This window comes from Streptomyces sp. NBC_01454 (assembly GCF_036227565.1).
GTDB lineage: Bacteria > Actinomycetota > Actinomycetes > Streptomycetales > Streptomycetaceae > Streptomyces.
This window is the reverse complement of sequence record NZ_CP109460.1, coordinates 679,943-733,504: the sequence shown is the minus strand read 5'-3', so window position 1 is coordinate 733,504 and position 53,562 is coordinate 679,943. Positions and strand designations below refer to the sequence as shown.

Sequence of the window (53,562 nt, the reverse complement as noted above, 5' to 3'; positions counted from 1 at the left end):
ACCGCCCCCGCCATGACCGCCGCAGATGTCGCCGCTCATGCAGCTGGCTCTTACGTCCGCCCCCGCCCGGCTGCTCGTCTGGCCGAGTCCCTGGGTGACGCCGATGCGGCCCGCCGCTCGTCGGGCGTCACCGCGCTCCGCGGCAAGACGACCGTCGCCACCGCGATCGAGTTGGCGGCGGCCTGATGCCGGCCGAGCCTGAGCCCCGCCACGACCGGGCCGACACCCCGCCCGCCCTGCCGCCGCTTCCGCAGCGGACTCCCGCCGGCTCCCTCTAACTGCCGCGCTCGGGGTGACCACCCCCAGCCCCCGAGCGCGGCGCACTACCTCGCATCTCACCCCATCCCGCACCACCTCCACCGAGAGGCCATGCCGTCATGCCTGGTACCCCGACCGATATCCACGTCAGCCGCGCCGAGGACGGCGTCGACGGCAAGAACCCGATGAACGGCTTCTCCGCCCAGGACGGTCCGCAGAGGGCTGTGCCCCACGCGCTCCTGGCCCTGGTCACTGAGCAGCAGGCGACGAACGCGCACCTCGCCCAGATCGCCGACAGCCTCGGCCGGATCGCTGCCGCGCTGGACAAGCCCGCCGCCGAGGAGCCCCCAGCGTCGGAGCCCAAGCGCCGCCTGTGGCTCCCCAGTCGCCGCAACGCCTGACCCGCTCACTCCTTCCGAAAGGCCATACCGCCATGCCCGCAAAGACCGAGACCGCCTGGCCGGAGGGCGTCGTCAACCGCTACCTCACCCTCGCGGGCGCTGCGCTCGCCGACCCGAATATCACCGTCGATGTCACCGACGACGGCTTTGCCGCTGAGTGCCGCGGCTGCCAGGGCGGCACCAGAAATAGCTACGCGGTCGCCGTCACGAGCTGGGCTGCAACCCACGCCGAACGGTGCCGTCAGCTTCCGCGGCCCACCGCCTGACCCGCGCCACCCCCTGCCACCGCCCACATTTTCCGGAAGGACCACCACCATGTCGCTTCACCTGATCTCCGACGCCGAGTACGCCCAGGGCACGAAGGCCGCCGAGGCCCACCGGACCGAGCGTGCCGGGATCGTCAGCCGCTACGCCTCCGCCTCCGCCGCCAACGACTACGGCGGCATGCAGGACGCGATCCTCGCCGCCATCGCTTTCGACGGGGCGCACCCGGCCGAGCCGCGACTGATGGATGAGATCCGCGGCCTCCAGGCCCACTACACCCGCGCCGCCTGATCACCGCCCGACCCGCCACCACCCACCCCGCACCCCCGAGTTGAGGAGACAGCCATGACCGTTTGGCAGCCCAAAGACGCCAAGAAGTTCGGCCTTCAGGCGAAGCTGAACATGCCCTACTACACGATCGAGACCTCCGTGAACCCGTGGGGCGAGGAACCGCTCTGGAAGGAGTGGGTGTTCACCGATCGGCTGCCGATTTTCGGCACGCCGACCGCAGGCGGAGTCGACGCCCAGTCGGCGTGCAGGCGCTTCGGGCCGATGTACGACGAGAAACCTGGCCGCCACATCCGCGCAATGTTCGAGTGCGACGACGACCAGGTGTACGCCGAGCCCGGCGACGTCCTCAAGGTGCGGGGGAGTCGGGGCCGCCAGAAGGCCCGCCGCTGATGGCCGAGGTCACCGTCGAGTCGCCGATCCGGCCGCAGGACGCCACCTGCTGCGGCAAGCCCTTGCAGTCACATGGCGGCGACATCTGGGCCTGCCAGGACTGCGGATGCCGGCTCCGAGCTGAGAAGTCCGGGTTCGTGCCGCCCGGCTGGCGGATGGTCACCGACATCGACAGCCGTGCCTGCTCCGAAGGCCACACCTATGAGCCGGGCCCTGACCCGGACTCCCACTAGGGAGAGCCGCTCATGCCGTCCATCACCGATCAGCGTCCCCGCACCGAGACCGAGCAGGCTCAGGCGATCATCACGAAGCTGCGGGCCGACATCGCGAACATGCGTGGCGCGATCACCTCCGGCCAGGTCCCCGACACCGAGATCTACACGCTCGAACACGGCATCTCCGAACGCCAGCAGCGCATCGCCCGCCTCCAGTCCCTGATCTGACCGCTGCCTGTGGCCCCGGAGCAACGCCAGAACTCGCACCACCTGGCGCCGGGCCCGCAGGGAGCCGGCCAACCGGCCAGGCCCCAGCCCACACAGGAGGACCACGTGTTCGGAAAGACCCCGGAAGAGAAGCAGGCCATCGTCGAGATGAAGGCTGCTGACAAGGCACTCCACGAGAACAGCGACCGGGAGTTCAAGGCCGGCATCCGGGACGAGACCCCCGAGTACCAGCGCCTGAACAGGATCGCCAACGAGAAGGCCGCCAAGGTGCCCCGCATGTTCGGCGGCACCAAGCGCGGGCGCTGACCGCTCGCCGGTAGCCCTCGCCGCCGGTCCCGCACCGGCACCGGCGGCCTGGAGATCCGACGCAGCACCCACCCTCACCCCCGTCGAAGGACACGCCATGCAGCACGCCCTTCTGATCGCACTCACCCGCCTCCGACTCGCTCTGATGGCCGCCGGCCTGTCCTGGTTCATCGGTCTTGACGCCCCAGTCGGCGTTCGCATCCTGATCGCCGTGCTGCTCGCCGTTGCTGTCGCCGGGGACGGCGCCATTGAAGATCAGCGCGCCAAGATCCCCGCACCCCGCCCCGCCCACGACTACGACACCGCCGCCTAACCCGGCAACCCACCCCCGAAGGGACTGAACGACATGACCAGCGGATACCGCTCCTGGGAGGAGCGCGAGGCCGAGGCGGCGAAGACACGCGCCGAAGCCGCGAGGATCGCAGCCGAGACGAAGGCCGCCGAGCAGGCCGTAGCGGCAGGCGCAGCCAAGACCGAGACCAGCAAGCTGGCCGAACAGGTCGAGCAGGCCAAGCTGAACCGACGACTCGCCGGCATCCAGCGCGACGCCAAGGCCGACGAGCAGCAGGACAAGGCGCAGAAGCGCGAGGAGGCCGCCGACAACGGCACCCGCTTCAAGCTCGTCACCAACATCGTCCTCACACTCGGGCTGCTCGCCGCACTGCCGGCCCAGCTGTCGTACTTCCTGAAGCTGCACCGCAAGGGCGACACGAGTGGTGACCTGGCCTGGCTCATGGCGCCGGTGCCGTTCTTCCTCGAACTTCTCGCCTGGGTCGGCGTCCTGGGTACACAGTGGGCGCACCGTAAGGGCTTGCCGCGGTGGCCGTTCTGGATCCTCACCGCGGCCCTCGCCTCGGTTGCCGGCTACATCAACCTCACCCACGGGGCGACCGAGTACGGGCTGGTCGCCGGTGTAGCCCTCGCTGCCACGTCGGTGATCGGGCCGGTGCTGGCTGAGGTGCGGCAGGCGCTGGAGAGCAAGGCCGCTGTTGACAACCGCAGTCGGGAGCAGCGCGCGAAGGAGAAGGAGGCCGCGAAGAAGCGGGCCGCCGAGGAGCGCGAAGCGGCCAAGCGTCACAAGCTTGAGGACGAGCGGCGCAAGGCCAAGTGGGGTGAGGTCTTCAACGAATACGAGCGGATCGTCGCCGCCCACCCGATCGGAGCGATCACTCGGGACGAGGCATGGAAGGCCGCGTGGGACAACCTGCACATGCTGCCGGTCGGCGTCACGGTGGGCACGCTCGCCGCCCGCGAGGTCGCTCGCGAGGCTATCGACGAGCTCATGGCCGCCTCCGATCGGACCCGCGAAAGCGTCGCCGTCGACCTCTTCCTCGCGGACGTCTTCGACCCCTCCCCTGGGGACGGCGGAACCGCCGGAGGAACGCGCGACAGGGGCCCTCAGGGCGGCCCGCGCGGCGCCGGTGGCGGATCTGCGCTCAAGCTCTCCGATAGGCCCTCTGGGGGGCAAAATCCCCTAGGGCGCAAAGGGAACCGGGCTCCTGGCCGCACTTCCGCGAAGGTGCCCGACAAGCCCCTCGCTGAAGCCGACCTCACCGCCGTCCGCGCCCTCGCGCAGACCCTCGGCGGAGCCGACAAGTTGAGCGTCAAGAAGATCCGCACCGAGGCCGGAGTCGGCGGCGCCGACGCCTACCTCATGCGCCTGCGTGACGTCGTCCAGGCCGAAGAGAAGTAACCCGCCATGAGCACCCACCTCAGCACCCGCGAGCACCGAGAGGAAACCACCATGGCGACCGTCGCCGAGGACACCCGGCCGACCCTCAGCCTCGTCAAGCCCGAGTCCATCGAAGGCGCGGTAGTCGAGCACCAGGGCGAGACCCTGCGGCCCGCCTGGAGCGACTCCGGGAAGGAACTCGCCGCCCGCGCCCGCGAGCACGCCGCCGAGAACCAGCTCTACATCGGCTGGACCGTCCGCGGCTACCGCAACCTCACCCGGCGGTGGCTGGAGGCCCGCCGCGACGACTACCCGCAGTTGATCCAGTCCGCGATTGCGGAGAGGAAGGCGTCGGCCGGGAACACGGCCGCGGAGACCGCAGCCAAGGAGCTCGTCAAGGAGCGTCGCGCCGAGTACCGGGTCCACAAGCGCTGGCACTGGATCAAGACCGGCGGGTGGAGTGCGGCTGGCACCACGGGCATCACCACCGCGGTGGTCGTCGGCGGGGGATGGGTCGATGTGCTGCTCGCCCTCGGCGCCTACGCCGTCGGCACGTGGCACGGCCGGCCAGGTGCAGGGCAGTCCGCCTTCACGGACGCGACCAGCGGCCTGATCGCCATCGAGCCCGGCGAGAACGACCCGTTCCCGATCGCCGACGCCAACACCCGTGACGAGGCCGCCGAGTGCGTGCGCCGTGCCCTCGTGTCTGAGGGCATCAACGTGGCCGCGGTCGAGGCCGGCCGTCGCTACCCCTGGGGATGGGAGATCACCGTCCGGCTGAAGAAGGGCACCCCCGCCGACCTGATTGCCAAAGCGCCCGAGCTGGAGACACCCCTCGACCTGCCAACAGACGGGCTGCTGTGCCAGCCCATGCGGCAGAAGCGCGCCCAGGTCGTGCTGCGCCTCGTCGAGGGCGACCCGTTCGAAGACATGCCAGCGCTGCCGGTCCGCAAGCCCAACAGCATCGCTATGCGCGACAAGGCGCTGGTCGCCAAGCGGATGGACGGGCAGCACACCATGCTGTCGTTCCTCGGCCAGCACTTCATCGTGATCGCCAGCTCCGGCGGCGGTAAGTCGGTGACCTTCAGGACGATCGGCGACACCCTCACCGACTGCGAGGACGTCATCGTCGTCGACCTCGACCCGGGAGGCAACGGCTTGGAGCCCCTGGCTGCCGCGGTGGGGGTGCGGGTGGTCGGCGCCGATCAGATGCACATCATTGAGGCGGTGCTGGAGAAACTCCTGAAGATCGCGAAGGCGCGGGCGATGCTCCTCGGCAAGCTCGGCATGGGCGACAACTGGATTCCGTCGCCCCGCTATCCGGCGATCGTCACCCTGATCGACGAGTACCCGCAGCTGTCGCAGCGAGCCAAGGCGTTGGTAGTCGCGATCCTGCGGGTTGGCCGCAAGTCCCGCGTTCAGATCGGCCTCGCCGCTCAGGAAGCCACGAAGGACTCGATCGGCGCGGCCATCGCCGACTCCATCGCCCTGAAGATCGTCGGTCCGAGCAGGCACCAGGACATCGTGCAGGTCTTCGGAGCCGGAGCCGGCGCCAACGGCTGGCGCTCGGACCGACTCCACCCCGCCCAGGGCGAGGACCCGGCGGACGCCGGCAAGGCGTACATCATGGGCGGCGGCTCCACCGACCCCCTCATCCACAAGTTCATCCCGATGACCTACGAGGAGGGCAAGCGGCGCGCCGCCGAGCGCGCAGCCGCTGGCCGGCCCTGGTTCGATCCGGAGTCCCTGGATCTGGCGGGTGTCACTTTCGACGACCTCGACACCGTCCAGCCTCACGAGCAACTGCCCGAGGCGATCGAGCTGGCGCGGGCCGCGTTCACCGCCGCTGACGACCCTGCCCGCATGACGGCCGCCGACCTGTACGAGTACGTGGCCGCTGCAGCCCCAGAGTCGTGGGCGCCGGAAGAGGACGAGGAGATCGACATCGCCCGCGACCGGTACCTGAAGGCTCTGCGAGATGCCGCCACCGAGGTGGCCCCGGCAGTCGATATGAAGACCAAGCAGTGGCGCGGAGGTCGCGGTTTCTACCTCGCCACGCTGATCGAGCTCACCGGCGAGGAAGCCCCCGAAGGCACCTGACCCGCCGACGTCGAGGGCGTGACGTCGCAGGTCACGGCCGTGACGCCACCCGTGACGAGGGCGTGACGGAGCCGATCTGCCCGTGACGCGTCACGCCCCCGTCACGCCCTCCATCAAGTTTCTGACCTGCGGCGTAACGCCCCGTCACGGGCAACGTCACGGGCTCAGATGCCCGAAAGATCCATAAATGCGAACCTCGGCCAACGCCCGAGGCGCCAACCACGAGAGGACCCGATATGCCCAACAACTCCAGCTCCAACCAGGACAAGCAGAAGCGCGAGGAGCTCAGCCACCAGTACTCGAACGCCGCTCGCATCGCCCGCGACAAGGGAAACCAGGCCGCTGCCGGAGGACTCACCGACGCCGCCACCCAGCTCATGAACAAGAAGGAGAAGTGATCTAGATGCCCGCGCCCACGCTGACCGCCGCCGCCCTCGACCAGGCCGCCGCGCCCATCGCCCCGACCCTGACCGAGCCCGAGCAGTCAGCGTGGGCCCCCACCCTGACCTTCGACGAGCGCCTCGCCCTCGCCGCCCTGGCCGTGGACGCCCGGATTGCCACCGCACCGCTTGACCTGGCCGACGTGATCCGCGGCCCCGTGGACGCGCCCACCGCCCCGGCGCTGCAGCCGTATCGGACGCCGATTGCCGCCCTCTTCCACCGAGCCCACACCAGGCTCCTCCGCGACGGCTGGTGCACCGGCCGGCTTCGCGACGAGCAGGGCGCCGCCTGCCTGATCGGCGTCATCCGCGCCGAAGCCGGCAGTCGATCCGAAGCCGACGACGCCTGCACCCTCCTCCTCGACATCGTCCGCAACGAGTTCGACCCCAGCGCCGAAACCATCGCCAGCTGGAACGACCGGCAACGCGACGGGCACATGCCCGCCCGCATCCTCGGCCACGCCGCCAGCCGCGCCGACGCACGCGGCATCTAACTCCCTGAAAGGAACGCTGTGCCTCCCAACCCGTGGAAGACCGCCCGCACCGTCGCCGACCTCGGCCGGCTCATGGCCGACTGGCTCGAAGGCCGCATCCGCACCTGGCCCGGCTACGGCGACCCCCGCCCTGACACTGAAACCCGGCACCTCATCCTCCCCCTCGCCAGCGCCAACCGGGCCGGGTATGTCACCACCAGCTCGCAGCCCGGCCTCCCGCCCAGCCGCGGCTACGACGGCCGCATGTGGCGGCAGCGTGCCGCCGTCGACGGCTGGATCGCCGATCCCCAGCTCCTCGACCGGATCCGCACCCAGGCCGAACGTGCGGGCATCGTCGTCATCACCAACCGGCCCGGTGACCGCAGCCATCCCGGCATGCCCGTCACCGAAGCCGGCACCGAGGTAACCACAGGATTCGGCTGGTCACCCGGACACCGGCGACTCATCTCCAGCACATTCCCAGGCGTCGGTAGTCAAGCGATCCGCGAACTTCGCAAGGCCACCCACACCACACTCATCGACCCCATCTGGGGCCGCGAACACCGACTCTGGTCCGCGCTCAACAGGGCCACCGGCTACTGACATCGAAAGGACCCCGTGGACATCACCATCGACTGCCGCAGCCGGGACGCCCGCCGCATCGAGCAGCGCATCCGCGAGATAGGCGACCATGCCGGCCGGCTCGCCGCCCGCCATCTCGGCGGCCGACTGCCCCAGGTGGAGATAGTCCTGACCGACGGGAACGGCGTCACATCCCTCATCCAGCGCGCCGACCTCGAACTCGCAGGCCGAACCACCTGGCGTCGCCGCGCCGTCGGCCGCGTCATCGACCATTGGCACGCCCGCCACGCATTCGCCGCCACCGCTCTTACGAACCGCGGAGCGCTGGTTGCCATCAACGCATCCCGCAACAGCGACCTCCGCGAACTCGACCGCACCCTCATCCACGAGTTGGGTCACACCGTCCAGCTCAACCAGCCCGGCGCCCGCAACCGGCACATCGCCTACCTCCGCCAGCAGTACGGCATCACTGCCCACAGCAAAGCCGACCAGCGCGAATACGAGCGGCTCATCGACATCCGCGAAACGCAGGCCGCCAACCTCGAAGCCCTCGCACGGCAACTCCCCAACCACTGAAAGGAATGCCCATGGACCCCAACCTGACCGGCAAGAGCTGGGCCAACAAGAAGGCCGCCGAAATGACCCTCGAAGAACTCGGCGACGCCGCCGACACCTACCGCAAAGCCGGAGGCGACCTCAACCGCAACTGGGCTGGCGTCTACGACCGCGAATGGGAACGACGCCACGGACTCCGTCGCGCCGACGACTACAGCTGAAAGGACATCGAATCATGGCCAATGCGACTCCGAACGAGGTCAGCGAGCTGCGCGCCATCATCCGCGAGCTCTGGTTGCGCGTCGCCGACGCCGGAAGCCTCATGGACACCGGGTGGGTCCGCGGCGCGCTCGAGGGCAGCACCGAGCTGTCGGACCAGGACTACGTGCGCAACGCGTTCAAGCTCCCCACCCATGTCCGCGACGAGCTCCCCGCTCACTTGCTCGACGACTAGCGATCCGCCCCCCGGGGGCCCGGAAGCCGACACAGGGCCCCACGCCCGCCAATCCGAAAGGAGCCCGTCATGGGCTGGACCATCTCGCACGGCACTCACAACAACGGCCAGATCAGCCCCTCGTACAGGAGCATCTCCGTGCTCGGCCAGCACCTCGCCTACGTCCTGCCGGCCTCCGATTGGCGCGCCATCGAGCCGGTGTTCGGTGACCGCTCAGGCGGCCCGTTCCGCGTCCCGCACAACGAGGCACGCCGCATCGCCGCCGTACTGCGACGAGCCGCCAGCCACCGCAAAATGCCCGCCGACTGGGGCGACCTCGCCCGCGAATTCGCCGATGCCGCACAGAACGCCGCCAACGCCCGGCAGTCCTGGGAATGGCGCTGATGGGGCTGTACCGCGGGGAGATGAAGACGACGCTCCTCAACGACAAGCAGATCCGGCCCACGGAATACACGAAGTGGCGCCACGCCCACGACCAATTCGCCCGCCGCGACAAGGACCGCGTGACGGTCGACGAATACAAGGCGCAGCTCCTGAAGGGCCGGCCAGTGGAGCCGATCACCCTGGGCATCGACGACAGGTACCACGACGTGTACGTAGCCGACGGGCACCACCGAGCCATCGCGCACATCGAGCTGGGCGCCCCCGAGTTCTCGTTCATCTGGTACTGGATCCGCTCCTTCGGCGTCCACATGGAACGCGACCCGTTCCCCTACCACCTCCTCAGCCTGTAACGGCCCCGCCGCACCAACCACCGAAAGGAACACGCAATGACCCTCGAGGAATCCGCCGCCACCGACGCGGCACGACACCTCCGCACCGTCTTCGACCAGCTGGAGACCGGAAGCGCGCGCCACGACGACGTGCGCGCCGCCAACAGTGCGATGGACTTGGCCGAAGTCTTCGGCGTCACCGCCAAGGACTACGCCCGAATCCTCTCCCAGGCCGAGCCTCGCCCGTGAGCTGATGCGGCGCCACCGCGAACCTATGGCCCAGGTCACCCTTGTTCTGCACTCAGGTGTGCAGAACGAACCCACCCACCACAGCACTCTGGAATCACCCAAACAAGAAGGGAAACACCCCATGAAGCGCGAGATCGTCAGCAAGCAGTACCGGCACAACGGCGGATTCGCCCGCGTCGAACAGGACAACGGAGGCCACCTGCTCGTCCACTGCTCCGGCTGCCGGACCGAGGAATACGCGGCCGGAATGGCGCCCGGCTTGGCCAAGCTCGTTGCCCACGTAGAGAAGTAGCTCCGCCCGGGGGCGGCCGCGCGCCTGCCAGCAGAACGACCGCCCCCGGCACCCCCATCCACTCACCGCAGACAGGAGAACCCCCATCATGACCGACGCCGCCGTCGTGTTCGCCGCCGTGTTCATCGCCCTGTACGTCGGTCACAGCGTCGGCGACCACTGGGTACAGACCTCCTGCCAGTCCGCCGACAAGGGCAAGCCCGGGTGGGCCGGAAGGCTCGCCGACACCCGGCACGTCCTCGGTCTGACCCTCACCAAGGGGCTCGCCCTGGTCGCCGTCGTGCTGCTCCTCGACGTGCCGGTCACCGCGGCCGGCGTCACCATCGGGCTCGCCGTGGACGCCATCACCCACTGGTGGGCCGACCGGCGCAGCACCCTCGCGTGGCTCGCCAAGGTCACCGGCAAGGCCGAGTTCTACAACCTCGGCACCGGTGCGCACCCCGCCCACCCGGTCACCGCCGAGGGCAAGCCGGCCGCGCATCTCGGCACCGGCGCCTACGCGTTGGACCAGTCGTTCCACCACTTGTGGCTGCTCGTCGCCGCGCTCATCATCGCCACCGTCTGACGCGCCCCGAAGAGCAACAGGGCCCCACCGCACGGGAACTGCGGTGGGGCCCAGTCGCGTCCGAGACTACTCGGGAATGTGGCACGGAAGCCGCGCCCTGTCCGACGTGCATTCCCCCGAACCGGGTCAGGCTGAGTTCTCGCGCTCCGGCGGGCGCTTCGATTCGACTGCGCGGGCCAGCCACCGGCCACGGCCAAGAACCAACGACGGGGCGCCCAACGGCGAGAGGCCAAGAAGCCGACAGAGACGGGCCAGCTCCACGTCTGCCGCATCCCGCGAATCCGCGAGGACCGTGAACACAGTCGCCATAGCGACAGTTTGCCCCGGACGGTACACAGTTGGGGGCGAATTCGGGTAGAGCCCCTCCAACGGCGGTAGCCCCGTGAGAGCATCCCGGGTCATGAAGCGCACCCTCGCCATCGCCGTGACAGCCATCGCAGCGCTCAGCCTCGCCGGCTGCTCCAGCAGCGACGGGCCGAACTTGAGCCCATCGGCGCCCAAGGCCACGAGAGCCGCGGGGGCGTCGACCCCGGCGGCCGGTCCGCAGCACAAGCTCGCCCCTGGGAATCGCCGAGCCGCAGCCGCCAGGATCCTCCACACCAACGTCCAGCACTACCGTGACGTTCTAGCCGCAGGCCGAGGCGCGTGGGGCAGCCCCCGATTCGGGCCCTGGCAGCAGAATGCGATGGTAGACCTCTCGTACCAGGCCGCATTCACCAAGGCGGACCGGCAGTTCACGGCGGCCACCGAACCGGCCAGCATCAACACATGGCACGACGACATCGCCGCCGCAGGAGATGCCATCAACCAGTGGGCCGCGAAGAACACCCTCGACACTGCGGAACGGTCGAAAATGCCGCCATCCGCGGCAGTGGGTAAGGCGTTCGCCAAGGCCGACAGGGACGCGGAGAACGTCGCCAAGGGCAAGTAGCCGTCAGGCAGTGCACACTGAATCCATGAAGTGGTTCCAAGGGCGGAAGCCTCTGCCTCAGCGCGCAGACCCGCTTCGTATAGCGGAGTTGGAGTACGAGCTCTTCGGTATCGAGCCCCAGCCCGGCACGGTGGCGGACTTCGCCATCAGGCTCAGGCGTGCATTCGCCCCCGCCGGGTCGCTCCTTGTCGACGGTGGCGTTATCACGTTCCCGAGCGGTACCTCGGTCGGCCAGGTCGCCGAGTTCGCTGTGGCCTACGAAGAGGCTGGCGGACGCGTTTCCCGGTAGCTCTGGCCGGCGTTGTCGCGGTGCGTAGGCACAATGGGATCAGTTCACCCCGCAGTCCCACGCGCCGCGAGGAGCCGCCATGAACCACCCCGCCGACGAATACGCCTGGCCGACCTGCGCGGCGTGCAGCCGCAACCTGTGGGAGAACGAACTCGGACGGTGCGCCTGCCGGATGTGCCAACGGCGCGCGGACCAGAACCTCGAAGCACTCGCCGGGCCGGACGGGCTGTACGCAGGACTCGCCGCCGCACTCGCGCCTGGGGCCGGCAGGGGGGATGCGCGGGTATCGGGCGGCACACGAAGCGCGCCCCTGCCACTCCGTCTCGAACCGCTCAGCCTGTCCGCCCGCGGCGGAGTCGTCACCGTGCTGCAGACATGGCTCGTGGACTGGCACGACCAGCTGCAATGGGCTCATCCCCGCTGGCAGGGAGACCTGCAGCAGCAACTCGACCAGGTGGTGCGGGCCCTGCGCGCCAACCTGGAATGGGCAGCCACCGAGCATGCCGCGTTCGGTGATTTCGCGGCGGAGGTGGCAACACTCACCCGCTCGTGCCGCCGCCAGATCACAGGGGAGAAACCCGAGCGCCGCATATCCGTGGCTTGCCCCTGCGGCGACATCCTGCGCGTAACCATCTCCACCCCAGGCGCCCGATGCGGCGGCTGCGGCGCCCAGTACGCCCGAGCGGACGTCCTCGAGCTGCCCCTCGCTGTGCGGGGCATGGCCGCCTGATCGTCCCGCTTGCCGCAGCGATTGTTGAATGTCATACTGCCCGCAGACGGAACACCTGTGTCCGCCCCACTCTTAGAGCCCTCGACTTCCGGTCGGGGGCTTTCTGCATGCACAAGGGGATTCGATGCGCCTCACCTCGATCCAGGAAGAGGATTTGGTCTTCGTCCACGAGGCGGAAACCGCAACCGGGGTTCCCCGGGCGACGATCCGCCAGTGGGCGTCCCGCGGCAAGATCCGGCGCTTCCCCGGCGAGAACCGGCTGACCGGCCTCGGGCACGAGTACAAGACCATGTACGCCCTCCCCGAGATCGAGGCGCTGGCCCGCACCTACCGGGCCACACCGCAACGCGGCCTCCGCGCCGCATGAACTCCTCGCGGGTGGTCGAGCCCCCGGCGGCAGCTCCCGCCCGCGAGAGGAAACGCCTGCTGTGCGGGCAGGCAGGGGCCTTGTAGCGCACGGCGCTCGGCACCCAGGTCCGCCCGGCCACCCCGAAACGGCCGGGCGGACCCAAAGCACCCGCTGCCCGTCGACTTCACCCGCGGCCGGCAGCGGGCCCAGCAACCCGAGGAGACGCCGTGCCCGACCTTCCCCTGCAGTGGAACACCACCACCGCAGTCGGCTCGGAGTGGGGAGCGGACTTCACACTGCTGGACGACGACGGCACACCGATGGCGATCAACGGCAAGGGCTTCGAGTTCGTCATCCGGCCCACCGTCGTCGATACTGCATCCCCGCCGCTGATCAAGGTGACGGCGACGCCCACCGTCCAGGGCTACATCGCGATCGACACGGGCACGGCCACCGTGCAGGTTGTTCTCACCCCGACGGCCACTGCACTCCTCGGTAAGGGCAGCAGGCCGTTCGCCCTGTGGATGGATCCCGGGCAGCCGTCCGCGACCTGCCTCGTCGAGGGCCGTTTCAACAGCAGGCCGACCGCCAGCGTGTAGGAGGTGCCCGGCATGACCAGCGTCGTCGTCTCCTCCGCCGGCACTTCCGGCCCCCGCGGCAACAGCATCCTGACCGGCACCGGAACACCCAGCTCGACGACCGGCATCGACGGCGACTGGTACATCGACAACACCACGCCGACCGCCCTCATCATCTACGGGCCTAAGACCGGCGGCGCCTGGGGGAGCGGGCAGGCACTCAGCGGCGGGGGAGGCGGCGGCGCCGTCGTCTCCGTCAACACCAAGACGGGCGCCGTCACATTGGCCGCCTCAGATGTCGGCGCCCTGGCGCGCAGCAGCAACCTGTCCGACGTCAACTCGGTCAGTGCCGCGCGCACCAGCCTCGGCCTCGGCGGAGCCGCCGTACTGAACGTCGGCACCGGAACCGGCACGGTGGCGGCAGGGGACGACGGCCGGCTGGCAAACGCGCGCACCCCCACCACGCACGCCTCCACCCATGCCGCCAACGGCAGCGACCCCGTCACCCCGGCCGCCATCGGCGCGTACACCAGCGCGGCCGGCGTCACCCTCGAGGGCCGCGTCACCACCGTCGAGAACACCGGGCTGACCAAGAACGACAACCTGGCCAGCCTCGGGTCCGCCGCCACGGCGCGCACGAACCTCGGGCTCGGCGGCGCCGCAGTTCTGAGCGTCGGCACAGCGACGGGGACGGTCGCCGCCGGAGACGACTCCCGACTCAGCAACTCCCGGACGCCGACCGCCCACAAGAGCACCCACGCCACCGGCGGAAGCGACGCGCTCAGCCCCGCCGACATCGGAGCCGACGCCGCTGGCGCCGCCAGCACAGCCGTCGCCGCACTCTCCGCCCTGACTCAGACCGTCGTGAAAAGCGCCGACGAGCAGCGCATCTCCACCACCACGGTCGCCGACGACCTACACCTGTACGCCTCACTGGAGGCGAACTCCACCTACCGGTTCTCGTCGACGCTCCTCTTCGACGGACCCGAGACCGCCGACGCCAGCATCACCTACACCGTGCCGTCCGGCGCCACAGGCGGATGGGCGCCCAACGCAGGCACGCTCGGTACCACCACGCCGGACGGAAGCGCGCAGATCAAGGTCGCGGCACGGCAGTTCGGCAGCAACAGCGACATCGGCGTCATGGCGTCGTCCGCGACCCTCGCCGGAATCATGGCCCTGCCGCGCGGCATCATCACCACCAGCACGACCCCTGGCCTGCTCCGGCTCCGCTGGTCCCAGCAGACCACCAATGCCAGCCCGGTCACCCTGAAGGCCGGGTCGCTGCTCGAGGTCGTCAAGGTCTCCGGCAATGCCCCCGCCGCCTCCGGCATCAACCTCGACACCCCGCTTGCTCTGCCGTCCGATCAGGCGCTGCTCGCCTGGACCGGTGACCCCAACGACGCGGGCCACGTCACCGCCCAGAGCAGCGCAGGAGTCGCGGGCCGCATCACCCTCACAAAGATCCAGATCAGGAAGCAGATCACCTGGACGAACGTGTGGATCGGCTTGGCCGGCGTCGACACGGCTGCCACCCTCAGCAACAACTACATCGGCGTGTACGACAGCAACGGGAACCTGAAAGGCGCCACCGCGGACCTCTCCTCCCAGCTCGTCAACGGCTCCAACGCCAAGGGCATCTCCTTCGCGCTGACCTCACCGTTCACCGCACCGCCCGGCGAATACTTCATCGGCCTACTGCTGAATGGCACATGGAGCACCAACACCTTCACGCTGAAGGCGACCGGTGCGGGCGTCACCGTCAATTGCGGCCTCTCCGCCCCGCGCCTGCGCTACTCCAACATGCTCACCGGCCAGACCACGCTGCCATCCACTCTCGACCTCACCCAGCAGACCACCAGCATCATCAACACCGGCTGGGCGTCGCAGTGGTACGGCGTCTCATAGGGGGAGTCCATGGCCACACCCACACCCGTCGAGCCGATGTCCGCTGGTCCGGCCTGCGCGCTGTGCGGCGAGCCCGCCGTAGTGCAGTGGCGCCGGCGGCTCACCGACGCCGAATTCCAGCAGGTTCTCGACGCCGAGCAGGCCCGCCGCGACGAGGCCACCCTCCTCGCTGACCCCGAGCAGCCGCCCGTGTTCGGGCCGATGCCTCAGCCCAGCGACTACACCACCGCGGTGTACGCCTGTGCCTCCCACGGCATCACCCTCGACCTCGCCGCGCTCATCCACCGCAAGACCTGCACTGCCCCGCAGACGGCCGACCTGCCCGAATGCGACTGCACCCCCGAATCGCCCCCGCCACCAGACGAGGAACTCGTCCGTGCCGCAGCACCCCGACTGCCCGACGGCTGGCACACGGAATGACCGCGGACAGCCCGCACCGGGCACCGCCCGACCGGCAATGCACCGCCATCCGCCCCGGACGAGACGGCAAGCCGGCCACACGCTGCCAGGGATGGAAGAAGAAGGGCATTGACCTCTGCCCCGTCCACGCCGGCACAGCCCCCAACATCCGCAAGGACCTGCCCGAAGAACGGCAGTGCACCGCCACCAGTAACAAAGGCGGACGCTGTACCCAATGGGCCCTCAAAGGGCAGACGGTCTGCAAGTACCACGGCGGCAATGCCCCACAGGCGAAGCGGGCGGCCGAGCGACGGTTGGCGGAGGCGGCAGTGGAGAAAGCAGCACACCGAACCCTCGCCCGGATCGGCGCCAAGCCGGTAGACAACCCCCTCACCGCGCTCGCCGAGCTGGCCGGCGAGGTACTCGCGTTCAAAGAGATCCTCGCCGAGCGCGTCAACGAACTCGAAGAGATCCGCTACCAAGGCGCAGCCGGCGAACAAATCCGCGCCGAAATCGTCCTGTACGAGCGGGCCATGGACCGGGCCGGCACCCTCCTCGCCACCATCGCAAAACTCAACATTGATGAGCGGCTCGCCGCGATCTCCGAACGGCAGGCGGACGCGGTCATCGCCGCCATCGAAGCCGCCCTCTCCTTCGCAGGAGTCACTGGGCAGCAGGCTGCCGACGCCAAGCAGGTGGCGGCCCGCAAGCTCCGAGCCGTGCGGTAGACGGTCAGGGGTGAGCAATGGACATGCTCACTCGTGCGGCTGATCGCCTGGAGGAAGGCAACGAGCGGGACCGTCGAGCATCTGACTACTCGCGCGACCCCGCGCTCTGGGCGCGCGACAAGCTCAGCGAACACTTGTGGTCCAAGCAGATCGAAATCGCCGAGTCGGTACGCGACCACAGGCTCACTGCCGTCCAGTCCTGCCATGGAGTCGGCAAGTCCTGGACCGCCTCACGACTCACCGCCTGGTGGCTTGACACCCACCCGCCCGGCGAGGCCCGCGTCGTCACCACAGCTCCGACCGGCGACCAGGTCAAGGCGATTCTGTGGTCAGAAATCAACGCAGCCTTCTCGAAGGCCGAGGCTCGCGAAAACCCGTTCCTCGGCCGGATCAACGAGACCGAGTGGAAGCTCGGCAAGCGGCTCATCGCCTTCGGGCGTAAACCGTCCGACTACAACCCGCACGCCTTCCAAGGCATCCACGCGAAGTACGTCCTCGTCATCCTCGACGAGGCATGCGGCGTCAACAAGCAGTTCTGGACGGCGGCGAGCGCCATTGCTACCGGCGAGCACTGCCGGATCCTGGCGATCGGCAACCCGGATGACCCCGGGTCACAGTTTGCACGCGCCTGCGCCAACACCGACCGCTGGAACGTCATCCGGATCTCCGCATTCGACACCCCGAACTTCACGGGCGAACAGGTCCCCGACGAACTGCGGTCCATGCTCGTTAGCCACGACTACGTCGACGACATGCGATCGGAGTACGGCGAGCAATCACCCACTTTCACCTCGAAAGTGAAGGGCGAATTCCCCACCGACTCCGAAGACGGCGTCGTCCGACTGTCGACCCTCCGGGCCTGCGCTGCGCCCCGCGAGGCGCCGCACCCAGACGAACGCCTACTGCCAGTTGAACTCGGGATCGACATGGGCGCCGGCGGCGACGAGACCTCGATCCGCGAACGCCGCGGCATGCTAGTCGGCCGCGAGTGGAAGTTCCGGGAGAAGGACCCAGTCAAGGCTGCTGCCCGGATCGTGGAGGCCATCCGCGAGTCCGGGGCCACCACCGTCAAGGTCGACTCGATCGGCATCGGCTGGGGCATTGTTGGCAACCTCCGCGAGAAGCGCGAGCAGGGGCGGCACAGTGCCGAAATCCTGGGCGTCAACGTGTCCGAGGCGTCGACAGAGCCACACCGCTTCCCGCGTCTGCGATCGCAGATCTGGTGGGAGATCGGTCGCAAGCTTTCCGAAGATCGGGCCTGGGACCTCTCTCAGCTTGAAGAAGATGACCGTGAGCGGCTGATCTCCCAGCTCACCGCCCCTAAGTACAGCCTCGATTCGGCTGGCCGCATCGTCGTGGAACCGAAGGCCGAGACGATCAAGCGCCTGGGGCGGTCGCCGGACAACGCCGACGCGCTTCTCCTCGCGTTTTACGCAGCGCCCGGCGGATTCGATGCGGCTATGGGCTATCTCGCCGCGCTACAGGCCGGGTGACGGTATTCTTACGGCATGGCCCTTATGTTTGAAGATGCCAACTTGTATGCATCTCTCTCGGGAGAAGTTTCCCCTTATGAGGGAGAGGCGATCAGCATCCGAACGTTCGGCTATCCCATCCCGCTGCAAGTCACGCCGGATCAGGAAGTCCTGACTTCGGAAGGCTGGCAGCCCGCTGCAGAACTACGCCCAACCGACTGGCTCGCGTTCACGATCCCGCAAGGCGACACGCTCGACAGTGGGCTAAGCGCGCTCCTCCCGGCGCCTCCGCTATCAGCACCACGAACCGTGAGCAGGCTGAGCGGTGCTCGGCTCCCGGTGAGCCGATCCGCGCTCGCGCAACATCTCTCCGATGGGCTTTCCTACCAGCAGATCGCAGAGCTATACGGTCGAAAGCATCGTGCCAGCGCCTTCGACTGGGCACTGCACTACGGACTGACCCGAACTGCACACCACGTCCTGCAGGGGGACCCGACGAACGACCCTGACTTTTGGAGGATCGTTGGGTACTGGCTGGCGGAAGGCGACGTGACGACCAGCAGGAAAGGAGGCGACCCCAACGTCGTTCGCTGGACGTTCGGTCTTGATGAGGAGTCCTACGCGGAGGACGTCGCAGCAGTTCTTGGGCGATACGACATCAACGTCAACTGGCATGCCGTCAACGGCGCGAGCTCCTTGACGGTGCGCTGTTCCTCGCAGCAGCTCGCCAAATTCATGACCCAGATGGGGCACGGAGCGCACAACAAGCGACTGCCCAGCGAACTGGTGCTTCTCTGTGAGACATACGCCCGAGAACTCGTGCGCGGATACTGGGCCGGGGACGGAACCGTCACCCCAGTAGGGGGAACGATGAATGACGGTTGGGCGCGTATCGCATCCGTATCACTTCCGCTGCTGACCGCCGTGCACCAGATCCTGGCGCGCCTCGGCGTGGCCTCCTCGCTGATGTGGGGCGTGACCCCGACCCAGACCCGTTATGAGGTGCGCTTCCCTGTTTCGAGCGCCTCATGGCTGGGAGTCCCTGGCCGAAAGATCAGACAGAAGACCGTCGCGATCGAGGGCGCACGGCTGCTTACCAAGGTCAAGGCGCTGGAATCGACGCAAGCCCGCGGGCAGGCACTCATGCTGACATCCGCTTTGGGTGAAGTGATCCCGCACAACTTTGCGCTACGGACTATGCCGAAATGACGTGACCGGGAGGTGCCGTGGCCCGCTGGAACCCGCTCCGCGCCCTGCGTGACGCCTTCACCCAGCCCGACATCACCAAGGCCCTCACCGCCACCGCGGAGACGTACACACCCCAACAGGTGGCCACCCTCGTTACCGCGACCGCCCGGGCCGCGGGCGAAGCCACAACCTTTGTCCCGCTGCCGCGCACGGACCCCGCGGTCCCGTTCGGGCCAGGCACACCCCTCACCCCGGCGGCGATCGACCCGCTGCGCCCAGACGGCCGCCCCGAGCCCCGCTTCAACGAATACCCGGTCACGAGCAACCTGCCGGGCGTCGGCGACCGTCTCGTCCCGTGGAAGGTGCTCCGGGACGCCGCGGACGCCGGCGGGCTACCGCGGCGCTGCATCGAGATCCGTAAAGCGGAGGTCACCACCCTCGACTGGGCCATCACCATCACCAAGGAGGCCGTCGAGGAGGCGCAGGCCAAGTCGGACCGGCCGCGCGCCGAAGTCGAGCAGGAACTGCGCCAGTCCCTGAGCGCGGAGATGGTGCGCTGCACGCGCTTCTGGGAGAAGCCCGACCCAGGGCAGGACGAATGCTTCGCCGAGTGGCTCGGCAAACTCCTCGAAGAGCAGCTAGTCCTGGACGCGGTCGCCATCTACCCGCGGCGCACCTACGGCGGCGAGCTTTACGCCCTGGAGCTTCTCGACTCCTCCACCATCAAACCGCTGCGGGATCACCGCGGTGGCCGGCCGCTGCCACCGAACCCGGCGTTCCAGCAGATCCTGTGGGGTTTTCCCCGCGGCGAGTTCGTCGCGGACACGGACGCCGAGGGGAACGTCATCGGCGGCTACCGCTCCGACCAGCTGGTGTACAAGCGCCGCAACGTCCGCGCGCACACGCCCTACGGCTACTCGGCGGTCGAGCAGGCGCTTGAGGACGTCGACGTGTGGCTGCGACGCCGCAAGTGGATCCGCGACGAGTACACCGAGGGCACCGTCCCCGCCGGGTTCGTGAAGAGCAACGGCCAGACCGGCTGGTCGCCTGCCCAGACCGCCGAATACGAAACAGCGCTCAACGACGCCTACGCCGGATCCACGGCGGCCAGGCACAGGTTGAGGGTCCTGCCGCCAGGCTTCGACATCGACACGCCGCAGGACGTCGGGGAGAAGTACAAGCCCGAATACGATCTTTTTTTGATCAAGCAGATCGCGGCGCACTTCGACGTCACCATCGCCGAATTGGGCTTCACCGAAACAGGCGGCCTCGGGTCCACCGGCTGGCACGAGGGCCAAGCCGACGTCCAGCAGCGCAAGGCCACATTGCCGACGCTGCGATGGCTGCAGCAGCTCCTCACGTCCATCTCCCGAACCCACCTCGACATGCCGGCCGAGCTGGAGTTCCGGTTCCTCGGCCTGGAGGAAGAGGACGAGGCCGCCGCCGACGAGGTGGCACGCCAGCGCGTCATGTGGGGCCGCATGACCATCAACGAAGACCGGGACCGGATGGGCCAGCCCAGGTTCGACATACCCGAAGCCGACATGCCAATGGTCATGACGACCCGCGGCATCGTCTTCATGGAAGGCGCCTCAGAGCGAGCCACCCCCGGCACGATCGTCGCCGCCCCCAAAAGCAGCACCGGCGGCAGCCCGCAGGGCGGCGAGGACGCAGGTGACAAGCCCGATGACGGCGACGAGGCTGACAGCTCCGACGACCAGGACCACCAGGAGGCAGTGAAATCCGAGCTCGCCGCGTTCGGCCGTTGGGTCAGGCGGAACCCCAAGCCGGGCCGCCGCTTCGAGTTCACCACCGTCACCAAGGCGGATGCACCCGATCTCGCCGACGACCCGCGCGTGCTCCTGGCGGGGGCTGATGCCGGCCCAAAAGTCCCGGACGCGGCCAGCGTCCGTGACTGGCCCGGCTGGCAGGTCGACCTCAAAGCCGTAGCCCACTGGAAGCCCCGCATCCGCAAGGCCATGCGGGACGCGGTCGACACCCGGCGTATCGCCGAACAGTGGATCGCCGCGCGGGCCATCACCGTCAAGGCCGACGAGGCGGACCTCTCCGGAGTGCAGCGGGCCGGCGGCGACGAGGCCTCGATCCGACCGGGCGACGATGCGGCATCGTGGCTGGCCGATCACGGAGTTGACCTCACCGTGGCGCTCGGCATCATCCGCCAGCTGCACGCCGAGGGCTACGTCATCGGCGAACGCTCCGCCAGCGCTGTCCTTGCCGGGCACTCCACGGTGGACTGGACGGCGTGGAAGCCTGGCGATCCAGACGCCGCGAAGCTCGTCCTGCACTCGGACGGCAGCAACGGCCTGACGGCGCTCCTGGAGCAGGACGGGGTGACGATCCAGTCCATCGCGGCCAACCGCATGGACAAGCTCGCCGAAGCCCTATCCGGGGCCCTGGAGCGCGGCGACTCCACCGACACGCTGGCCCGGGATCTCCGAGACATCCTCGACGACCCCGCCTGGGCCGATCGCGTAGCCGTCACCGAAATCTCCCGGGCCATCTCTGCGGCATCCCTGGCCACCTACCAGGCCAACGGTATCGGGGCGAAAAGCTGGCTGTCGGCTGTTGACGAGCGCGTCTGTGCGGTCTGCCTTCGCAACGAAGGGGTTGGCGCCATCTCGTTGACCGCGGCGTTCCCAAGCGGCGCCCAGTCTCCACCAGGGCACCCCTCGTGCCGCTGCGCCATTTACCCCGAGACCGGCTCGACCGGGCTCGCCACCTACACCGCCTGACACGCGGAAGGAGTCACCGATGCCACAGCCGGACGTCGCCTACGCGTGGGCGCCGATCACCAAGATGCAGGAAGAGGACGACGGCACACTCCTCGTATACGGGCCCGCCGCTTCCTCTGACCTCGACCGGGACCAGCAGCGTCTCAACTCGGCGTGGCTGGACCAGGCCATGCCCCGTTGGTTCTCGGAGGGGGCGAACGTAAGAGAGCAGCACGACGGCCGGAAGGCGGTCGGGGTCGGTGTCGGCCTGACGAAGGGCGACGACGAGGGCGGCACGCACATGCTCGCCGCCCGCATCGTCGACCCCGTCGCTGTGGCGAAGTGCCGCCACGGCGTACTGAAGGGATTCTCCGTCGGCATCAAGAGCCCGAGAGTCACCATGGGCAAGACGGACGCGCCCGGCGGGGAGATCGTGGGCGGGGACATCATCGAGGTGTCGGTGGTGGACCGGCCATGCAACCCGACGACGCTGTTCGAGATCGCTAAGGCGGACGGCGCGGGCGGGCATCTGGAGGCCGTGGACGGCGCCGAGGTCACAGAGAAGAGCGAGGCCGAAGCGTTCGGCCTGCCGCAAGAGCTGTACGACCGACTGGCCGCCCCCGTGAAGGACGCGCTCGCCGAACTCGCCGCCGGCGGCGCCACAGTGAGTGCCGAGACGGTGAAGAGCGACGATGCGGCACCTCAGCTGGTCGTGAACGTAGCCGTCACGGCGACAGAGTCCGCCAAGGCGGACACCTCCGCGTCCGGACGCCGGGAGGCCGCCGCCGACGGGGCCGCACTTCCTGACGGCTCGTATCCGATCAAGACCAAGGCGGACCTGCGGAAGGCCATCAAGGCCGTTGGGCGGGGCGGCTCCGACCACGACAAGATCCGCGCGCATGTGATCAAGCGGGCCAAGGCCCTCGGACTGGAGGCCATGGTGCCCAGCAACTGGAACAGCAACGGATCCCTCAAGGCCTCCGCCAAGGCGGACGACGAGGTCGTAGCGAAGGCGGAGCAGCTGCTCCGCGACGTGCGCGCCCTCGCCCCATCCTTGTCGAAGGCTGACGGCGAAGAGGCGGAGGCCGGCGGAGCATCCGGCGCAGACGGCGAAGAGGCCGAGGACATCTCTGGCGCCGACGAGGCAATCGCCTGCATCGCCCGACTCATCATCGCCGAGGCCGAGTCCCTCGCCCAGGGCAACCTCAACGAGGCATGCGACATCGACCTGCTGCTCTCCGCCGTCCGCTCGCTGACCTGGTTCAAGCAGAACGAGCAGTACGAAGAGGCCGCTGCCTCCAAGTCCGACGACGCCGATGGGGCGGGCTCACCGGAGGCGCCGGGGCCGGAAGCTGTCGCCGGGTCGCTCCTCACCGCCGAGCAGGTGGCCGCAGTGCACGCGGCGGGCCTGCCGCCTGGTACCCCCATCACGAAGGAGGTCGTCGCCGAGGCGATGGCCGCACAGACTTCGGCATCGGGTTCTCCGACTGCCGAGAGCACTACCAAGGAGGGCGAGCGCGCCGACGGCGAGCAGCCCACCGAAGCAGTGACGAAGGCCGACCTGGCCGAACTCGTCAAGGCTGCAGTTGCACAGGCCGCCGAAGCCTCAGAGGAGCGCAACAAGGCGCTCGAGGTGGAGCTGGCGAAGGCGCAGCAGGCTATCGAGGAGTTTCGGGCGATGCCCACAGCGGGCGGACCCGCGCTCACTCGCACCGCAGCACAGCAGGCACAGGCGAAGGGATCCGACGCAGACCGCATGCGCCAGGAAGCTAAGACCCTGATGGCCAAGGCCGACCAGGTCGCCGACCGGGATCTCCGGGACGGCTACCGCGACCGCGCCAAGGCGCTCCTCGCCAAGGCCGACGCCTAATCCGCCTGCACCCTTCCACCAGACTCCCGGCCCCGGCGACGGGGCCTTTCGCATGAAAGGAGCAGTGCTATGGCTCTGCCCAAGGCCGAAGTCCTTTTCGGTGACAGCCCCGAGGGCCCGCAGCTCAGCAAGGCCGAGGTCAGCACCCGCTTTGACGAGCTGATGTCCGCCGTCGACAACGCTCCCGGCCGCACCCTTGGCCCCGGGGACGTCGTCCAGGCCTTCTCCGAGGGTCGCGGCATCTCCTTCGACCAGCAGCCGACCAACGCCTACGGCGCCATCACCAAGGCGCTTGGTAGCGCAGACATCACCAAGGGCCTCAGCGCCGAGTCGCTCGCCTCCATCACGGGCGCGCTGGACGAGCTGAAGTCCCAGCAGCCGGACCTCGTCAAGGATCTGACCACGTCGTCGCCCGTGGCGGGTGGCCTGGTCGCCTTCGACTTGGAGGGGCCTGCGAAAATGCTGACTCCGAGGCCGACGCCGCTGCGCAACCGGATCCCGCGGAAGAAGGGCATCGGCCTCTCCCACCGCTTCAAGGTCATCTCCGGGTTCACCGGTACCGGCACCGGCGGCGTCGGCAACATCCACCCCGGTATCGCCGACAGCACGCAGAACAACTTCGCGCCAGGCGGCGGCAGCCAGTCGCTGTACTACGCCCGCGGCCCGAAGATCTCCTATGCGGGCTACGACAAGAACGTGTCGTACTCGCAGTTCTCCGTCTCCGACCAGGTCACGTGGTCCGCACAGTACGCGGGCCAGGGCTACCAGGACATCCGGCAGCTGTCCCGCACCAGCCTCATGTACTCCAGCATGCTGCTGGAGGAGCGCATGCTGCTCATGGGCCGCGGCACCGCGGGCAACGGCTTCCTCGGTGCCGTTGCCGCCCCGACCGGCCTGACGCTGACCGCCCGTTCCGCGGCGGCCGGTGAGACTGCCCTGACCGGTGTCTCCACCAACATCTACGTCAAGGTCACCAGCGACGCCGGCGACTTCGGCCAGTCCGTGCTGACCTCCGCGGCCAACGTCGCCCCGTCCACCCAGGTCGTCGACGTCACCGTCACGCTGCCCGCCGGCGCCACCGGGTTCCGGGTCTACGTGGGCACCGGCGCATCCGACCCCGGCGACGCCGCACGCTGGTACGCCGGCAAGTCCGGCACCAACACGTTCACTCTGCAGGGCGCCCTGCCGACCTCCGGCACCGCCGCGTCGACGGTGACGGCCGACACCACGGCCTACGCCTCCGGCTACGACGGCATCCTGCCGATCTGCACCGGCGCCGACTCCGGCTACGTCAACCGCCTCAACGCCGCGCTGAGCACCAGCAACCCCGGCGTGGAGTGGCAGAACGCGTTCGTGTCGCTCTACAACTCGGTGAAGGCGGACCCGGACAGGACGCTGCTGAACGGGTCCGACCGCAAGCAGCTGTCGGACGCGCTGAAGGGCTCGTCGTCCAGTAACTACAGGATGACGATCACCCAGGATCAGCTGACCGGTGTCACCATTGGCGACGTCGTCAACACGATCATCAATGAGGTGACGGGCAAGGGCGTCGCCGTCGAGGTCCACCCGTGGATGCCGCAGGGCAGCTCGGTGGTCCTCTCGGACAGCCTGCCCATCCCGGACTCTGAGGTCAGCGACGTGTGGAGTGTCTTCAACGTCCAGGATCTGATGGGCATCGACTGGCCGGTCTCGCAGTTTGCCTTCGAGTCCTCGTCGTACTGGTTCGGGGCCCTGCTCTGCTACGCCCCGGCCTGGAATGGCGCGATCACCGGCATCAAGAGCGCCTGACCCCCGATCGTCCGCGGCCCCGCTCGAGGGTGCGGGGCCGCGGGCACCCTCAACGAGAGGCAGTCATGGCACGACTGTGCATGCCCGACGGGGCGGTCCGCGGCATCGACGTACAGGGAGCCCAGACGGGCGCCACCACCGCCTACACCCCAGGCCGCGACGGCACCGTCACGGTCGACAACGCCCAGCACGAGAAGGCTCTGCTCGCCTACGGGGCGTTCCCCGCCAACCTTGGCGGCCGGACCCGAGGTGGCTACCGCTGCACCTCATGCGGGTTCGGGGCGTTCTTCAAGTCCTGCTCCCGATGTGGGGGCGCCTGCGAGAAGGAGGCCGGCTGATGCCGCCCAGGAAGCGCACCGCTGCCAAACCCGAAGCGACCGAAGACCAGCAGACGGCCGAGGGACTGGAGGCGGAAGAGCCGGCGCCGGGCGACTCAGCTGACACGAACGACCAGCCCGACAACAGCGACACCCCGCCCGAGAGCGCAGTGGAGGAGGACAGTCCCGGTCCCAAGGAACCCGACGGCCCGGCGAAGAGCGACCTCAAGACGGCCGACCAGCCGTGCACCGAGTGCATGCCGAACGGCTGGCCCGAGGGCGCGTTCTCCGTCGGATGCACACACGGAACCTGGGTCCGCGAGACCAAGTAGAGCGAGGGGAGGCGCGCAATGCCCAGCACGCCCTACGTGTCCGCCGCGGCATTCCGCGCCCACCCCACCTACCTCGACCTCGACAGCCTCCGCCCCGACAATCCCGACCCGGCGGCACAGGACGCGGTACTCACCAACCTGCTACTGCAGGCGTCGGCGTGGGCGGACAACGAATGCGACCAGCCGCTCGGTGCGCATCTCAACACCCAGTTGACCAGGGCGCGTACCGACCGGTCCGGGATGATCCGCATCCACGCCGATCACGGGCCCGTCAGCACGGTCACAGGCTTCGGATTCGGCTGGTCGCCCACCTCCATCACCTCGCTCGCCTCACCGCAGGCGTGGGTGGAGGACGGCACCAACATGGTCGTCGGCCTGGGCGGGGCGTCCGGGGCCTGGACCGGATCACTCCAACTCGGATTCGGCACAGCCCCCGGCATGGAGACGTTCGCGCGCATCACCTACGTGGCCGGCCACGTGGCAACCCAGCTCACAGCCGCGTCGACCGCCGGCGCGACCACACTGCAGGTCGCCGATCCCACCGGCATCGAGCCGGGCGGCCAGTACCGCATCTGGGAGCCCGGGGCCGAGGAGACGGTGACGGTGTCGCCTCTCTGGCAGCCGCCGACACCGACCACCATCCCCGCCGCGACCACAGTGACACTGACCTCGCCCACGGTCGTCGACCACGATGCGGGGCACGACTTCTCTGGGATGCCTGCAGATGTGCGGCTCGCTGTCGTCTCGTACACGACCGCCCTGCTGTTGCGGCCGGACACCAGCGCCGAGGACGAGTTTCCTGACACGGCCATGGCGTCCACCACCCGCGGCAAGGACTCGCGCCGTACCGGCGTTGGCCTGGTCGACCAGGCGCGCCGGATCCTCTGCTCCTACCGGCGTGTGAGGTGACGGTGAGCGTCCAGACTGCGCTCGACGGCATCTGCCGGTATTTCGGTGGGCCCTATGACGAGCAGACCCGCACCTACCGCTCCTCGCCGCTGGCAGCAGCCGGTGTTGGCGTCGTCCGGCGGGCGTGGGCCAAGCGCGACGACCACAACGACTACTTCCACGGCCAAGACGACGGGGCACGGACCGGTTGCCAGATCGTCGTGTTCATCCCGCGCCACCACGAGGAGCGCATCGCCCTCGGCGGCGCCCACAGCGGCATGAAGCAGATCACCTACGAAGTGCAGGTGCTCTGCTACCTCCGGTCGAAGACCGCCTACGCAGAGGACGCCCAAGACGACGTGTACGCGCTGCGGGATGCCCTCGTCGAGCACATGCGCCTCGACCGGACCCTCGGCGGCGCCGTCTTCCAGGCCGGTGAGCACGTCGACTCGGGTCAGGCGGGCATCGACTTCCGCTACGGCCAGCCCGAGACCAAAGCCGAGCTGACCAAGAGCTTCCTTGAGATGTCTTTCGCTGCGATCGAGTTCGTTAACGCATAGGAGCGTCCATGTCGACAAAGAGCACCCCGGCCAAGGACGCCCCTGATGAGGCGTCCGTGAGCGAAGCCCACGCCCCGCGTGAAGCCGATGCGGCCCCGCCCACGCCGGAGCCCGTGGAGGCGCCGCAGGACCAGGACGGCCCGGCCCCGGGGGTCTACGAGTACGTGCACCCGACCGCCTGCGTCTATCCGCACGTGCCGCTGACCGCCTACCCGGCCCGCGAGGCGGACGACGGCAAGGAACTCCCCGCCACCGTCTTCGACTGGCCATTCGGCCCGCCGAACGACGGCCGCTGGGCCAAGACCCGCAAGACCAAGCCGAATCAGGCCGCCGACAATGCGCCGGCCCTTTCCAGCGAGGAGTGACCGGTGCCGACTCCCACCACATACGCACCCGCCAAGCAGTTCGTCGGCATCGCGCCCGAGACCACGCAGGGCACACCAGTCGCGATGACGGCCACGGTCCTGGTCGCCGAGTTCAAGCCGAAAGATCAGCCGAAGTTCCTGGAGGACAAGTCGTGGCGTGGTTCCATGGCCACGGACTCGTTCGCGCAGATCGCCGGCGTCAAGGCCGCCGAGTTCGATCTCGGCGGGCCGGTCTACGGGGACGGCATCGGGTATTTCCTGCGCAACGTGCTCGGCGACATGGCCACCAGCGCGACCGCCACCGGCACCGGGGCGACGACCCTCGCCGCGGGCGCGGCAGCCGGTGCGTCGTCCATCTCGTGCGTCGCGTCAATTCCCGCCGCCACAATCGTGCAGATCGGCACCGGGGCTACCGCAGAGGTTGTCACTACCGGCACCCCGTCCGGCTCCGGGCCGTACACGATCCCGATCACCGGCTCCACTCTTCAGTACGCGCACGCCTCCGCGCAGGCGGTCGCCCCGTCCACCGGCCCCTACACTCAGGCCCACAGTCTGCTGAACTCCGGTAGCGGCCAGCCGCTCACGCACACGCTGACGCATTTCCTCGGCCCGACACCGACGTCTGGCGCCCGCCAGTATCCGGGCGCCTGCTTCTCCGAGGTCTCCTTCAAGTGGAACGCGGAGAGCGAGCTGCTGACCTGGTCTGGGAAGGCGCAGTCGTACCCGTCGGTGGCGCTCGGCTCGGCCCCGGTCTCGAACCCGTCGACGATCCTGCCGGTGGCGTCGTGGCGGATGACTGCGGGTATCGGCGGCCCGGCGGCGGGCGGCACCCTGGTCAACACGATCACCGACGGTGAGATCACCATCAAGCGGGAGCTCAACCCCTATTACACGACGACCGGCGTGCAGTCGCCGTACATCATCCAGCGCGGCGGCGTCTCGGTGGAAGGCAAGCTGAATTTCGTCGCCAGTGACGAGAGTCCGCTGCTGTACGTGCTCAACAACACGCAACCGCAGCTGCAGATGGTGATCGACAACGGCCTCACCGGGGTCAACCGGATCGCCATCCAGTTCGACGTCGCCACTGCGGCGTTCACTGACGTCGACCCCGACGGTACCAAGGCCGCGGTGGAATACGGCGGTTCATGGGTCTCCGTCCTCTCGACGACGAACGCGGGCGGATCCGGCGGCTACAGCCCCATCAAGATCTCGGTGACGAACAACGCCACCGGCTTCTGATCCGAACCACCCAACCCTCACACCCTCGGAGCACCCTCATGTCCACCACCGAACGCCACAACCTGCCCTCCGGCGCCTGGGTCCAGTTCCGCGACCCCATGACGCTGCGCCGCGGCGACAAGAAGCGCGCCATGGCCAGCGTCAGCGGAGACGTCGACAAGCCCCTGGCGATGGCCTACGAGATGACCGACGGCATCCTCCAGGTCCTCATCATCGACTGGTCCTACGACCTGCCGCTCCCATCCGCGTCGCCCGACTCGCTGGACCTGCTGCCGCTGGCCGACGACCAGAAGCTGATGGAACTCACGGAACCTGTCCGCAAGCTCCTGTGGCCGGAGGAGTCCGCGAAGGACGCCAAGGATGAGGCATCCCCTACCGAGCCCTCCGCCGCCTAAGAGCACGGCTGGAGGGACACGAAGTCCCACCTGGGCACCCGATCACCGCATACGACGAGGCATACGACTACCTCTGGTACGCCGAGCGATACCGATGGACGCCACAGCAGGTAGACGAAATCCCGGCGTGGCTCGACGCCCGCCTGCCACGCATGGCAATGGTCGTCGACGAAGCCCGAGAGGCGGCCCAGGAGCGGGCCGAGCGTGAAGCGGAACGCAACGCCAGGAGGTGACCCGTGACAGGCAGCGTGCAGGTGATCGGCGTGTCGGAGCTGACGGGGGCTCTGTCCCGGCTGACTGCATCGTTCAACCTCGCGACCAAGTCGGCGACGGCGAAGGCCGCGCACCTCACCGAAGGCGCCATCAAGGAGAAGTTGACGACCTCGAGCCACCGCCCGGGCACCCCAACTCCATCGGCGCCAGGCGAACCGCCCTCGTTGGTGACAGGGACCCTGCGACGCTCCATCAAGGTCACCGGCCCGCACCCGCTCGGGATGGGCCGATGGGAGGCGCAAATCGGCCCAACTGCCGTCTACGGGCGCGTCCAAGAACTCGGCGGGCCGACTGGCCGCGGCGGCGCCACCGAACTGCCAGCCCGACCCTACGTGGCACCAGCGTATGAGCGAGTCATCGCCACCGGCGCCGTGTCCGCCATCTATCACCAGGCGTGGCGGGCGGCCATAGCCCGATAGCCCGCCAACATCCGCGTTTGCCGTCACCACGAGGAGGCGCAGATGTCCGAAGGCGCCCTGCTGCCCCCCGTCGTCGTTCGCCTGATGGGCGACGTGCGGCAGCTGCGATCCTCGATGACCCAGGCCCGCTCGATGGTGGACGGCACCGCCGGCGGCATGCGCAAGGCCGGCGAGACCGTCTTCGCCGGAGCGGCCAAGATCGGTAAGGGCGTCAGCGTCCTGGGCCTCGGCGCGGCGGTAGCCAGCGTGAAGATGGCTGGCGATTTTCAGGCGCAGACGATGGTGCTGCACACGGCGGCGGGGGAGACCCTCAAGGGTCTGAGCACTGTCCGTAAGGGCATCCTCGACATCGCCTCGGGCACGGGTACCGACTGGCACAAGCTCACCGACGGCATGTACCAGGTCGAGAAGGCGGGCTTCCGCGGCGCCGACGGCCTCAAAGTCCTCAAGGCGGCGGCCCAGGGTGCGCGCGAGGAGAACGCCTCCCTGTCGTCGGTCACCAACGCGATGACCAGCGTTATGGCGTCGTATCACCTGGGGGCCGACAAGTCCGTCCAGGTCATGAACGCCATGAAGACCGCAGCCGGTGAAGGCAAGATGACGATGGAGGAGTTCGCTGGCAGCCTCTCGACCGTTTTGCCGATCGCCTCCGCCAACAAGATCAGCTTTGCCGAGGTGTCCGGCGCTCTCGCCACGCTCACCCAGCACGGCACCAGCGCCCGCGAAGGCACCCAGGAACTCGCCAACACCATCAGGAACCTGGCCGCGCCGAACAACGTGGCGATCCAGGAGATGCAGCGTCTGGGCATCTCATCCACAGACGTGTCGACGCACCTGGGCAAGCGTGGCCTGACCGGCACCCTCGACATGCTGTCGCAGACGGTCCTGTCGAAGATGGGCAGCAGCGGCACCGTCCTCATGTCGGCCTTCAACAAGAGCAAGCAGGCGGCTGCTGACGCCAACACCATGATCAAGCAGATGCCGCCCAACCTGCAGAAGCTGGCCGGCTCCTACTCCAAGGGCTCCCTCTCGGTGGCGGACTGGAGGGCGGCACTCAAGGGGCTGCCGCCGGAGCAGGCCAATTTGCTGTCCCAGTACGCCACGCTGCAGAACCGGACGACTGGCTTCTCCGCCGAGCTCAAAAAGGGCGGCCCGGCAGCCCAGACGTACACCGACGCCATCAAGAAGATGACCGGCGGCGCGACCGGCATGAACACGACCTTGATGCTGACCGGCGAAAACATGGGCGGCTTCAAGGACCGCGTCAAGAAGGTCGGCGAGTCCTACGGCCATGCCACCAAGGATGTGGAGGGCTGGAAGGCCACCCAGCAGCTGTTCAACGTCCAGATCGCCAAGGCCAAGCAGACCATCAACGTCCTCGCGATCGAGATCGGCACGAAGCTCCTGCCGGTCGTCACCGGCGCTGTCAGCTGGTTCGGCCGGCACAAGGACGTCGCAATGGCCCTGGCCGCAGTGATCGGCGGCGTGCTGGCCCTGTCCGTGGTCGCCTACGCCACCAAGCTGACGATGAGCGCCGTCAAGGGTGTCGCCAGCATGGCGAAGCTCGGCGCTTCTGGCGTCAAGGCTGGCGTCAACGTGATCCGGGGGTTCCGTAGCGCCTCAGCGGCAGCATCGGACGCTTCCGGCATGGCCGGCTCTCTGGGGGGCGCGATCCGTCGAGGCCTGGGTGGTGCCGCCTCGGCCGCGAAGTCGGCATTCGACACTGTGCGTCTGAAGGGCATGTACGCCTGGGATGGCGTGAAGTCCGGCGCCAACAGCGCCGGTTCCGCGGTCGCCAGTTTCGGGCGCAAGGTCGGGACTGCGGCTGCCTCGGCGGGTCGGAGCGCGTGGTCGGGGCTGGTCTCCAGCATCAAGGGCGTCGGCGCGGCCATGAAGACGGCATCGCTCGCCAGCCTGGGTTTCGTCCGGTCGATGGCAGCGAGCGCCGCGGCCGGCCTCCGCTCCGCCGCTGCCTGGGTTGCCCAGAAGGTGGCGCTGATCGCGTCGGCGGTCGCGGAGAAGGCCGCGGCCGTAGCGCAGTGGCTCCTGAACGCCGCTATGGACGCCAACCCCATCGGCTTGATCATCCTGGCGATCGCGGCGCTCGTCGCAGGCATCATCTGGGTCGCGACGAAGACGACGTGGTTCCAGACCGCGTGGCGGATGACCTGGACCGTAATCAAGACGGTCGGCCTGGCTGTCTGGAACGCACTGAAGACCGCGTTCCACGCGACCATCTCCTTTTTCATCAGCATCTGGAACTCGGTTTCCGGCGCGCTGAAGTCGGCGTGGTCGTCGGTGTGGAACGGCATCAAGGCCGTTGCGGTGGCCGTGTGGAACGGCATCAAGGCGTTCATCAACCTCAACATCCTGGCCGTCCGGACGATCATCACCGGCACCCTGAACGCGATCAAGTCGACGTGGAACAGCATTTGGAACGGCACCAAGGCGATCGCCGTGTCGGTCTGGAACGCGATCAAGTCGTTCATTCAGACGAACATCAACCTCATCCGCGGCACGATCAGCGCCGTCCTCAACGGTATCCGCTCCACCTGGTCGTCCATATGGAACGGCATCAAGAGCGTCGCCTCATCCATCTGGAACAGCATCCGGTCGACCATCACCGGAGCGATCAACGGAGCCAAGAACGCCGTGTCGTCAGCCGTCTCTGGCATCGGCGGCTTCCTGTCGTCGATCAAAAGCAAGGCGATGAACGCCCTCTCAGGCGCGGCATCATGGCTGGTCAGCGCAGGCCGCGACCTGATCCACGGCCTGATCAGCGGCATCTCCGGCATGGCCGGCGCCGTCGTCGACAAGGTCAAGAGCCTGGCCAGCTCCGCCGTGTCCGGCTTCAAGAGCATGCTCGGCATCAGCAGCCCGTCGAAGGTCTTCCGGCAGCTCGGCATCTACGTCAACACGGGCCTCATCGACGGCCTCACCTCGTCGACAGCCCGCGTGAAGGCAGCAACCCGGCGCGTCGAGTCGCTGCTGATCTCCTCCAAAAACCGCGTCCAGGATCTGCTGGACAGCAAGAGCGCCCGCCGCAACCGGGGCCTGGTCTCCTGGGTGCACTCCCACGTCCGGGCCATCAGCCGCTTGCAGAGCTACGCCGCGCGCGAGGACCGCGTTCTGCGCGGCCTGGCCGCCCGCAGGGACTCTGTGGCGACTCGGCTGAAGGACGCGCAGAAGAAACTGGCGGCCGTCCAGAAGGACTGGACGAAAGAGCGCGACGCGGTCGCCAAGGGAATCATGGAGTCCGCGTCGATCGTCACCGCGTCCCCCGATGAGGGCCGTAGCGTCAACAGCTTTGACGTCGTCCAGCACATGCGTGACCAGGTGGCGAAGGCGAACGCGTTCGCGGCGAACCTCAAGGCACTCCAGAAGAAGGGGCTGCGCTCCGACCTGGTTGCCCAGCTCGCATCGGCGGGCGTGGACCAGGCAGGGGACACCGCCCAGGCGCTCGCGGCCGGCACCAAGGGCCAGGTCGCCGAGATGAACAAGCTGCAGTCGAACATGCAGAGCGCGGCAAACAGCACAGGCGCAGCGGTCGCCAACTCCATGTACGGCGCTGGCATGAAGTCGGCGCAGGGGCTGATCAAGGGCCTGCAGTCGCAGGAGAAGGCGATCGCCAAGCAAATGACGAAGATCGCCAAGTCCATGCAGACGGCAATCAAGCGGGCGCTCGGCATCCGGTCGCCCAGCCGGGTCTTCGCCGACCTCGGCCAGTTCATCCCCCAGGGCCTCGCCCAAGGCATCTCCGACGCGGCCCACCACGCCACCACGGCGGCAGCCAACCTGGCAGGCGCCGTGGCAGGAGCCGGCGGCGTCGGCACGGCGGGCGTCGCGGTCGCCGGAACCGGCGGGGGTGGTCAGACCATCATCCACAACCACTACACCTTCGAGATCGCGGGCAGCGTCGCCACAGTCGACGGCCTAGCCAAGGACGTCGAAGCCGCGTTCCTCCGCCGCGGTATGCGCAACCCGACCACGTACCCCCCATACGGCCGCTGATCAGCTGAGCGCCACCGGGCGCCCCAACGACATGGAGGTGCCCGGTGGTCAAGCTAAGTACGCTCGTCGACTCCTTCACCACGCCGTCGATCAACACGGCGCTGTGGGACAACATCACCGGCACGGCAACCCTCGACACCGTCAACGACCTGGTGACGCTGGCGCAGCCCACAACCAGCGGCGCCACCAACAGCTTCGGCAGCAGCACCCTGTGGGACGCCACCTCATCCCAGATCTACGCCCAGATCGGCACCGTACCCACCGGCGCAGGCACCACCAGCACCGCAATGGTTCTGCGACTCGACACCAACAACTCGGTAGCCATCCGCCTCGAGGCCAGCGTCTTCAAACTGACTCTCCAGACTGCTGGCTCGACAGTCGCCACCACTCTGCCCGCCTACTCGCCGGACGCTCACCGCTGGTGGCGGATCCGGGAGGCGGCCGGCTCCTGGTATGCGGACACCTCAGCAGACGGCATCACATGGACGACCCTCGCCACCACCACGTACACCTGGTCGGCAACCGGGCTCACCTTCGCCTTTCAGACGGCGGCGGGCGGAACCGAGGTCGCCGGCCTGATCGCCAGCATCGAGAACATCAACACCCCGCTCGGCGGCCCGCAGAATCCGAACTGGCCGCTGATCGAGCACGGATGGGGTGCCCGCTGGACGTGCAACGGCGGCAACTCGCCGCACGACCAGTACACCGACGTGAGCCTCCGCACCCGCGGATCCACCAGCATGAGCCGCGGCCGACAGTACGAGCTGGACCAGATCCGCTCCGCCGAAGCGACCGTCCAGCTCGCCAACACCGACAGCGCACTCGACCCCACCAACACGACCGGCCCCTTCTACGGGCACATCCAGCCCTACCAGCCCTACCGGATCCGCGCCCAATGGCCAGCCACCCGCAACCTCCTGTCCCAGTTCCAGGCGACCGGCGGCGACCTCGGCGGATACACCCTCGGCACCATCGACCAGGGCAACACGGGGCCCAGCACGTACTGCAGCACCGCCGGCGCCGGAACGTTCGCGACCGTGGCCAGCGCGTCGGCCTGGCAGGGCGGAACCGTCATCCAGGCGCCCGTCGCCTCCGGAACCGTGGCCGCATCGGGGACCACCACCCCGGGCCTGATCTGCTGGACGCCGCGGCCCAGCGCGCAGCCGGGCGAGACGTACACGATGCAAATCCGCGCCCGCAACGTCACCGCTGGCACATCGCAGCAGGTCGCGGCGTTCATCTACGGGGCCACCGCAGCCAGCGTCGGTACCGCCAACGTCGGCTCTACGGTGACCCTGACCGGCTCGCCCACAGCCAACTGGACGACCCTGACGGTCACTGCCACCCTCGGACCGGATGCGGCATACACGGTGTGCGGCATTCGTACTGCCGCCACAGCCGCAGCCACATGCAACATCCAAGTCGACGGCTGGCAGATGGAGCACGGCCCCACGGCATCCGCCTGGACGTGCCCTGGCACCTCGTACCCGATGTACGGCGGATTCGTCGAGCGCTGGTCCCCGGCGTGGGCAATGTCCGGCACCTACGGCACCATCGCGCCGACGTGTGTCGACGCTTTCTCGCTACTGTCGCAGGTGCAGTTGACCGACCCGCTCACCCAGGAGATCACCAACCGTAACCCGCGGTTCCTGTACAAGCTCGACGACCCGCAAGGCAGCACGACCGCCACCGACGCGACTGGCAACTATGCGGCCGCGCCGCTGGCCAACAGCAAATACGGTGCGGGCTCCTGGGCGTTCGGGAGCACCATCACGGCCGCCAACACCACCACCGGCCTCTACACCGGATCCGGCGGCACCGTCGCCACCATCAACAACCCCAGCCCCGGCGTGGCATCCCTGACCCCCAGCACCTTCCTCCAGCTCGACCAGGCGGGAATCAAGGGCCCGGCGAACCCGACCGGCGACTGGACCAGGATGCTCGCATTCCGGTACACCGGCCCCACACCCACCTACGCCGCGTTCCTCTGGTCCTGCATGGACCGGCAACACGCCAACGGGCAGTCGGACGGCAGCCAGCTCTACTTCGTAGTCGGCACCTCCGGCAAGTTCGCCGTTTGGATGGCCGGCCCATCAGGGTTCCTCACCGCCTACGAGACATCCGTCAGCGTGGTCGACTCCAACTGGCACCTGGCAATAGCCTCCTACACACATGCCACCGGCACGCTGAGTGTCACCGTCGACGCCCCGACCACCTACTGGGCGGGCATCAGCAGCAGCGAGCCGACGGGCCTCATCAGCGACTGCCTCGGCGCCTACGTCGACGTCACCAGCGGCGGCTGGTCCATTGGCAACTTCCGGGGCGACCTGTCATATGCCGCCGAGTTCCCTACTGCCCTCAGCATCGCGGACGCGGGGACGATCTACACGGCGTGGCGAAACTCGTGTGCCGGCGAATCCACCGATGCCCGATACGCGCGCATCCTCCGCTACTCCGGATACACGGGGCCCTCGTCGATCCAGACGGGCCTCACCACCAGCATGGGGCCCGCAGCGTTCGAGGGGCAGGACATCGTCACGGCACTGCAGGCCGTGGTCGACACGGAAAACGGCGAGCACTTCGTCGACAGGGCCGGCACCGTAACTTTCCGGTCCCGGTCGGCCCGCTACAACGCCCTCAACCCCGTGCTGATCCTCGGCGAGCGAGCCGATCTCGGCGAATGGCCGTATGAGGACTGCCAACTCGACTACGACTCGACGCACCTGTCCAACCAGGTCACCGTCACCCAAGCGTCCACCGGGCAGACGTTCTATCAGCAGGACGCCGCATCGATCGCGAGCTACTTTCCTCGCACCCTGACTCGCACGATCAATGCGTCCTCCGGGCTGGAGTGCCAGGACGCGGCCGGCTACCTCCTGTCCCGCTACAAGCAGCCCGCCGTCCGGGTGCCCAGCGTCAAGTTGCACCCCTCGGCGCAGCCGGCACTATGGCCGGTCCTCCTCAATCTCGAACTCGGCACCCGGGCCCGGGTCATGCGGCGCCCGCCCGGAGTCCCAGCTGTCGCGGTGGACTGCTACATCGAGAGCATCGCGTGGGAGCTCGGAGACGACGGCGACGCGTGGGCCACCCTGCAATGCTCACCAGCAGACATCAACCCATACGCCAGCTTCGCCGCCTGGCACACCACCCTCAAAACCAGCGTGGCGTCCGGCGTCACGAGCATCACCGTCAACGCCTCGGCGGACACCACCAACCCGCTGGCCACGCAACTCGCAGCAGGGCAACAAATCGTCCTCGGCCAGGGCAGCGCGAACCAGGAGACCGTCACCGTGGCCTCCGTCGGCGGCACTGTCCCGGGATGGACGCAGGCCACGATCGCCCTCACGGCAGCCACCACCAAGGTCCACACCTCCGGCGACACCATCTGCGAGCCGCTACCCGCCGGAACCACCGACCCCACTACATGGGATGCGGTCGACCAGTTCGACGACTGCACTTTCGCCTACTAGGAGGTGAGTCATGGGCCGCATCGTCCCAGTTTCGGCATCCGTCAGCCCCGGCCAGTTCATCACAGGGGCCCTGTGGAACGCCCAGCTCAAAGCCCTCAACGACTTCACCACCGGGGTGCCCGTTTTCGCCGGCTACCAGGGAACCGTCCAGTCTGTCTCGACCGGCACTTTCACCCCTCTCACGATCGACACCGAGGTGATCGATAGTGACGGCGGGCACTCCACCACGACCAACACCAGCCGGTACACCGCCACCGTGCCCGGCACCTACCTCGTCCTGGGCACCGCCGCCTGGGCCGCCAACGCCACCGGATACCGGCGCACGTCCATCGCGCTCAACGGCACGCGCGTCCCCGGTAGCAGCGTAGGCAGCGACGCAACCACCTCAGTCCTCGCCGGAAACTCCACGTCGACGATCGTGGTGCTGAACGGCACCACCGACTACGTCGAGGTTCACGCCTCGCAGAGCACCGGATCGGCCCTGAATACCTCGGTGACAGATTTCGCCCCGAGCCTCCGTGTCATCTGGCTCAGCAGATAGACAGCCCGCTTCTCACCCCGCCCCGCATGGGGCCTTTTTCATGCCCGGAGGGCCCTGTGCGCCTGCGCCTCTTGTCCGTTTCCAATGCCGGCCGGCCGCCACTCGGCCGCCACATCGAGCACGACCCCCGGTCGCTTCGGTACGCGCATGGCGTCCTCCCAACCTCGGCGATCAAGTCCGTCGAATGGGCGCGACGGGTCCCGATTCTCGACCAGGGGCAGCTCGGCAGCTGCACGGGCAACGCGGCGACCGGCGCGCTCGCGACCGACTCGGCTGGACGGACCGCCACTACGACGGCCACCATCTCGGCCGCAGGCGCCGCAGCCTCACGCGGGCTTTTCACCGCGGGGGAGTACCCCCTCGACGAGGCGTTCGCGGTCGCCCTGTACTCCCTGGCCACCATCCTCGACGGCGTCACCGGCCAGTACCCGCCCACCGACACCGGCTCGTCCGGCATCGGCGTGGCCAAGGCACTCAAGGCGCTCGGACTGGCCAGCGGCTACACCCACGCCTTCTCCCTGGACGCCCTCAACTCGGCCCTCCAGGCCGGCCCGGTCCTCATCGGCATCCCTTGGATGAAGTCGATGTTCGACACGGCCAGCGACGGCCGCATCAAGGTCGACAAGAACTCCGGGGAAGCCGGCGGCCACGAACTGGAACTCTCCCGGTTTGACGCGACCACCGGCGAGTACTGGGTGCCGAACAGCTGGGGCGCGAGCTGGGGCCAGGACGGCTGGGGCTATCTCACCGCCGCGGACCTGTCATGGCTGCTGTCGCAGACCGGAGACGTCACCGTGCCCGCCTGGACCGCCTCCCCGGCACCCGCGCCGACTCCCACCCCCACCAGCGCTGACGCTGCACTGGCCGCCGCATTCCAGACCTGGCGCACAGCCAAGGGCCTCTAACCCACACAACCCTCACCCCGAGGAGCCCTCATGCCCGACCTGCGCGACATCCCCAAGGAGGGCTGACCCATGGCCCGTATGCCCGGCGCCGATTGGCGCCCTGTACCCAACTGCACCAAGGGCGGCCAGGACGCTGTCCACGGCGTCGTCCTTCACATCATGGCGGGCACACTCGACGGCTCCGACTCCTGGTTCCGCAACCCGAACGCCCAGGCCTCCGCGCATTTCGGCGTCGGCAAGGACGGACGCATCTTCCAGTGGGTCGACACCGCCGACCGTGCCTGGGCACAGATGGCCGGCAACCGCACCTGGCTGTCCATCGAGCATGAAGGCCAGGGAGGCGACTCCCTCACCGCCAAGCAGCTCGCCGCAACCGCCAGCATCGTCGCCTGGATGCACGAAACCCATGGCGTCGCGCTACAGGTCACGGACAGTGTCGACGGTCGCGGTGTCGGCTGGCACGGCATGGGCGGCGCAGCATGGGGCGGGCACTACGACTGCCCCGGCAACCCGATCAAGGCACAGCGCGCCGCCATCATCAAGGCCGCGGGCGGCGGTAGCCCGGCCCCGTCCTACGAGCCGTTTCCCGGCGCCTCGTTCTTCCGGTCCGGCCGCAAGTCGCCGATCATCGCGGCGATGCATCACCGGCTCGTCGCCGAGGGCTGCAACAAATACGTCTCGCAGACCAACGCGGATGTGTGGGGCTCGGGCGATGAACGGTCCTACGCCGCTTGGCAGCGGAAGCTCGGCTACGCCGGAACCGCCGCCGACGGCATCCCCGGGCCGACCAGCTGGGGCAAGCTCCACGTCCCCAACGTCTAGATCCTCCTCCAGAAACGGATCCCGTCATGTCTGATGCTGAACTGTGGGCTGCGGCCCTCGGCTACCTGTCCCCGCCCGTCATCGCGATCGTGCAGCAGCCGCGGTTCGCCGGCCCGCTGAAGGCGCTCATCATGCTTGCCTGGGCCGCGATCGTTGGCCTCGGCACCGCTTACTTCAACGACCAGCTCTCCGGCCAGACCATCACGACCTGCATGCTCACGGCCGCAGTCGCCATCGGCGTCGCCTACCACACCCTGTGGCGCCCGTCCGGCATCGCTCCCGGCATAGAGGTCGGCACGTCCAGCGGGGGACGCAGCACCCCCGCGGCCACCGTTGCTGGCGACTGACCGGAGATGACCGTGCCCGAGGAGCTGTCCGTGGGCGAACTCGGGCGTACCGTCAACGCCTTGCGGATCGACATTCAGGCCATGGCGCAGGGCATCAACGCGAGGCTGGACAAAGTCGTGTCGACTGAGGTCTACAGCCTCCAGAGCGCCTACACGGACCAGCGCATCACCCAGCTCAGTCAGGACTTGCAGAAGGCCATCGATGCTCGTGAAGCTCTGGAGCGGGAGTTCGAGGCATACCAGATGGCGGAGCGGGACCGGCGGGAGCGGGAACGCCAAGCACGCCTCTACCAGATGATCGTGCCCGTCTTCATGGGGCTCCTCGCGGCAGCTATATCGATCTGGGCGGTGGTCGCAAAATGAGTGCTAGCCACAGGCCGTCCCGTCGTCGACTGCGACTGCCTCAGGCAGAACTCCTTGGCGCAGCCACTGCTGTCCTGGTCTTTCTGTTCCTCGTCTGGCTAGCCGTACAAGTCGTCGGTCTCCACAACGACCTCCAGACCGCGAACAAGGCGCGTGACGCACTCGCCCGGCAGGTGCAGGGCCTCGGCGTGAAACCTGTCGCCGGCCCGCCGGGATCCCGCGGCGAACCCGGCCGGGGGCTCGTCGGCCCGCAGGGGCCGCCCGGCCCCAGCGGCGAGCCTGGCAAGACCGGTCGGGACGGGGCCAACGCGACTGGCACGCCCGGAAAGCCGGGACAGCCAGGAACGCCGGGGAAGGCTGGCGCCAACGGGACAAACGGCAAGGGCGGCGCTCCCGGGCAGGACTCCACCATCCAGGGGCCACCAGGCGCGGGCGGACCTCCGGGGCCGGCCGGGCCTCCGGGAGCAGACGGCAAGGACGGTCAAGACGGCCAGAACGGCGCCGACGGCAAGAATGGGCAAACTTGCCCCGACGGCTACAGCCTCCAGCCGCCGGCCGACGATCCCGACGCCCTCGTCTGCCGCCGAGACGGGGCACCCGACCCCACGCCGACACCATCCCCATCTGGATCTGGCCCGTTGAACCTGGGGCTTGACCCGACGCGACGCCAGTACCCCTGAACGGCAACGCCCCGCCCCCTGCTTTCGGCAGGCGGCGGGGCGCTTCGTCACGTTCAGGGGCGGGCGGCCTCGGCCCACGCGGCGAGCAGCTGCTCGTACTCCTCCTGCTCCTCGGGCCACAGCGGACGTCCGACGCGGGCGGCCATGAACCGACGTATCGCCTCGTTCGCCACGTCGGCGGCGTCGGTTGCGCAGGGGGTCGCCATGCCGCCGATGCTACGGCCGGGCACCGACAACAGCGCGCCCGTTGGTTCGCCGTAGGCTGCTCGCATGATCCGCGCAGTGGCATTCGACATCGGCGAGACCCTCATCAGCGATGACCGCGGATGGGGCGCGTGGGCGGACTGGCTGGGCGTGCACAGGCACACGCTGTCGGCCCTGGTCGGCGCGGTCGTCGCACAGGGCCGGGACAACGCGGACGCGCTACGGCTCGTCCGGCCGGGCATCGATGTGGAGGCGGAGCGAGCCGCGATGGAGCGGGCCGGCCGGGGTGAGGCCCTGGGCGAGTCCGATCTGTACCCGGACGTTCGGCCGTCGCTCGCCGCGCTCCGGGCAGGCGGTATCCGTGTGGTGGTGGCTGGCAACCAGACGGCGCGGGCTGGTGAGTTGCTGCGGGCCCTTGACCTGCCGGTGGATGCGGTGGCCACGTCCGGAGAGTGGGGCGTAGCCAAGCCGGCGGAGAGGTTCTTCGCACGTACTGTCGAGCTGGCCGGGGTCCCGGCGGGTGAGGTGCTGTACGTCGGCGACCACCCACAGAACGACGTCGGCCCGGCGCGGGCGGCGGGGCTCCGCGCGGCGCACCTGCGGCGGGGCCCGCTCGGGCACCTGTGGGCGGAAAGCGAGGACGCCCGCGCTGCCGACGTGCGGGTCACGAGCCTGACGGACCTGGTGGACGCGGTGCGGATCCTGTAGCCGTCAACAGAACGGCCCCGCCTGCGAGATGCGGGCGGGGCCGTTTGCGTTCCCGGACCGTGACGGCGCGGGTACCGTTCGGAGTGGCTGCACCGAACGGAGACCAGTATGCCCAGCATCGTGTACCGCGGGGTAGGCCCCCGCATCGCTTACGAGCGTCGCATCGCCGGCCTCACCCAGGCCGACCTGGCGCGCGCCGCCGGGACCGCCCTCGGGACCATCAGGAAGATCGAGCGCGGCGAGCGGGGCGCATCCGACGCCGTCCTGGACGCCATCGCCGACGCGCTCGACATCGACCCCACCAGGCTCCTGCCGGATCGGGAGCGCCCGGACGACCGCGTGCATGCAGCGATGCCGGGCCTGTCAGCTGTCCTTGCCGCATATGAGGAGCCGGACGATGGGCCGTGCCGCGATCTGCCTGCGCTGCGAGAGGCTGTGTCCACGACCGTTGGGCTCAGACTAAGCGCGCAGTATTCGCGCATCGCCCGGTCCGTGCCGGGACTCCTCGCCGAACTGTGCCGCGCCTTGAGCACGGCCCCGTCCGTCGATCGGCCCGCGGTAGCACGGCTCCTGGTGGACGCCTGCCGGGCCGCGGACGCGGTCGCGTTCAAGCACGGCGCGAGGGATCTTTCGGCGCGTCTTCTCGACCTGATGCGGTGGGCCGGGGCACAGGCCGACGATCCGGTCGTGGAAGCGGCCGTGGCCTACGTCCGGACTGAACTGCACTTCGGCGCCCGGACATACACGGTTGGCCTGCGGGCCCTTGAGCGTGCCCTCGACCACGCTCCGCGTGCCGACTCGGCGGACGTGCTTGCGGCGCGCGGCGCGCTGCACATGCGTGCCGCGGTGCTTGCCGGCCGAGCTGCCGACAGCGCGGCCGCTGACGTTCACCTGGATGACGCTCGGGCCCTCGGCGACCGGGTACCGGAGGGCGTCTACCGGGGCACGGCGTTCGGGCCGAACAGCGTCCGGGTCCATGAGGTGTCGGTGGCCGTGAGCCTGGGCGACGACCACGTGGGCCGCGCGCTGAAGCTGGCTCGGGAGTGGAAGCCCCCGCGGGAACTGCCAGCCGAACGACGGTCGGGCTTCTATATCGAACTCGGTCGCGCCCAGCTCTGGTCCGGCCGCCCGGACGCGGCGTTCGAGTCGCTGAAGGTGGCGAGGCGGATCGCGCCTCAACACGCGCGGGAGCACCGGTGGGTGAGGGAGGACGCCGCCACCCTGCGCCGGTTGAAGAGGGGGGACGCCGAGTCCCTGTCGAACTTCGCCGAGTGGTGCCACGCCTCCATCAGCTGATGGGTACCCCTCGCAGGGGTACTTGAGGGGTACCTGCGGGACGAATCTCTCCCTGAGTCCACCGGCACAGGGAGAGAGTGTGACTGCAACGACAGCTCCACCAGACGTTCCGTCCGCAGACCCCGAGGTGAGTATCGTCCGGCTGCACGGCGAGGCGTGCTACTGGTGCGGCGCCGCCCACAGCACCCTCACACCGGCTGGATCGGTCACTACCCCGGTCGGTGGCGGCGGCGTTCGCATCTGGTTCATCGTGGCCTGTCCGCAGCACCGGACCCGGAGGCCGCAGTGACCACACAGGCCGGCCAACGCGAGCCGCGGGAATCCACAGGCGTCGAACCGATCGACACGGACACCATCCGGGAGACGGTCCGCCTCGGACTGCTGCTCAGCGCTGGCCCGCTCGACCGCGACGCAATGACCGCCTTGCATGAGGCACTCCGTGGGCATGTCGCCCTGCTGCTGCCGATCGCCCGCGGGGACGCCGACCGCCTGTGGCGCGGCGGCACGGCCTGGTACCAGCGTGCCGCCCGCCTGGACGGCATCGCCCGGCAGGCCGAGCAGCCGCTGCCCGTCGATCCGTTCGCGGCGCTGGTGCAGGTGCAGCTCCTCGCCCGCGACTGCGAATGGCTCCTCGGTCAGTCCGTAGCCCGCGCCGACTCCTGACCCCCGCAGCCCGACGCCCCCGAGGCGCCGCGGGACGGCTGGCCGCCGCGGTGCACGCGGCGGCCAGCCGCACAAACAACCGAGCCCCCGCCGGACGCGGGGCGGTTCGCGAACTGCCGCTACTCGCCGGTCGGTGGCACAATCACCACTCTCAAGTGGAGGACCGATGCAGTGCGCGACGGATCTGTACGAGACCAGGGCAACATGCGACAAGTGCGGACAGCAGATGACCAACACCCAGGACGGTTGGGCGATCTGCTACCCCTGCGGGACCTCGAAGCCGCAGTAGCGCCCCTGCCGTGCCCGCAGTGCGGCGGCACGCTGATCAGCGCCTCAGTTGAATGGTGGCAATGCTCCTCGGGCGCCTGCCCATACGAGATGACGGCCGAGGCGCACGACCTGTACGCCGAACTCCTCGCCATGATCGACGACGATCCTGATGGATTCTTCGCCATCGTCCAGGCATATCGGGACGAAGTCCGCGCCCTGGAGCCCGCCTGGCTCCGCTGCTGACCAGACCGGCCAGTACCCTGGGCATGCCGATGCCCCGCCACTTCGACTGGCGGGGCATCGGTCTGTGCGAGCTAGGGCTGCTCGGGCGGGTCCAGCGTCAGGTTGATCGAGCCTTCCTGGTCTGGGTAGGCCGTGTACTCGACAGCGGTGACAGTCCAGATGCTTGCGCGCTCGTCGGTGGTCTCCCACTCAATCGTCTCGCCCTTGCGCGGCACGGCGGGCATCTTCACGGTGTAGTCCCCGTCCGGGAAGTGCAGGTTGATCTCAAAGCTCATCGGCTGGTGTCCTCACTGCTCGGTGTCGGCGAAGTGGTCCGCCGGCGAGCATCCGCCAGCGGGGTGGAAGAGGCAGTAGTCGTCCGGGACCTCTTCGGTGCCGAAGTCCTCATAGCTGTCGTCTTCGCGGGTCATGGCGTCCTCACTTCTTGGTGGTGCGTGACAGGAACCGCAACAAAGTGGTAGCCGAGTCGATGTCCCCTCTTTCGATCAGGCGGAGGGTCCTGCCGATTTCGCTACGCAGCTCCCGGCTTTCGCTGATGCGGTCCCGGAGCTCAGCGTCCAGGGACGCAATCTTTCGCGACTGCTCATCTTCCATCATCGTCGGTGTCCTCGCTGTCCGATCGTCCGGCCTGCGATGTAGCCGCCGCCGACCTGGATAACGATCAGCGCGCCGCATCCGGCGAGGAGTCGGGGCCAGGTCAGTTCGTGGCCTCCTCGCGCGAACGGCAGCACGATGCTGGCCATCACGCCGAGTCCCAGCAAGCCGGGCAGGATCATCGCGTACAGCAGGTGCTTCGGGTCCATGGTCGGCGTCCTCACTGCTCTGCGGCGTCGCACCGGCGACATCGCGCCTCGCCGGTCGCGGGGTAGTCATGCTCGGGGAACGTGACTTCGCCATCCGGGCAGCAGTGGTCCGTTAGTTCCGGGTGGCTCTGCTTCGAACCGCCGACGGGCGGCATGCAGCTCGTGCGGGTCATAGTCAGTGTCCTCACTGCTCGGTGGTCTCGTCCATGCCGTCGCGCATGGCCTGCTGGGCTTCGGTCAGGGTCATGGCGTCGTCGCCGGGCTGGGCGTGGACGATCTTCGGGTTGTTCTCGTCGGTCCAGTCGACGTCGTAGCGGCGCTGCTCATGCATGGTCAGTTCTCCTTGTCGTTGGTGGGGTGCGTCTCGCCCAGCCCGAGCTCGCGTTCAAGCCGCTCGATCTGGGCGTAGTTGGGGCGAGCCTGAACGGGGCGCGGCCGACGCCACGAGTGCGCGATCACGTCCCAGGCCAGGTACGGCAGGCGAAAGGCGATTGGCAGGTGTTGCCCGCCGCCCAGGACCACGCACGCGCCGACGTAAAGCCCCGCGATCACCCACACAGCGATGGCCAGCTCAGACATGGTCAGTTCTCCTTGTCGGTGCTGGAGTTCAGATCGGGCAGGTGTCGTCGATGAGGTGGAGGGCCCGCTCCAGGTACCACTGGACCTCGGCGGTCGTGCCCGAGACCAGCGCGGTGGACGCCTCGGCGAGCGCGTCTCGCGCCGCTGCGTAGTCGGGGTCGTCGCCAATTGCGTCCATGGCCACGGCGACGGCCCCTTCGATGGTGGTGGTCACGATCGGCTCCTCACTGTTCGGTGGCAGGCCCGCGGCGCATGAGGGTGAGCTCACACTCCTCGTGATTCATGAAGGTCCACGTCTCGCCGGTAGCGATGGCCTGCCAGGTAGGTTTCACCATGGTGCCGACCCTTTTCACGCTCACGCAGATAGCGGCCTCGGACTCGTCGTCGCCCCGGTAGTCCGTGTGCGGAGCGAGGATGTCGCCGACACGCAAGTCCCTGTACGCAACCCTTGGATGCGTGTTGACGCCTGCGGCCCAGTCGGCTTCATCTGCTGCTCGATTGAGGGCTGCGGCCAACTGCCGGGCTTTCACGGGATCATCGATGGGGCCTTGCTCGGGCATAGTCAGTTCCCTTTCGTGGCGGTGCACTTCTTCTCGTGGTTGCGGACGCTGGCCAGCTCACGCCGGGGTGACTTCGTCGGTGGGGAGTTCCTGGCGGTGCCCGTCATCCAGGGCCACGACAACGGTCTCGCTGTTCACCTCGACGATCTCGCCAGCACGAGCCCAGTCCTCCGGGACCGAGTAGTCGGGGACGGTGACACGGGTTCCAGCAGTCATGGCTTCCTCCAGCGGGGCGATGCGGGCGACGGGCTTGCCGTTGCGGGTGAGGACGATGTCGTTACCCGTGAAGCGGACTTCGTTGGCGAGGTCGCCCAGGGTCTTGCGGGCTTGCTCGATGCCTACTTCCTTGCTCATAACTATACCTTAAGGTCCTTAAGGTATTGATCGCAAGCGGTTTCGCCGAGACGACCCCGCCACTTGAATGCCAGCCCCGATAACATGCCATATCGCGGGCGTCACTTGGAATGATTGTTCGACCCTCGGGAAGCGGTCTCGCCCCCCATCTCCCCGCCGAGGGTGCCTCGTTCGCGCCGCCGTCGATTCACATAGCGGTGCAGGTTGCTGACGATGACGTCGGTCAGCGAGCGCCCCTCCTCCTTCGCCTCCGTCATGGCGGCACTCCAGAGCTCGTCGGGCACGCGGATGTTCCGCAGCGGCGTCTTGCCGGTGGCTGGCCTGGCCATCTCTCCCCCTCGGGTTTGTAGGTACAGAAACTAGCATCCATCTGGCGCAACGACTTGACAAGGGGTGCAATCAAGAGAATTCTGTAGGTACAGAAACTAGCGACTAGCAGGGAGGTCGAAATGACGCGAAAGATGGACCCGGCGGAGCGTGCGGCTCGCGACGTTCTGAACGCCTACGCCCGCGAAGGTCTGATCAGCCGAGCCACGGTCAACCAGACCATCCGCCAGGGACTGGCCCTGGCGGAGAGGACCGTCCGGGAGAACTACAGCAAGGACCAGACGCTGTACTACGCGGGCAAGATTGCCGAGGCTCGCGAGAAGCACGCGCTCGCAAGCAACTTCACAGCTCGCACGATGGCCGCCGGACGGCTCATGATCTGCGAGATGTACGCGGCGATCTACAAGGTGGTGCAGGCCGAGCGCGGTGACATCGACGTGTCGATGGAGAAGGCCACAAAGGTCATGGGGACGGTGCGGGAGGTCGCCCGCGAGGCCCGCGACGAAGCCAGCGAGATCTCAACCTCGAAAGCTTCGGCCGCTTGAGCCTTGCAAGCCGTCCCGACCGTGACGACGCCCCGGCTGAGGAAAGCAGCCGGGGCGTCGCCCGTACCGTATCTGATTGGAGAGCACGTGACCGACCTCATCCCGCATCAGCCGGACGCCAGTCCCGCCGCCTATGACGCTGCGACGCTCGCCGTCCTGGCTGCCATGGAAGAGGCAGCCGAGAAGCACCTCGACGCCATCCGCCCCCACAACACGAAGCGCGGCTACGCCAACGACTGGGCCCTCTGGGAAGAGTTCCACGGCTGGCTCGCCGAACGAACCGGCCAGCCGCTGCCGTTGACCGCCGTCACGAAGGGCACGCTCGTCGGGTTCGTCGTCTGGCTCGACGCCATCAAGCTCGCGGCCCCCAACAGCATCGACCGCAGGATTACCGGCGTCACCGTCACCGCCCGGAACGAACACGGCGTCGAGGTGCCGAAGGCCGCGACCGTCGCCGCCCGGCAAGCACTCAAGCCGTTGAAGAACGACCCCGAGCGCACGGCGCGCGGTCGCGGCAAGGCAGCCGCCGCCACGCCCGAGCAGCTACGGCAGATGAACGCCGCCGTCGCCGACGGACTCACCGGCCTCCGCGACCGCGCCCTCTGGCTCATGGCCTTCGGTATCGCTGGCCGCTCCGCCGAGGTCGCCGCACTGCGAACCGAGTCCATCGTCCACGTCAGCCAGGGCCTCGAAGTTCACGTTCCCGCCGTGAAGGGCCGGCCGCCGCGGGATGTCGTCGTCAGCTACGGCCGCAACCCCGACACCTGCCCCGTCCGCGCCTGGCTCACCTGGCGCGCCGCAGCAGGCATCACCAGCGGGTCCGCCTTCCTACCCATCACCGCCTGGGGCCAGCTCGGCGACCGCCACCTCTCCCCAGAAGCCGTCCGCGAGATCATCGCCCGCAACGCCGAACGCGCCGGGCTCGCCGTCCGCCTCACCGGCCACTCGATGCGGGCCGGATTCATCACCACCAGCCGCCGCGCCGGGAAGCGCGAAGAGAAGATCCGCGCCCAGTCCGGGCACGCCGCCAACAGCCCCGCCTTCTGGGGCTACATCCGCGAAGCCGACAAGTGGACAGACGCCGCATCGGAGGACATCGGACTGTGAGTGAGATCCGACGGTGCGGCCGCCACAAGGCCAACGGGAAGCCGTGCATGCGGCGAGGTGGCCCCTGCTTCGAGCACGCGACCGACGAGGAGAGGCTGGCGGAACTCGCGTGGGCCATGGCGGAGGCGAGTCGCCAGCGCGCAGCGGAGCGCAAATGGCTGGGCCAGGCAACGCCCAAGCGCCCCACCTTCGCCGAGGCGGAGATGCTGGACCGAGAAGGAATCCCCTCGTGCCACGTGTGGGCCGTGCCGAGCGGGCCGGTCCCGTCGCACCTGTCGGCCACGGCGGCTCTCCGTCTCTGGCAGGTAGGGGAATGCGCCATGTGTAGTTCAGCTGGCCGGACCCTGCTGGTAGATCACTGCCACCGAACTGGCTTGGTTCGTGGGCTGCTGTGCACCCAATGCAACACAGCCGAGGCGTTCTCAGACGCAGCCGCGTTCGCCGCGTACCGGGGCCACCCTCCGACGGCCATGCTTCAGGTGGAAGAGCAGTACGGCTCCCCGTGGGGCGGGGGCGGGATGTGGTAGCGCATAACCCATAGGACGTTATGCGCTACCTCCCGACTTGGAGCGCGGCGAGGAGGTGCCCGCATCCCCGGCTGGAGAGACCGGGGCGCTCCACTGTTCCGCCCCCGTACCGGCGGTCGGCGCGGGATGATGTGGCCACACACCGGCGGGAGGAGCGTCATGCGAGGTGCGCAGTTCGAGAGCCGCGAGGTGGCACAGGCGTGGGTGGACCGGAAGGGATCGCCGCCGCTCCTTCAGTGGCCGACCCTCACCAGCGCCGAAGGCCGGGCTGTTCTGGCCGCCACCCGCGACGATCCGCTGGTGCACGCCAGCGCCGCGCTGATGCTGCTGGCCGGCCTCCGTCCACAGGAGGTCTCAGAGTTGCGGGTGCGGGACTACGTGCTGGGGGAGCGGCGACTACACGTTGATGGCGTGCGCCACCCGCGGATCATCCGCATCGCCCCGTCCGCGGCGGCTGCCGTCGATGCCTACCTCGAAGGGCAGGACGCCGATCCGGGCGAGCCACTGCTGGTCGGCTTGCAGGGCGTCAAGCGTGTGACGCTGTTCGCTGCGGCGATGCGTGCTGCCGAGCTGGATGTCCGCGCGCACGACCTCCGCCGCTCGGCGATGGGCGCCGTATTGGAGGACGGGGCGCCAGTGCAGCACCTGGAGGCGTACTTCGGCATCACGAAGTCTGCTTCCCGCAAGGATTTGGTGCCGGTGCGCGACGGCTACGACGAGGGGATCGCGGCCGTGCTGGAATCCGCGTTCGCCACCTAGCGGCCCGCCACCTGCCACACTGTTCCCGGGCCCCGCCGCGCATCCCCCGTCGCTGCGGGGCCTTCTGTTGTCAGGTGTCGCCCCAGTCGTGCGGCATCCCGCCGCGCCATTCGACCCACGTCGGATCGTCAAGGATGGCCTCGGGTTCATCGACACCGGCCCGCCGCAGGAATTCGACGAGGTCGAGGTCGTCGTAGGCGAGCCCGAGGATCTGCCCGCGCACGGTGACTCGCCGGCCGCCGGTGGCGGACACCGGGTGTACGACGATCGGGGCGTGGTCCCGCATCCCTCCAGCCTGCTTCGTCATGCCGCGGGGCGCATCAGAGGATGCCGAGTTCCGTGTCCGGGCGGCAGAGCCCGCAGGCCTCCAGTCCGTCCGTGAGCGCACGGATCGCCTGCTCGCGGCTGATGGGCCGGGCACGCTGCCCGGCGGTTCCGCATCCGCCGATGTGTACTGCGACGGGGTGGGCGTCGGCGCCGATGCTGAGCTGGACTACCCAGTCCGGGGGCGGGGGTGGGACGGCCCGCTGCTGCTGGGCTTCCCGCTGCTCGGCAACGGTGATGGCCTGCCGGATCTGGTCGAGGGCGAGCTGCAGCCAGGTCTCCAGGGTGCGGAGGCGGGGCAGATCCGGCGGCAACTCGCTCATGTGTTCGAGTCTAGCCCCGGAGTGCCCCGAGATTGTCAGTGGCCAGCCGTATCGTTGAAGGATCACATTCACTGTGTGCGCTCATGCTGGTAGCGCTGCACTCCCCGCCCCGCCCCGGAACAGCGCCCGGAGCGGGGCGCTGGCGCGTTAGAGCCGGATCGTCCAGCGGTCCATCGGCAGGATGAGATCCGCGGTCTCGACCGGGCGTCCGGCTGTGTCAATGCGGGTGCGGAGCAGTCTGTAGGCGGCGGTGTCGACGGTTAGTCCGAGCGCGTGTGCCTGGTCGGCGTCGAGTGCGATGACGTCGAGCTCGGCGACGTAGTCGTGGTGCGGCCTGCGTCGGCCGGGCCACCAGGTGGTGACGAGCATGGCTGATCGACCGCCCGGGTCAAGGCATTCGACGACCTGCCGCTGCAGCGCGGTGCCCGGCTCGACGTCGAGGCGCTCGGCGAGTTCGTCCGTGGCGCGACAGGGGCTGCTATCGGCGACCTCGACATCGTGCGGCCAGTCGACATCGGGGCGAATGAGGGCGCGCATGACTGGAGGATGCGCCACCCGGAGCCGGTTTCGCTGCTCCCCCTCGATCAGTCCACGCGATCGGAGGAGGACCATCGCCAATCGCACGGTCTGCTCGTGAACCCCGTAGTGGCGGGCTAACGCGGCCCGGGAGGGGAGTTGGTCGCCAGGTGTCCAGAGGCCGGCGGTGATCTGCTCTGCGAGGTCGGCTGCAACGCGTCGGTGCGCAGCCTCCATCGGAGCCCCTTAGCGATCACGTGTTGGGCGAGATCGCCAGGGTAGGAATCGCCCCGTCCACTTGATATATCAAGGTGGCTGCCGTCTACAATCAGTGCCAGCAGTGTGTGTGCTCATTGGTCCTGACGTGCCAGTCGGCCTTCAGTGCCGCCCACGCCCGTTGGTGTCCACCTGGCGTCGATGACTGCCGCACGCTTCCGTCCCCTTCCGCCGACGGCGTTGAGGGGCGGGCCCATCGCCGGCCCCGGGTCGCCATCCCACCTCCCAAGTGGGTGGCCCGGGGCCGGCTTTTTCATGTCTCAAGGCGAGAGATGGGAGACGAGTGGGAGATGATCACGGCAACTCGACGCGCGATCCTGCGTGGATCTGCGAGAATGTGACATCTTCTCAGAGGGCGGGAATTGCTCGTTTCCCTAGAGCTGCTGGTGCCAGCACCCCCGCTCGGTCAGCACCGTCCGCAGCGTCTCGATGTGATCGGTCATGATGCCATCCACGCCCAGGTCGAGCAGGGCGGTCATCCGGTCCGCGTCATTGACCGTCCACACGTGGACCTGCATGCCCAGGGCGTGCGCGGCGCGCAGGAACAGCGGATCGACGACCGGGATGCCCCACTGCCGCTCGGGGACCTGGACGCAGACCGCGCTGCGCCGTACCGCCGCGCCCAGCAGCCGGTCCAGCGGCAGGCGGCCGCGGCCGTACGAGCGCAGCCGCAGGCCGGCCACGCCACGGGTGCCCAGCGAGGTCGCCAGCGGGCGGCCGGCCAGCCGCTGCGCCCGTGCCACCCGGGCCTCCGAGAACGAGCCGACGCACACCCGGTCCCAGGCATGGGTGCGGCGCAGCAGCTCGAGCAGTGGCTCCAGCGCGGCCTCGGCCTTGAGGTCGACGTTCCAGCGCGCGTCGGGGAACTCCGCCAGGAGCTCCTCGAACAGCGGCAGCGGCTCCCGGCCGGCGATCCGGGCCCGGCGCACCGCCTGCCAGGGGAGCGCCCCGATCGCGCCCCGGGAGTCGGTGACGCGGTCGAGGGTGGCGTCGTGGAAGGCGACGAGGTGTCCGTCCGATGTGGCGTGCACATCGGTCTCCAGATAGCGGTAGCCGAGGGCGACCGCGCGCCGGAAGGCGGCGGCGGTGTTCTCCAGTCCGTCGGCCGCCCCGCCGCGGTGGGCGAAGGGCAGCGGCGCGGGGTGGTCGAGATAGGCGTGGCGGGGGCGTATCGCTGAGGTCACTCGGGCAGTATGGCGCGCTCGGGTGACGTCCCTGAGCGGGCCACCACCGGGGACGGCTCCCCGGGCAGGCCGCTGATCGCGAAGCGGCGGAGGAAGAACTGCGCCAGCGGCCCGATGGCCAGTGCGTAGACCGCCGTGCCGACCCCGAGGGCCCCGCCGAGCAGAAAGCCGACCGCGAGCACCGTGACCTCGATGCAGGTCCGCACGAGCCGCACCGGGCGCCCGGTGCGCTGATGCAGCCCGGTCATCAGTCCGTCGCGCGGCCCCGGGCCGTAGCGGGCCGAGATGTAGAGGCCGGTCGCGGCGCCGTTGAGGAGGACGGCGAAGGCCAGCAGCGGGATGCGCGCACCCAGTGCCGACAGCTCCGGTGTCACGGCCACCGTCGCGTCCATCATCAGCCCGAGGATCACCACGTTGGACACCGTGCCCAGCCCGGGACGCTGTCGCAGCGGGATCCACAGCAGCAGGATCAGCGCGCCGGACACGATGGTGACCGTGCCGATCGACAGCCCCGTGTGCCGGGATATGCCCTGATTGAGTACGCTCCACGGCTCCAGGCCCAGGTCCGCGCGGACCATCAGCCCCATGCTCACGCCGTACAGCGTCAGCCCCGTGTACAGCTGGACGAGCCGACGCGTCACCGGCGCCCTCCCCGGA

The 53,562-nt window shown here is 68.6% G+C and carries 74 protein-coding genes and 1 pseudogene (2 of these 75 only partly in view); 59 read left to right on the top strand and 16 right to left on the bottom strand.

Annotated elements, in window-relative coordinates; genetic code table 11:
• From OIU81_RS02985 to OIU81_RS02740, 50 genes are all read left to right on the top strand, one after another.
• Window positions 1-186, top strand: the 3' portion of a protein-coding gene (locus tag OIU81_RS02985) for a hypothetical protein (protein WP_329143498.1). 12 nt of this gene lie to the left of the window's left edge; the window shows 186 of its 198 coding nt (coding positions 13-198); the start codon falls outside the window, past its left edge; its stop codon occupies window positions 184-186.
• 191 nt (window positions 187-377) lie between these two features.
• Window positions 378-659, top strand: coding sequence for a hypothetical protein (locus OIU81_RS02980; protein ID WP_329143496.1), 282 nt, complete (start codon window positions 378-380; stop codon window positions 657-659).
• A gap of 32 nt (window positions 660-691) precedes the next feature.
• Entirely contained in the window at window positions 692-925 is a 234-nt protein-coding gene (locus OIU81_RS02975) for a hypothetical protein (protein ID WP_329143494.1), read from the top strand.
• A 49-nt stretch (window positions 926-974) separates the two neighbouring features.
• Window positions 975-1,214 carry a hypothetical protein gene (locus OIU81_RS02970; protein WP_329143492.1) on the top strand — a complete coding sequence of 80 codons (240 nt, stop codon included), beginning with the start codon at window positions 975-977 and terminating at the stop codon, window positions 1,212-1,214.
• A 54-nt stretch (window positions 1,215-1,268) separates the two neighbouring features.
• On the top strand, window positions 1,269-1,604 hold the full coding sequence (locus OIU81_RS02965; protein ID WP_329330759.1) for a hypothetical protein: 336 nt from the start codon (window positions 1,269-1,271) through the stop codon (window positions 1,602-1,604).
• A complete protein-coding gene (locus tag OIU81_RS02960; protein ID WP_329330758.1) occupies window positions 1,604-1,837 on the top strand; it encodes a hypothetical protein in 234 nt (77 codons plus the stop codon). Before OIU81_RS02965 ends, OIU81_RS02960 begins: the two co-directional genes overlap by 1 nt.
• A 12-nt stretch (window positions 1,838-1,849) precedes the next feature.
• Window positions 1,850-2,047, top strand: coding sequence for a hypothetical protein (locus OIU81_RS02955; protein ID WP_329330756.1), 198 nt, complete (start codon window positions 1,850-1,852; stop codon window positions 2,045-2,047).
• Between the two features lie 105 nt (window positions 2,048-2,152).
• On the top strand, window positions 2,153-2,353 hold the full coding sequence (locus OIU81_RS02950; protein ID WP_329143486.1) for a hypothetical protein: 201 nt from the start codon (window positions 2,153-2,155) through the stop codon (window positions 2,351-2,353).
• 97 nt (window positions 2,354-2,450) lie between these two features.
• Entirely contained in the window at window positions 2,451-2,666 is a 216-nt protein-coding gene (locus tag OIU81_RS02945; protein ID WP_329143485.1) for a hypothetical protein, read from the top strand.
• A gap of 33 nt (window positions 2,667-2,699) precedes the next feature.
• Window positions 2,700-4,046, top strand: coding sequence for a hypothetical protein (locus tag OIU81_RS02940; protein WP_329143483.1), 1,347 nt, complete (start codon window positions 2,700-2,702; stop codon window positions 4,044-4,046).
• A 6-nt stretch (window positions 4,047-4,052) separates the two neighbouring features.
• A complete protein-coding gene (locus OIU81_RS02935; protein WP_329143481.1) occupies window positions 4,053-6,125 on the top strand; it encodes a hypothetical protein in 2,073 nt (690 codons plus the stop codon).
• Window positions 6,126-6,361: 236 nt separating this feature from the next.
• Complete coding sequence (locus tag OIU81_RS02930; RefSeq protein WP_329143479.1) at window positions 6,362-6,523, top strand: hypothetical protein; 162 nt, start codon at window positions 6,362-6,364, stop codon at window positions 6,521-6,523.
• A 5-nt stretch (window positions 6,524-6,528) separates the two neighbouring features.
• On the top strand, window positions 6,529-7,059 hold the full coding sequence (locus OIU81_RS02925) for a DUF6197 family protein (RefSeq protein WP_329143477.1): 531 nt from the start codon (window positions 6,529-6,531) through the stop codon (window positions 7,057-7,059).
• An 18-nt stretch (window positions 7,060-7,077) separates the two neighbouring features.
• Window positions 7,078-7,641, top strand: a complete 564-nt coding sequence (locus tag OIU81_RS02920) for a DUF6919 domain-containing protein (protein ID WP_329143475.1) — start codon at window positions 7,078-7,080, stop codon at window positions 7,639-7,641.
• A gap of 15 nt (window positions 7,642-7,656) precedes the next feature.
• A complete protein-coding gene (locus OIU81_RS02915) occupies window positions 7,657-8,196 on the top strand; it encodes a hypothetical protein (protein WP_329143473.1) in 540 nt (179 codons plus the stop codon).
• A gap of 11 nt (window positions 8,197-8,207) precedes the next feature.
• Window positions 8,208-8,396 (top strand): hypothetical protein, encoded by a 189-nt coding sequence (locus OIU81_RS02910; RefSeq protein ID WP_329143471.1) that lies wholly within the window; start codon window positions 8,208-8,210, stop codon window positions 8,394-8,396.
• A 14-nt stretch (window positions 8,397-8,410) separates the two neighbouring features.
• Entirely contained in the window at window positions 8,411-8,629 is a 219-nt protein-coding gene (locus OIU81_RS02905) for a hypothetical protein (protein ID WP_329143469.1), read from the top strand.
• A gap of 69 nt (window positions 8,630-8,698) precedes the next feature.
• Complete coding sequence (locus OIU81_RS02900) at window positions 8,699-9,013, top strand: DUF7739 domain-containing protein (RefSeq protein WP_329330754.1); 315 nt, start codon at window positions 8,699-8,701, stop codon at window positions 9,011-9,013.
• A 20-nt stretch (window positions 9,014-9,033) separates the two neighbouring features.
• Window positions 9,034-9,363 carry a hypothetical protein gene (locus OIU81_RS02895; RefSeq protein WP_329330752.1) on the top strand — a complete coding sequence of 110 codons (330 nt, stop codon included), beginning with the start codon at window positions 9,034-9,036 and terminating at the stop codon, window positions 9,361-9,363.
• A gap of 36 nt (window positions 9,364-9,399) precedes the next feature.
• Window positions 9,400-9,591, top strand: coding sequence for a hypothetical protein (locus OIU81_RS02890; RefSeq protein WP_329330750.1), 192 nt, complete (start codon window positions 9,400-9,402; stop codon window positions 9,589-9,591).
• A gap of 121 nt (window positions 9,592-9,712) precedes the next feature.
• Window positions 9,713-9,883 carry a hypothetical protein gene (locus tag OIU81_RS02885; RefSeq protein ID WP_329143462.1) on the top strand — a complete coding sequence of 57 codons (171 nt, stop codon included), beginning with the start codon at window positions 9,713-9,715 and terminating at the stop codon, window positions 9,881-9,883.
• Between the two features lie 88 nt (window positions 9,884-9,971).
• Entirely contained in the window at window positions 9,972-10,448 is a 477-nt protein-coding gene (locus OIU81_RS02880) for a transcriptional regulator (protein WP_329330748.1), read from the top strand.
• Window positions 10,449-11,133: 685 nt separating this feature from the next.
• Window positions 11,134-11,379 (top strand): hypothetical protein, encoded by a 246-nt coding sequence (locus tag OIU81_RS02875; protein WP_329330747.1) that lies wholly within the window; start codon window positions 11,134-11,136, stop codon window positions 11,377-11,379.
• A 25-nt stretch (window positions 11,380-11,404) separates the two neighbouring features.
• Entirely contained in the window at window positions 11,405-11,668 is a 264-nt protein-coding gene (locus OIU81_RS02870; RefSeq protein WP_329330746.1) for a hypothetical protein, read from the top strand.
• A gap of 79 nt (window positions 11,669-11,747) precedes the next feature.
• Entirely contained in the window at window positions 11,748-12,398 is a 651-nt protein-coding gene (locus OIU81_RS02865) for a hypothetical protein (RefSeq protein ID WP_329143457.1), read from the top strand.
• A 124-nt stretch (window positions 12,399-12,522) separates the two neighbouring features.
• Entirely contained in the window at window positions 12,523-12,765 is a 243-nt protein-coding gene (locus OIU81_RS02860) for a hypothetical protein (protein WP_329330744.1), read from the top strand.
• A gap of 209 nt (window positions 12,766-12,974) precedes the next feature.
• Window positions 12,975-13,346: a hypothetical protein gene (locus tag OIU81_RS02855; RefSeq protein ID WP_329330743.1), complete on the top strand. Its 372-nt coding sequence runs from the start codon at window positions 12,975-12,977 to the stop codon at window positions 13,344-13,346.
• Between the two features lie 12 nt (window positions 13,347-13,358).
• Window positions 13,359-15,233 carry a hypothetical protein gene (locus OIU81_RS02850; RefSeq protein ID WP_329330741.1) on the top strand — a complete coding sequence of 625 codons (1,875 nt, stop codon included), beginning with the start codon at window positions 13,359-13,361 and terminating at the stop codon, window positions 15,231-15,233.
• A 9-nt stretch (window positions 15,234-15,242) separates the two neighbouring features.
• Window positions 15,243-15,653 (top strand): hypothetical protein, encoded by a 411-nt coding sequence (locus tag OIU81_RS02845; RefSeq protein WP_329330739.1) that lies wholly within the window; start codon window positions 15,243-15,245, stop codon window positions 15,651-15,653.
• Window positions 15,650-16,360, top strand: coding sequence for a hypothetical protein (locus OIU81_RS02840; RefSeq protein WP_329330738.1), 711 nt, complete (start codon window positions 15,650-15,652; stop codon window positions 16,358-16,360). Before OIU81_RS02845 ends, OIU81_RS02840 begins: the two co-directional genes overlap by 4 nt.
• A gap of 17 nt (window positions 16,361-16,377) precedes the next feature.
• Window positions 16,378-17,853: a hypothetical protein gene (locus OIU81_RS02835; protein ID WP_329330736.1), complete on the top strand. Its 1,476-nt coding sequence runs from the start codon at window positions 16,378-16,380 to the stop codon at window positions 17,851-17,853.
• Window positions 17,854-17,868: 15 nt separating this feature from the next.
• Window positions 17,869-19,041 carry an LAGLIDADG family homing endonuclease gene (locus OIU81_RS02830; RefSeq protein ID WP_329330734.1) on the top strand — a complete coding sequence of 391 codons (1,173 nt, stop codon included), beginning with the start codon at window positions 17,869-17,871 and terminating at the stop codon, window positions 19,039-19,041.
• Window positions 19,042-19,058: 17 nt separating this feature from the next.
• Entirely contained in the window at window positions 19,059-21,773 is a 2,715-nt protein-coding gene (locus OIU81_RS02825) for a phage portal protein (RefSeq protein ID WP_329330732.1), read from the top strand.
• A gap of 19 nt (window positions 21,774-21,792) precedes the next feature.
• Window positions 21,793-23,622 carry a hypothetical protein gene (locus tag OIU81_RS02820; RefSeq protein ID WP_329330731.1) on the top strand — a complete coding sequence of 610 codons (1,830 nt, stop codon included), beginning with the start codon at window positions 21,793-21,795 and terminating at the stop codon, window positions 23,620-23,622.
• A gap of 69 nt (window positions 23,623-23,691) precedes the next feature.
• Window positions 23,692-25,410: a hypothetical protein gene (locus OIU81_RS02815; RefSeq protein ID WP_329143439.1), complete on the top strand. Its 1,719-nt coding sequence runs from the start codon at window positions 23,692-23,694 to the stop codon at window positions 25,408-25,410.
• A 65-nt stretch (window positions 25,411-25,475) separates the two neighbouring features.
• Entirely contained in the window at window positions 25,476-25,748 is a 273-nt protein-coding gene (locus tag OIU81_RS02810; RefSeq protein WP_329143437.1) for a hypothetical protein, read from the top strand.
• Entirely contained in the window at window positions 25,748-26,059 is a 312-nt protein-coding gene (locus OIU81_RS02805; RefSeq protein ID WP_329330729.1) for a hypothetical protein, read from the top strand. The genes OIU81_RS02810 and OIU81_RS02805 overlap by 1 nt, the downstream gene beginning before the upstream one ends.
• A gap of 18 nt (window positions 26,060-26,077) precedes the next feature.
• Window positions 26,078-26,968, top strand: coding sequence for a hypothetical protein (locus OIU81_RS02800; protein WP_329330728.1), 891 nt, complete (start codon window positions 26,078-26,080; stop codon window positions 26,966-26,968).
• Between the two features lie 2 nt (window positions 26,969-26,970).
• Window positions 26,971-27,507 (top strand): hypothetical protein, encoded by a 537-nt coding sequence (locus tag OIU81_RS02795; protein ID WP_329330726.1) that lies wholly within the window; start codon window positions 26,971-26,973, stop codon window positions 27,505-27,507.
• A gap of 8 nt (window positions 27,508-27,515) precedes the next feature.
• Complete coding sequence (locus OIU81_RS02790) at window positions 27,516-27,872, top strand: hypothetical protein (protein ID WP_329330725.1); 357 nt, start codon at window positions 27,516-27,518, stop codon at window positions 27,870-27,872.
• A gap of 84 nt (window positions 27,873-27,956) precedes the next feature.
• Complete coding sequence (locus OIU81_RS02785; protein ID WP_329330723.1) at window positions 27,957-29,111, top strand: phage tail tube protein; 1,155 nt, start codon at window positions 27,957-27,959, stop codon at window positions 29,109-29,111.
• Window positions 29,112-29,149: 38 nt separating this feature from the next.
• Window positions 29,150-29,506 carry a hypothetical protein gene (locus OIU81_RS02780; protein WP_329330722.1) on the top strand — a complete coding sequence of 119 codons (357 nt, stop codon included), beginning with the start codon at window positions 29,150-29,152 and terminating at the stop codon, window positions 29,504-29,506.
• 236 nt (window positions 29,507-29,742) lie between these two features.
• Entirely contained in the window at window positions 29,743-30,198 is a 456-nt protein-coding gene (locus tag OIU81_RS02775) for a hypothetical protein (protein WP_329330720.1), read from the top strand.
• Between the two features lie 42 nt (window positions 30,199-30,240).
• Window positions 30,241-34,209, top strand: coding sequence for a phage tail tape measure protein (locus OIU81_RS02770; protein WP_329330718.1), 3,969 nt, complete (start codon window positions 30,241-30,243; stop codon window positions 34,207-34,209).
• 44 nt (window positions 34,210-34,253) lie between these two features.
• Window positions 34,254-37,679, top strand: a complete 3,426-nt coding sequence (locus OIU81_RS02765) for a hypothetical protein (protein WP_329330715.1) — start codon at window positions 34,254-34,256, stop codon at window positions 37,677-37,679.
• Between the two features lie 10 nt (window positions 37,680-37,689).
• Window positions 37,690-38,220, top strand: a complete 531-nt coding sequence (locus OIU81_RS02760; RefSeq protein WP_329143419.1) for a hypothetical protein — start codon at window positions 37,690-37,692, stop codon at window positions 38,218-38,220.
• Between the two features lie 71 nt (window positions 38,221-38,291).
• Window positions 38,292-39,125, top strand: a complete 834-nt coding sequence (locus tag OIU81_RS02755) for a C1 family peptidase (RefSeq protein ID WP_329143417.1) — start codon at window positions 38,292-38,294, stop codon at window positions 39,123-39,125.
• Window positions 39,126-39,194: 69 nt separating this feature from the next.
• On the top strand, window positions 39,195-39,947 hold the full coding sequence (locus tag OIU81_RS02750) for a peptidoglycan-binding protein (RefSeq protein ID WP_329143415.1): 753 nt from the start codon (window positions 39,195-39,197) through the stop codon (window positions 39,945-39,947).
• A 26-nt stretch (window positions 39,948-39,973) separates the two neighbouring features.
• Complete coding sequence (locus OIU81_RS02745; RefSeq protein ID WP_329143413.1) at window positions 39,974-40,294, top strand: hypothetical protein; 321 nt, start codon at window positions 39,974-39,976, stop codon at window positions 40,292-40,294.
• A gap of 6 nt (window positions 40,295-40,300) precedes the next feature.
• The gene (locus OIU81_RS02740) at window positions 40,301-40,657 is read left to right on the top strand and encodes a hypothetical protein (RefSeq protein ID WP_329143411.1); all 357 of its coding nucleotides are present in this window, start codon (window positions 40,301-40,303) and stop codon (window positions 40,655-40,657) included.
• A 733-nt stretch (window positions 40,658-41,390) separates the two neighbouring features.
• On the opposite strand, the gene OIU81_RS02735 is transcribed toward OIU81_RS02740, so the two are convergent.
• Window positions 41,391-41,543 carry a hypothetical protein gene (locus tag OIU81_RS02735; RefSeq protein WP_329143409.1) on the bottom strand — a complete coding sequence of 51 codons (153 nt, stop codon included), beginning with the start codon at window positions 41,541-41,543 and terminating at the stop codon, window positions 41,391-41,393.
• A 64-nt stretch (window positions 41,544-41,607) separates the two neighbouring features.
• Here OIU81_RS02735 and OIU81_RS02730 point away from each other — a divergent pair, with 64 nt between their 5' ends.
• From OIU81_RS02730 to OIU81_RS02710, 5 genes are all read left to right on the top strand, one after another.
• Window positions 41,608-42,249, top strand: coding sequence for an HAD family hydrolase (locus OIU81_RS02730; RefSeq protein ID WP_329143407.1), 642 nt, complete (start codon window positions 41,608-41,610; stop codon window positions 42,247-42,249).
• Window positions 42,250-42,357: 108 nt separating this feature from the next.
• Entirely contained in the window at window positions 42,358-43,545 is a 1,188-nt protein-coding gene (locus OIU81_RS02725) for a helix-turn-helix transcriptional regulator (protein ID WP_329330712.1), read from the top strand.
• A 285-nt stretch (window positions 43,546-43,830) separates the two neighbouring features.
• Complete coding sequence (locus OIU81_RS02720; protein ID WP_329143403.1) at window positions 43,831-44,208, top strand: DUF6415 family natural product biosynthesis protein; 378 nt, start codon at window positions 43,831-43,833, stop codon at window positions 44,206-44,208.
• A gap of 166 nt (window positions 44,209-44,374) precedes the next feature.
• Complete coding sequence (locus OIU81_RS02715) at window positions 44,375-44,497, top strand: hypothetical protein (RefSeq protein ID WP_329143401.1); 123 nt, start codon at window positions 44,375-44,377, stop codon at window positions 44,495-44,497.
• 89 nt (window positions 44,498-44,586) lie between these two features.
• Window positions 44,587-44,721 (top strand): hypothetical protein, encoded by a 135-nt coding sequence (locus OIU81_RS02710; RefSeq protein ID WP_329143399.1) that lies wholly within the window; start codon window positions 44,587-44,589, stop codon window positions 44,719-44,721.
• A gap of 71 nt (window positions 44,722-44,792) precedes the next feature.
• Here the strand turns inward: OIU81_RS02710 and OIU81_RS02705 are convergent, their stop codons facing one another.
• The 9 genes from OIU81_RS02705 to OIU81_RS02665 form a co-directional block, all read right to left on the bottom strand.
• On the bottom strand, window positions 44,793-44,996 hold the full coding sequence (locus OIU81_RS02705; protein WP_329143397.1) for a hypothetical protein: 204 nt from the start codon (window positions 44,994-44,996) through the stop codon (window positions 44,793-44,795).
• 12 nt (window positions 44,997-45,008) lie between these two features.
• A complete protein-coding gene (locus OIU81_RS02700) occupies window positions 45,009-45,131 on the bottom strand; it encodes a hypothetical protein (RefSeq protein WP_329143395.1) in 123 nt (40 codons plus the stop codon).
• 183 nt (window positions 45,132-45,314) lie between these two features.
• On the bottom strand, window positions 45,315-45,524 hold the full coding sequence (locus OIU81_RS02695; RefSeq protein WP_329143393.1) for a hypothetical protein: 210 nt from the start codon (window positions 45,522-45,524) through the stop codon (window positions 45,315-45,317).
• Between the two features lie 184 nt (window positions 45,525-45,708).
• Complete coding sequence (locus tag OIU81_RS02690; RefSeq protein ID WP_329143391.1) at window positions 45,709-45,855, bottom strand: hypothetical protein; 147 nt, start codon at window positions 45,853-45,855, stop codon at window positions 45,709-45,711.
• Between the two features lie 2 nt (window positions 45,856-45,857).
• Window positions 45,858-46,103: a hypothetical protein gene (locus tag OIU81_RS02685; protein WP_329143389.1), complete on the bottom strand. Its 246-nt coding sequence runs from the start codon at window positions 46,101-46,103 to the stop codon at window positions 45,858-45,860.
• Between the two features lie 28 nt (window positions 46,104-46,131).
• Window positions 46,132-46,317: a hypothetical protein gene (locus OIU81_RS02680; protein ID WP_329143386.1), complete on the bottom strand. Its 186-nt coding sequence runs from the start codon at window positions 46,315-46,317 to the stop codon at window positions 46,132-46,134.
• A gap of 10 nt (window positions 46,318-46,327) precedes the next feature.
• On the bottom strand, window positions 46,328-46,663 hold the full coding sequence (locus OIU81_RS02675; protein WP_329143384.1) for a hypothetical protein: 336 nt from the start codon (window positions 46,661-46,663) through the stop codon (window positions 46,328-46,330).
• 57 nt (window positions 46,664-46,720) lie between these two features.
• Entirely contained in the window at window positions 46,721-47,017 is a 297-nt protein-coding gene (locus tag OIU81_RS02670; RefSeq protein ID WP_329330709.1) for a type II toxin-antitoxin system Phd/YefM family antitoxin, read from the bottom strand.
• Window positions 47,018-47,118: 101 nt separating this feature from the next.
• Complete coding sequence (locus OIU81_RS02665) at window positions 47,119-47,346, bottom strand: hypothetical protein (protein ID WP_329330707.1); 228 nt, start codon at window positions 47,344-47,346, stop codon at window positions 47,119-47,121.
• 120 nt (window positions 47,347-47,466) lie between these two features.
• On the opposite strand from OIU81_RS02665, the gene OIU81_RS02660 reads away from it, so the two are divergent.
• The 4 genes from OIU81_RS02660 to OIU81_RS02650 all read left to right on the top strand — a co-directional run bounded on the left by OIU81_RS02660 (window position 47,467) and on the right by OIU81_RS02650 (window position 50,282).
• Complete coding sequence (locus OIU81_RS02660) at window positions 47,467-47,889, top strand: hypothetical protein (protein WP_329330705.1); 423 nt, start codon at window positions 47,467-47,469, stop codon at window positions 47,887-47,889.
• An 87-nt stretch (window positions 47,890-47,976) separates the two neighbouring features.
• Window positions 47,977-48,996 carry a tyrosine-type recombinase/integrase gene (locus OIU81_RS02655; RefSeq protein ID WP_329330704.1) on the top strand — a complete coding sequence of 340 codons (1,020 nt, stop codon included), beginning with the start codon at window positions 47,977-47,979 and terminating at the stop codon, window positions 48,994-48,996.
• A 47-nt stretch (window positions 48,997-49,043) separates the two neighbouring features.
• Entirely contained in the window at window positions 49,044-49,523 is a 480-nt protein-coding gene (locus tag OIU81_RS42215; RefSeq protein ID WP_443074891.1) for an endonuclease domain-containing protein, read from the top strand.
• Between the two features lie 159 nt (window positions 49,524-49,682).
• Entirely contained in the window at window positions 49,683-50,282 is a 600-nt protein-coding gene (locus OIU81_RS02650; protein ID WP_329330702.1) for a tyrosine-type recombinase/integrase, read from the top strand.
• Between the two features lie 70 nt (window positions 50,283-50,352).
• On the opposite strand, the gene OIU81_RS02645 is transcribed toward OIU81_RS02650, so the two are convergent.
• The 6 genes and pseudogenes from OIU81_RS02645 to yczE form a co-directional block, all read right to left on the bottom strand.
• Window positions 50,353-50,589 carry a hypothetical protein gene (locus OIU81_RS02645; RefSeq protein ID WP_329330700.1) on the bottom strand — a complete coding sequence of 79 codons (237 nt, stop codon included), beginning with the start codon at window positions 50,587-50,589 and terminating at the stop codon, window positions 50,353-50,355.
• A 13-nt stretch (window positions 50,590-50,602) separates the two neighbouring features.
• Window positions 50,603-50,929: a DUF6233 domain-containing protein gene (locus tag OIU81_RS02640; protein ID WP_329330698.1), complete on the bottom strand. Its 327-nt coding sequence runs from the start codon at window positions 50,927-50,929 to the stop codon at window positions 50,603-50,605.
• Window positions 50,930-51,076: 147 nt separating this feature from the next.
• Window positions 51,077-51,466: a hypothetical protein gene (locus OIU81_RS02635; RefSeq protein WP_329330697.1), complete on the bottom strand. Its 390-nt coding sequence runs from the start codon at window positions 51,464-51,466 to the stop codon at window positions 51,077-51,079.
• Between the two features lie 27 nt (window positions 51,467-51,493).
• A pseudogene (locus tag OIU81_RS42210) lies at window positions 51,494-51,682 on the bottom strand (GntR family transcriptional regulator); the annotation flags it as partial.
• Window positions 51,683-52,095: 413 nt separating this feature from the next.
• Window positions 52,096-52,893 (bottom strand): glycerophosphodiester phosphodiesterase, encoded by a 798-nt coding sequence (locus OIU81_RS02630; RefSeq protein WP_329331696.1) that lies wholly within the window; start codon window positions 52,891-52,893, stop codon window positions 52,096-52,098.
• A gap of 8 nt (window positions 52,894-52,901) precedes the next feature.
• A protein-coding gene (gene yczE, locus OIU81_RS02625) for a membrane protein YczE (protein WP_329143367.1) crosses the window boundary here: on the bottom strand, window positions 52,902-53,562 show its 3' portion. 23 nt of this gene lie beyond the right edge of the window; the window shows 661 of its 684 coding nt (coding positions 24-684); its start codon lies off the right edge, out of view; its stop codon occupies window positions 52,902-52,904.

Coding starts and splice junctions, on each gene's coding strand:
- OIU81_RS02705 (WP_329143397.1), bottom strand. CDS start 44,996: ATGAGCTTTGAGATCAACCTGCACTTCCCGGACGGGGACTACACCGTG.
- OIU81_RS02805 (WP_329330729.1), top strand. CDS start 25,748: ATGCCGCCCAGGAAGCGCACCGCTGCCAAACCCGAAGCGACCGAAGAC.
- OIU81_RS02760 (WP_329143419.1), top strand. CDS start 37,690: ATGGGCCGCATCGTCCCAGTTTCGGCATCCGTCAGCCCCGGCCAGTTC.
- OIU81_RS02925 (WP_329143477.1), top strand. CDS start 6,529: ATGCCCGCGCCCACGCTGACCGCCGCCGCCCTCGACCAGGCCGCCGCG.
- OIU81_RS02815 (WP_329143439.1), top strand. CDS start 23,692: ATGGCTCTGCCCAAGGCCGAAGTCCTTTTCGGTGACAGCCCCGAGGGC.
- OIU81_RS02970 (WP_329143492.1), top strand. CDS start 975: ATGTCGCTTCACCTGATCTCCGACGCCGAGTACGCCCAGGGCACGAAG.
- OIU81_RS02980 (WP_329143496.1), top strand. CDS start 378: ATGCCTGGTACCCCGACCGATATCCACGTCAGCCGCGCCGAGGACGGC.
- OIU81_RS02640 (WP_329330698.1), bottom strand. CDS start 50,929: ATGAGCGAGTTGCCGCCGGATCTGCCCCGCCTCCGCACCCTGGAGACC.
- OIU81_RS02850 (WP_329330741.1), top strand. CDS start 13,359: ATGACCAGCGTCGTCGTCTCCTCCGCCGGCACTTCCGGCCCCCGCGGC.
- OIU81_RS02725 (WP_329330712.1), top strand. CDS start 42,358: ATGCCCAGCATCGTGTACCGCGGGGTAGGCCCCCGCATCGCTTACGAG.
- OIU81_RS02870 (WP_329330746.1), top strand. CDS start 11,405: ATGAAGTGGTTCCAAGGGCGGAAGCCTCTGCCTCAGCGCGCAGACCCG.
- OIU81_RS02675 (WP_329143384.1), bottom strand. CDS start 46,663: ATGCCCGAGCAAGGCCCCATCGATGATCCCGTGAAAGCCCGGCAGTTG.
- OIU81_RS02930 (WP_329143479.1), top strand. CDS start 6,362: ATGCCCAACAACTCCAGCTCCAACCAGGACAAGCAGAAGCGCGAGGAG.
- OIU81_RS02835 (WP_329330736.1), top strand. CDS start 16,378: ATGGACATGCTCACTCGTGCGGCTGATCGCCTGGAGGAAGGCAACGAG.
- OIU81_RS02665 (WP_329330707.1), bottom strand. CDS start 47,346: ATGGCCAGGCCAGCCACCGGCAAGACGCCGCTGCGGAACATCCGCGTG.
- OIU81_RS02735 (WP_329143409.1), bottom strand. CDS start 41,543: ATGGCGACCCCCTGCGCAACCGACGCCGCCGACGTGGCGAACGAGGCG.
- OIU81_RS02635 (WP_329330697.1), bottom strand. CDS start 51,466: ATGCGCGCCCTCATTCGCCCCGATGTCGACTGGCCGCACGATGTCGAG.
- OIU81_RS02780 (WP_329330722.1), top strand. CDS start 29,150: ATGTCCACCACCGAACGCCACAACCTGCCCTCCGGCGCCTGGGTCCAG.
- OIU81_RS02905 (WP_329143469.1), top strand. CDS start 8,411: ATGGCCAATGCGACTCCGAACGAGGTCAGCGAGCTGCGCGCCATCATC.
- OIU81_RS02785 (WP_329330723.1), top strand. CDS start 27,957: ATGACGGCCACGGTCCTGGTCGCCGAGTTCAAGCCGAAAGATCAGCCG.
- OIU81_RS02935 (WP_329143481.1), top strand. CDS start 4,053: ATGAGCACCCACCTCAGCACCCGCGAGCACCGAGAGGAAACCACCATG.
- OIU81_RS02770 (WP_329330718.1), top strand. CDS start 30,241: ATGTCCGAAGGCGCCCTGCTGCCCCCCGTCGTCGTTCGCCTGATGGGC.
- OIU81_RS02865 (WP_329143457.1), top strand. CDS start 11,748: ATGAACCACCCCGCCGACGAATACGCCTGGCCGACCTGCGCGGCGTGC.
- OIU81_RS02890 (WP_329330750.1), top strand. CDS start 9,400: ATGACCCTCGAGGAATCCGCCGCCACCGACGCGGCACGACACCTCCGC.
- OIU81_RS02960 (WP_329330758.1), top strand. CDS start 1,604: ATGGCCGAGGTCACCGTCGAGTCGCCGATCCGGCCGCAGGACGCCACC.
- OIU81_RS02860 (WP_329330744.1), top strand. CDS start 12,523: ATGCGCCTCACCTCGATCCAGGAAGAGGATTTGGTCTTCGTCCACGAG.
- OIU81_RS02840 (WP_329330738.1), top strand. CDS start 15,650: ATGACCGCGGACAGCCCGCACCGGGCACCGCCCGACCGGCAATGCACC.
- OIU81_RS02650 (WP_329330702.1), top strand. CDS start 49,683: ATGCGAGGTGCGCAGTTCGAGAGCCGCGAGGTGGCACAGGCGTGGGTG.
- OIU81_RS02790 (WP_329330725.1), top strand. CDS start 27,516: ATGTCGACAAAGAGCACCCCGGCCAAGGACGCCCCTGATGAGGCGTCC.
- OIU81_RS02710 (WP_329143399.1), top strand. CDS start 44,587: ATGACGGCCGAGGCGCACGACCTGTACGCCGAACTCCTCGCCATGATC.
- OIU81_RS02875 (WP_329330747.1), top strand. CDS start 11,134: ATGGTAGACCTCTCGTACCAGGCCGCATTCACCAAGGCGGACCGGCAG.
- OIU81_RS02750 (WP_329143415.1), top strand. CDS start 39,195: ATGGCCCGTATGCCCGGCGCCGATTGGCGCCCTGTACCCAACTGCACC.
- OIU81_RS02845 (WP_329330739.1), top strand. CDS start 15,243: ATGGCCACACCCACACCCGTCGAGCCGATGTCCGCTGGTCCGGCCTGC.
- OIU81_RS02670 (WP_329330709.1), bottom strand. CDS start 47,017: ATGAGCAAGGAAGTAGGCATCGAGCAAGCCCGCAAGACCCTGGGCGAC.
- OIU81_RS02885 (WP_329143462.1), top strand. CDS start 9,713: ATGAAGCGCGAGATCGTCAGCAAGCAGTACCGGCACAACGGCGGATTC.
- OIU81_RS02800 (WP_329330728.1), top strand. CDS start 26,078: ATGCCCAGCACGCCCTACGTGTCCGCCGCGGCATTCCGCGCCCACCCC.
- OIU81_RS02880 (WP_329330748.1), top strand. CDS start 9,972: ATGACCGACGCCGCCGTCGTGTTCGCCGCCGTGTTCATCGCCCTGTAC.
- OIU81_RS02695 (WP_329143393.1), bottom strand. CDS start 45,524: ATGGACCCGAAGCACCTGCTGTACGCGATGATCCTGCCCGGCTTGCTG.
- OIU81_RS02820 (WP_329330731.1), top strand. CDS start 21,793: ATGCCACAGCCGGACGTCGCCTACGCGTGGGCGCCGATCACCAAGATG.
- OIU81_RS02685 (WP_329143389.1), bottom strand. CDS start 46,103: ATGTCTGAGCTGGCCATCGCTGTGTGGGTGATCGCGGGGCTTTACGTC.
- OIU81_RS02690 (WP_329143391.1), bottom strand. CDS start 45,855: ATGCATGAGCAGCGCCGCTACGACGTCGACTGGACCGACGAGAACAAC.
- OIU81_RS02900 (WP_329330754.1), top strand. CDS start 8,699: ATGGGCTGGACCATCTCGCACGGCACTCACAACAACGGCCAGATCAGC.
- OIU81_RS02975 (WP_329143494.1), top strand. CDS start 692: ATGCCCGCAAAGACCGAGACCGCCTGGCCGGAGGGCGTCGTCAACCGC.
- OIU81_RS02965 (WP_329330759.1), top strand. CDS start 1,269: ATGACCGTTTGGCAGCCCAAAGACGCCAAGAAGTTCGGCCTTCAGGCG.
- OIU81_RS02645 (WP_329330700.1), bottom strand. CDS start 50,589: ATGACGAAGCAGGCTGGAGGGATGCGGGACCACGCCCCGATCGTCGTA.
- OIU81_RS02660 (WP_329330705.1), top strand. CDS start 47,467: ATGACGCGAAAGATGGACCCGGCGGAGCGTGCGGCTCGCGACGTTCTG.
- OIU81_RS02730 (WP_329143407.1), top strand. CDS start 41,608: ATGATCCGCGCAGTGGCATTCGACATCGGCGAGACCCTCATCAGCGAT.
- OIU81_RS02810 (WP_329143437.1), top strand. CDS start 25,476: ATGGCACGACTGTGCATGCCCGACGGGGCGGTCCGCGGCATCGACGTA.
- OIU81_RS02700 (WP_329143395.1), bottom strand. CDS start 45,131: ATGACCCGCGAAGACGACAGCTATGAGGACTTCGGCACCGAAGAGGTC.
- OIU81_RS42215 (WP_443074891.1), top strand. CDS start 49,044: ATGCGGCGAGGTGGCCCCTGCTTCGAGCACGCGACCGACGAGGAGAGG.
- OIU81_RS02940 (WP_329143483.1), top strand. CDS start 2,700: ATGACCAGCGGATACCGCTCCTGGGAGGAGCGCGAGGCCGAGGCGGCG.
- OIU81_RS02715 (WP_329143401.1), top strand. CDS start 44,375: ATGCAGTGCGCGACGGATCTGTACGAGACCAGGGCAACATGCGACAAG.
- OIU81_RS02945 (WP_329143485.1), top strand. CDS start 2,451: ATGCAGCACGCCCTTCTGATCGCACTCACCCGCCTCCGACTCGCTCTG.
- OIU81_RS02740 (WP_329143411.1), top strand. CDS start 40,301: ATGACCGTGCCCGAGGAGCTGTCCGTGGGCGAACTCGGGCGTACCGTC.
- OIU81_RS02955 (WP_329330756.1), top strand. CDS start 1,850: ATGCCGTCCATCACCGATCAGCGTCCCCGCACCGAGACCGAGCAGGCT.
- OIU81_RS02910 (WP_329143471.1), top strand. CDS start 8,208: ATGGACCCCAACCTGACCGGCAAGAGCTGGGCCAACAAGAAGGCCGCC.
- OIU81_RS02745 (WP_329143413.1), top strand. CDS start 39,974: ATGTCTGATGCTGAACTGTGGGCTGCGGCCCTCGGCTACCTGTCCCCG.
- OIU81_RS02830 (WP_329330734.1), top strand. CDS start 17,869: ATGGCCCTTATGTTTGAAGATGCCAACTTGTATGCATCTCTCTCGGGA.
- OIU81_RS02895 (WP_329330752.1), top strand. CDS start 9,034: ATGAAGACGACGCTCCTCAACGACAAGCAGATCCGGCCCACGGAATAC.